The organism is Rhodoferax sp. GW821-FHT10B06, assembly GCF_059415605.1.
Window position 1 is genome coordinate 1 of record NZ_JBWKNO010000017.1, and the last position, 55,882, is coordinate 55,882.

Here is a 55,882-nt window from a genome sequence, read left to right on the forward strand (position 1 = left end):
TGGGGGCGCCTTTCTTTTGGTGACTTTTCTTTTGCGCAAAAGAAAAGTTACTGCGCCGCCGGGCGCACATCCCGGCCAGCGACGCAGGAAGCATGAACGCCTTCAAAAACGAGAGCAATCGCAAAGCAAATTGCAGGTATCGCCGGGATATAGTGCAGCACCCCTTCTGCTGCTTTTTCTGAAATTTTTATGGCCTTGAACCGCCCACTACAAACTGAGAAGACCCAAGCCTGGAGGTGGATTAGGCTGCATTTGGCTGTCCACGCTAGGGCGACAAATGCAATGTTGGGAAGACACGGTAGCGTCTCTACATATTGAGTTGGGCGTCGCACACACTATGCAAGAGTTCACTGCAGTATTGGGTAACGCTGTCACGGGCCTGTTCGCCTTGCTGGCCGCCTTCTTCGCTTGGCGTCTCAAAAAAACAGGCGATGAAAAGGAGCGCGAGACTTCATTGGCGATAGAGAAGCACAGGGAACTGAGTGAGCTATATGCGCAGGTCTTCTCGACCCTTGAGCAAGCTATGAAGTGCACCATGTCGCATGAGTCATTTGAACTGACCGAAGCGCGAAGCCGCGACAACGCGAAGGTCCGTCTTCTAGGCTCAGAGGAAGTCAATCTGGCCTATGACGATGCATCAGACAAACTACAAAATTGGTCGACCCTTCACGTCGCCGTTTCTCCGAAGAGAACGCGCGTTGGCGAAAAAACCTTCATCATGATCCAAGCACCCGATCCCACCGAGAAGTACAAAGCACCAGCAGAAGCCGCCCACAAAGCTCTTCAGGAAGCTCTTCAAGTTCTTCGAGTGCGCATGCGAGCCGACCTCAGTGGCACCTAGCCCTTTACACGAGACTGGCAAGCCAACCGTTAAATTTCAGCTTTAGCCCCCCTCACACCACCACCAGCCCCCCCGCCCCCGTCAAAAACGCAGTCCGCACCTCCGCCCCCGGATACAGCGCCAACAGCGCAGCACGGTAAGTCTCCAGCTGCTGCACCAACAGCGGATCACGCTGCGGCTGGGCTTTGGATTTGTGGTCTAGCACCCACCAGGCGCCGGTGTCCTTGCGGCGCACCAGGCGGTCCAGGCGAAGAGTTTTGCCCTGGTAGGTCAGGGCCACCTCGTTGCCGCTCCAGTCGATGACATCGGCATCCCAGGCCCAGGCGCCCTCGCCTGCGCGGATGGCGGCGGCCATGGTGACTGCCTTCTGGGCCTGGTCTGGGCTCAGGCCGAACTCGCGGGCTACCGCCTGCTGCTGGGCGGCGTCCAGCACACCCCACTCCAGCAGACGGTGCATGGCCTTGCCGATGCGCGACTCCAACACGTCCGGTTCGGCCTCGGCCCGTGGCGGCGCGGCCGACAAACCAATGTCTGGCAGCACCAGTACCTCGAAAGCCGCGTCCATGGCCGGCGCGGTGGATGTGGCCACCCCGTCTGCCTGCAACTGCACCGGCTCGGCCAGGGGCTGCAGGCGCTGCCACCAGGAGCCATCCACCGCATTGCGCGGCTGCACAGAGGACAGCACCAGCTGCTGGCGCGCGCGCGTCATGGCCACGTACAGGCCGTTGAGCTCCTCGCGCCGGCGTGCGGCTTGCTCTATGGACAGCACATCGACCACGCAGGCGGGGGGATGCGACTCGCTGGCCAGGAACACCAGGCGCACCGGGGCCGCAGCCTCGCCAGGCCAGTCCACCAGCACGCCCATGGTCTCGGCCTTGCTGGGCGGAGAGTCGGTATCCAGCAGCAGCACCAGCGCGGCCTCCAGGCCCTTGGCGCCGTGCACAGTCAGCAGGCGCACGGCATCCGGCAGGCTGGTGACCGGGGCCTTCACGCCGCCGGCCTTGAGCGCGCGCACCAGCGCGTAGGGCGTGGCAAAGCGGCCTTCATTCAGCTGCAGGGCGGTGCCCAGCACGGCACGCAGATTGGCCTGCACCGATCCGCGCAGGGCAGCGGGCGCGGCGGCGGCGAAGCGGGCCAGCACGTCGCCGTCGGCATAAATGGCGTCCAGCGCGTCGTGCGGCGGCAAGCTGTCCAGCCACTGCTTCCATCGCAACAAATAGGGCGCTAGCGCAGATAGTGCCTGCGGTAGTAGCTCTGAATTATGTAGCAAGGTCCACCAGCTGCTGTCATCCTGGCGCTCGGCATCGGCTCGGGCGGCGCGCTGCAAAGTGGCCAGCTGCACCAGGTCGGCGTCTGTCACGCTGAACAGCGGCGACTTGAGCGCCTGGGCCAGCGACAGGTCGTGGTGGGTGGACACCAGCGCGTCCAGCAGCGCGGCGATGTCCTGCACCTCGGGGGCGTCGGCCAGGTCGGCTTTCTCGGGCTGCTGGGTGGGGATGTGCAGGCTGCGCAGCGCGTCGCGCATGGTGGCCAGGCGGTCGCGCTTGCGGGCGAGCACCATCACCTCGCGGGGCGGCAGGCCGTCGGCCAGCTGTTGGGCCAGCCAGTGGGCTGCCTGGCGGCATTCCAGCGTACGCAGGGTGTCTTCGGGTTCTTCGCGCGGTGTGCCCAGGCTGTCGCGCCAACCGCCCTCGCCTGCTGCCGCCGTGCTGGCATTCGCGTCGCGGGGAATGGCTGGCAGGCAGCGCAGCGCGCCCTGGGCGGTGGATTCGGTGGTGTGGTCGCGAAAGCCGTCATAAGCGCCAGCGGCCTGGGCCGCCGACATCACACTGTTGACCGCCGCCATCACCGGCGGCGCGTTGCGGCGGGTGTGGTCGCAGCTGAGCAGGTCGCCACCCAGGCCATCGACCACAAAGGCCTGTGCCGCACGGAACACCTGGGGCTCGGCACGGCGGAAGCGGTAAATGCTCTGCTTGGGGTCACCCACGATGAACACGCTGGGCGCATTGCCGCCTGAGCCCGCATAGCCGCTGAGCCAGGCATGCAGTGCCTGCCACTGCAGCGGGCTGGTGTCCTGGAATTCGTCGATCAGCAGGTGCTTGACCTTGGCGTCCAGCCGCTCCTGCACCCAGCCACTGAGAACAGGGTCGGACAACATCACCGACGCCGCGCGCTCCACATCGTTCATGTCCACCCAGCCGCGCTCGAACTTGAGTGCGGACAGCTCGGCCACCATCAGCCGGGTGAGCCGCGCCATGCGCTGCTGGTGGCCCCAGGCGGCGTGCTGCAGCCGGGCCTGGGCCACTTGCAGCGCCACTTCCTGGGCTGCGCGGATGGTGGCGATGCCGACGATCTTCTCGCCAAACTTGCGCGCCGAGCCGGTGGCCGTCAGCAGCGCGGCCGCCACGCCTTCAGCATCCATGGCGGTGATGGCGCGCTCCAGCTCGCCGCCCTTGGCGGAGAAGGTCGGCGCGCTGGCCTTGCCCAGGCAGCTGGCAGCGTCTTGCAGCAGCAGGCGCTGGGTCCACAAATAATCTTCCGGTGCATCCAGCCCGGCAAACGCCGGAAACTGCTCGCCAAACGGCGGCACAGACGCATCCACCACGCCATGTGCATCGGCCAACGCGAACTCGACGCGCTTGGACAGCGCCGAAGCCAGCGCCTTCTGCGCCTGGAAGCGGCCATGCTCGGCCACCAGGGCCTCGAAATCAGCGCGCGCGCCGGGACTATCGACCACGGTAGCGTAAAAACGCGGCCAGACCTCGCGCACGGCCTCGGTATCGTCTTCCAGCAGGGAGTAGTTGGCGGGCAGGCCCATGTCCTGCAGCACGGCCAGCGGCGCGGTGCGCAGCAGGGCCGCGAACCAGCTGTGGAAGGTGCGTATCTGCACCGGCCGGGCACTGGCCAATAACTGGGGGTAGAGCTGCTTCAGGGCCGCAGCCTGAACTTGCAGCTGCGCAGCAGGCACGCCCCGGGCCTGCAACTCGGAGGCCAGTTTTTCCGGGCTGGCCTGGGCGAATTCCACCAGCCAGTCGTTCAGCCGCTGGCGCATTTCACCGGCGGCTTTTTTGGTGAAGGTAATGGCCAGAATTTCATGCGCGGCCACGCCGTGGCCGTCGGTAGCCAAGCTCCCTTCCAACAAGGCCCGCAGAATGCGCGACACCAGCATCCAGGTCTTGCCCGCACCCGCGCAGGCCTCTACCGCGATGCTGCGCCGCGGGTCGCAGGCCATGGCGTAGAAGGCGGCCCGCTCTACCGACCGGCCGTTGTGCTCGTAAGCAGCTAGCGTCATCTACGTCAATCCTTTTTACCCAGCGCACCGGCAGCCAACAGGCTCAGCAGCACAAAGGGCAGGCACACGCCAAATGCCCAGCGCACACCCCAGTGCTCAGCCACCTGGCCCAGCAGTGGCGGCCCCAGCAGGAATACCACAAAGGAAATCTGCGCCAGTGCCGCCACATTCACCGCCGCAGGCCGGTCCACGCGCTGCGCCGCGGCCGACATCGCCAGCGGGAAGATGCCACTGGTGCCCACGCCCATCAGGCCTAGGCCGAGGAGTGCCCAGGCTGGCCCGGGTGCCAACACCACCAGCAAGGCGCCCACGCCCAGCACCGACAGCAGGCCGCGCGCCACGCCCACCGGGCTGTAGCGGTCCACCAGGCCATCGGCAAAAAAGCGCATCAGGCCCTGGGTGCACGCCCCGGTGGCCACCGCCAGGCCGCACAGCATGGGCGAGGCGGCAAATACGTCGCGCATATAGATGGCCGACCAGTCGGCCCCTGCGCCTTCCAGCAGCATGGCCGACAGGGTGACACACACCAGGGCCATGATGGCCAGCGTGGGCCGGGCAAAGTGCGGTGGCGCATCACCGGCCGCCACTTCGCGCAACGGCGCGGGGCTGAAGCGACCCAGCAGCAGCACGACCGCGAGCAGCACCACCGGCACCATGCCCATCAAATGCAGCTGCGGGCTGATGCCCAGCTGGGACACGCCCGCGCCCATCAGGCCGGCGGCAAAAAAGCCAAAGCTCCAAAAGCCGTGGGCGCGGTTCATGATGCGCCGGCCCAGCTGGTGTTCCACCCGGTCGGCCTCCACATTCACCACGATCTCCACCATACCTATGCACAGGCCCGCAGGCACCAGGCAGAAGTACAACACCAGCGGCCCGCTGGCCCAGGAGGCGATGGCAAAGAACACCGCCACCAGCGGCGTCAGCACCAGCAGTGCACGGCGGTAGCCCATGCGCTCCAGCAGCGGGCCGGCAAAGCTTAGCGACACCAGTGTGCCGGTGGCCGTGCCTATCAGCGCCAAGCCCAGGGCGCCCTCGCCCACGCCCATGCCGCGCTGGATTTCGCCCAGCCGGGGAAAGATGCTGCCCAGGCTGAAGGCATACAGAAAGAAGGCGGCAAACACCCGTATCTGCGGCGCCAGGGCCAGGCCCCAGCGCTGGCCCATGCTGGGAGCGCGCTGCAAACCCGGGCGCGCAACCGCGATGGGGTCCGCATCAGCCATGCGCAGGCTCCAGCCAACCCAGGGCTTGCAGGTCACGTTCGCACTGGGCGGCGTCCAGGAACTGGATGGCCTGCCAGCCACGGGCGCGCGCGGTCTGCACGTTGTGGGCGTTGTCGTCCACAAACACCGTGTGCTCCGGCGTCAGGCCGAATTCGGACTCGGCCTTGGCGTAGATGGCGTGTTCGGGCTTCACCAGGCCCACCAGGCCGGAAAAAATGCCGTCGTCGAAGTAATGGAAGAACTCGCGCTCCTGCAACAGGCGCTCGCTGTACGGAGTCGGCATGTTCGACAAATACACCAGCCGGTGGCCCCGGGCCTGCAGGCGCGGCAGAAGCGCCGCCGTGTCCAGCTTGGTGTGCAGGTGGTCGGGAATGGCGTGGATGAAGTCCAGCAGGTCGTCGGCATCCACCCCGGTCTGGGCGGCCAGCTGCACAGCCAGGTCATCTGGCTCAACACGGCCCCGGTCGAACTCGGCCCAGGTGGAGCCGGGGTGCAGGCCCTGAAAGATGCGCTCGCACAGCTGCTGTGCGGCTTCAGGTGTGGGAGCATGCTGGGGCAACATGGTGGCGACAAGGTCTACAGGCTGCCAGTGCAGGAGCACGGCGCCCAGGTCGAAGACAACGGTTTTGTACATGAGGATGGTTTCCAATGAGAGGGTGCCTAGGCGAGATCGCGATGGATGCCCGGCAATGCCAGGAGGGTAAGCCATTTTGGCCATCCACTTCTCGTGGCAAGGTGCGCAGCCGGCTTGCCAAGGCCCGGTATAAGATGAGTTTTATACGGCATTGCCAGGCTCCATGGTGACAGATCGTAGTGGGCCAAATGGCGAATGACTATCGCTCATTTTTAAGAAATACATGAATTAATCTCATGCCAAAAGACCCGGATCCAATGTGAGCAACGCCCGCCGCCTCCCTTCCATGAACATGCTGCGGGCGTTTGAAGCCGCCGCACGCTGTGAGAGCGTGACCCTGGCCGCGCAGGAGCTACACGTCACGCAAAGCGCCGTCAGCCACCAGATCAAGGCGCTAGAGGCCTGGCTGGGCGTGGCGCTGGTACAGCGCAACGGGCGCCGCCTGGGCTTGACGGCCGAAGGCGCCGCCTATCTGCCCAGCCTGAGCAGCGCCTTCGACCTGATGGCCCAGGCCACCGGACGCATAGAGCGGCGGGGGCGGCGTAACACGTTGACAGTGAACTCCATGGCCACGCTGTCAGCGCAGTGGCTGATCCCTCGGCTGGCCAGCTTCTGCGCCGAGGTGCCCGATGTGGACGTACAACTGTCCACCACCGCCAGCGCCTTCGACTTTGACCCGGCGGCCTACGATGTGTCCATACGCTGCATGTACGACATCGAACGCGCCGAGCTGCTGCGCAAGGACAAATGGCAAGGCGTACAGATCGAGGCGTTTTTGCCCGAGTCGCTGACGCCCCTGTGCAGCCCGCAGCTGGTATCTGGCAAGCTGGCGATCCGCAAGCCCGCCGATCTGCGCAAGCACACATTGCTGCTGAGCCGCTCGACCCCGATGTTCTGGCAGGACTGGCTGGCGGCGGCAGGCGAACCCGAGTTACAGGCCGCGAATATGGTCACCTTCGACCACACCCATCTGGCGGTACAGGCCGCCATCCAGGGCATGGGTGTGGCCCTGGGCAACCCGCACCAGCTGCGCGATGTGCTGGACAACGGCCTGCTGGTGCGCCCCTTCCCGCAGCTGGAAATCGACCTGAAGAACGTCTACTGGATACGCCCACCGTACGCTGCGCAGAACCCGCAGGCCGTGGCGTTTTGCGAGTGGTTGAAGCGATCTGGAAGCAGCTAGCTACCCCACCAGTCTTTGCGGCACAGGCCGCGTGCGGCGCAGAATTCGCAGACCATACCCTCGCCCAGCGCGGCCAGCACGGCACCATCTGCAATGCGCTGCATGTCTTCCAGAATGCCGTGCACCAAGGCGTCGCGCGCTTCCACCACCTCGGTCTGCTCAAACAGCTTGCTACCGTCCTTCTCGCCCACATTGAGGTAGGCGGCACGCAGGGTGTCGTGGGGCAGCAAAGCGGCGTAGAAGGCCAGTTGCGTGTCCTCAAAAGGCTGCTGGATACGCTTCTGGGTGGCTATGGCATTTTCGGTCTTATAGTCGATCACCAGCGCGGTGTGGCTGCCGTCGGCCCGTACCTGGTCGATACGGTCTATGGTGCCTATCAGGGTCAGCGGACCCAGGGGCTGCTCCAGCGCGCTTTCGGCCTGCTCGAACACACCGCCACTGGCCTCGTGCTCGACCAGCCAGCCCAGGTAGCCGTCGCGCACGCGCGGCCAGGCCGAGGCAAAAGGCAGGAACTCGCCCTGCTCCAGGTGCATGTCGCGCGTCACCGTCTCTGCCGCTACGTTAATCATAGCTACCCGCGCAGATAATTCCTGCGCTGGAGCCACTTTTAGTTCTTCATGGAAAGTCTTGAGCACCGCGTGCAGCCAGGTGCCGAAGTCGCGCTTGTCCACCTCGCCGGTCAGCTCTTGCGACTCCTGCAAACCCAGCTGGCGCAGGCCGAAGAAGCGGTAGGGGCAGCGGCGCAAATCCTCATAAGCGCTGGCCGACAGGCGCAGCACCGGCAAATCCTGGCCCACCGGCAGCGGTGGCAGGCTGGGCTGAGGCTGCAAGCTGCGCGGAATGCGTGGCTCGCCGGCGGATTCGTCCAAGCCATCCACGCGCAAGGCCTGCACCAGCGGGCTGGCCAGCAGGTCTTCACCCGAGGCATCGCTGTGCCGCCACAGCACATCGGTGTGCGGGGTTTGCAGGGCATTCGCCCAGGAGGCGCGGGTCGCGGCCTCCAATGCGGCGCGCGAGGGCAGGCCCAGGGCTTCACGCTGAGCCACAGTCCAGGCACCGGGCGGCTCGGGTGACACCGCCAGCCGCACCTCGTCGCAGCCCGGCAGTACCAGGGCGGCAAACGGGCGCGCCAGCAACTGGCTCAGCGGCAGCACCACCACCTGCTCGTCCAATGGGTGCGTAGGCACGAAGGTGGCCGCCTCCAGCGTATCGCCGACCCAGGTGCTGAACTCGGCCTGCCGCATGCGGCGGGCCGCCTGCGGCAGTTGCAGCAGCTCTTGTTCGGCCCCCTCCTGCAAGCGCAGTGCCGACAGCAAACTATTCCCCGCCACATCGGCCACCAAGGCCGGCCATTGGCCGCTGGCCTGCAGCAGCGCGCGCAAAGCCGCCAGCCATTGCACCAGGGGGCGCGCCGCTTGCAGGTTGGCGCGCAGCTCGTTGGCCAGGCGCACCGCGTCGGATACCGCAGGCTGACGCGGCGTGGCCTCGGGGCTCCAGGATGACCAGTTTTGCGCGGCGGCTTTGCGCAGCGCGCGCTCCAGGCCTTGCACCACGCGGGGCCGGAACGCAGGGGCGTTCTTCAGCCAGTCCAGTACCGCGTCGCTGCTGGCGTCCCAGCGGGCCGCGCGCAGCGTGACCACCACCTCGGCCGCGGCGCGGGTAGTGGACAGCTTCCAGCCGGTTTCGTCGCGTATGCGTACGTTCTGTGTGGTCAGCATGGCGCGGATGCGGCGCGTCAGCAGCCGGTCCGTTGCCACCAGGGCCACTGGTGCCCGACCGGCCTCGATATGCCGCAGCACACAGGCAGCACCGCGCTGGGCCTCGTCCTCGGAATCGGTGCAAGGGTGCAGCGCGGGCATGGGCGGCGGAGGCGGATCGGGGCGCAGCAAACGGGTCACCTTGCTGCCCCAGGCCTGGCATAGGGCCTCGACCAAGGGCTCGGACTGGAAGCCGTCAAGCACGATCACGCAGTCCAGGCCATCCGGCACGGCGGCGTTCCACAACGCGTCGGTGGCATAGCTGGACGCGGCCACCCACTCCAGTGCAATCCGCGCCACCAGGCTCTCCAGGGCCAGCACCGAGGCCTCCATGCCCAGAGACACGGCAATACGGGCCTGGGCGGCCCATTCCGCGCGCTGCTGCGGTGCCACGGCGGCGGCCAACGGCGCCAGTTGGTGGGCCGCCTCGACCAATCGGGCCGACAAGGCCTCGGCCTGGGCGCCCAGGCCGGCACTATCCAGCAAGGCCGGCGCCTGCAGCATGTCCATGGCGGTATCAAAGCGCAGGTCGTGCGCGCCCTGCGGCACGCCGCCCAGGCTGCGCGCCCAATTCAAGGTCGTTTCAAAACGCGGCGTAAAGCCCGCTGGCTGGGCCTGGGCCCAGAAGCGCTGTGCCAGGGGCATCAGCTGCGCATAAGGCAGCAACACCACGGTGCGCGATGGATGGGCCTGGCGCTGCGCCATGGCCTGCCGCATTTGGTCCAGCAAGCCGGTTGCCGGGGCAAACCATAGCGGGTCGTGGAGTGGTGGCATGGATAAGGCTGTGGTGAGGGGGAGAAATGGATTTTCGCTATGGATGCAATAGCACCGCACAGCGCGTCCACACAGGACGAGGGGGCTTGCTTTCTGTCACAATGCCGCAACTTCAGTCGTATCGGCACTCAGTTTAAGGAACCCCCATGGCCAGCGAACTTATCAAACACACCTCGGACGCCACTTTCGAAGCAGACGTTCTGAAATCCAACACCCCCGTCCTGGTGGACTACTGGGCTGAATGGTGCGGTCCTTGCAAGATGATTGCACCGATTCTCGACGAAGTTGCCACCGGTTACCAAGGCAAGCTGCAGATCACCAAGATGAACGTGGACGAGAACCGTGACATCCCCGCGAAGTTCGGCATCCGCGGCATTCCCACCCTGATGATTTTCAAGGGCGGCGAACTGGCAGCCACCAAGGTTGGCGCCATGAGCAAAGCCCAACTGACCGCATTTATCGACCAACAGCTGGCCTGATAGCGTATTCCCTGAAGCCACCCCTGCGGTGGCTTCGTTTTTTCCTGTCATAATTCGCCCATTCACCCGATTGCCATCCCGCAAGACGGTTCGAGTTCCCGGTTTGTGAGGCCCTTCTAGCCTCCTCAAAACCTCCCCCCCTTTTTTCCTCAAGAACTCCTCACAGGAGTCCATCCATGCACTTAAACGAACTCAAGGCACTGCACGTGTCTGAAGTCCTCAAGCAAGCCGAAGAACTTGAAATTGAGAACACCGGCCGTATGCGCAAGCAGGAGCTGATGTTTGCCATCATCAAAAAGCGCGCCCGCACCGGCGAGCAGATCATTGCCGATGGCGTGCTGGAAATCCTGCCTGACGGCTTCGGCTTTCTGCGCAGCCCAGATACCAGCTACACCGCATCAACCGACGACATCTACATCAGCCCCAGCCAGGTGCGTCGCTTCAATCTGCACACCGGCGACATGATCGAAGGTGAAGTGCGCACGCCCAAGGACGGCGAACGCTACTTCGCGCTGAACAAGCTCGACAAGGTCAACGGTGGCGGCCCCGAAGAGAACAAGCACAAGGTCATGTTCGAGAACTTGACCCCGCTGTTCCCCAAGGAACAGATGAAGCTGGAACGCGACATCAAGGGTGACGAAAACATCACCGGCCGCATCATCGACATCGTGGCGCCCATCGGCAAAGGCCAGCGCGCCCTGCTGGTCGCCCCACCCAAGAGCGGCAAGACGGTGATGATGCAGCACATGGCCCACGCGATTGCCGCCAACTACCCGAACAGCCACATGATGGTCTTGCTGGTTGACGAACGGCCAGAAGAAGTGACCGAAATGCAGCGCTCGGTGAAGGGCGAGGTGATTGCCTCCACCTTCGACGAACCCGCCGCCCGCCATGTGCACGTGGCCGAGATGGTGATCGAGCGTGCCAAGCGCCTGGTCGAGCTGAAAAAAGACGTGGTGATCCTGCTGGACTCGATCACCCGCCTGGCCCGCGCCTACAACAATGTGGTGCCCTCCTCTGGCAAGGTGCTGACCGGCGGCGTCGATTCGAACGCACTGCAGCGCCCCAAGCGCTTCCTGGGCGCGGCCCGTAATGTGGAAGAAGGCGGCTCGCTGACCATCATCGCCACCGCGCTGGTCGATACCGGCAGCCGTATGGACGAAGTGATCTTTGAAGAATTCAAGGGCACGGGCAACTGCGAAATCCATTTGGACCGCCGCCTGTATGAAAAGCGCGTGTTCCCGTCGATCCAGCTGAACCGCAGCGGCACCCGCCGCGAAGAATTGCTGCTGTCGCCCGAAATCCTGCAAAAGAGCCGCATCCTGCGCCAGTTCATGTACAACATGGACGAGATCGAGTCCATGGAACTGATGCTGAAGAACATGAAATCCACCAAGAACAATGTCGAATTCTTCGACATGATGCGTCGCGGCGGATAACAGATCCTCAAAATATGTGATAATCGAAGGCTAATCGCGAAAAGTACCGGGCTTTTGAATTGGGCAAACAGATTGCCCAAGGCACCGGGCGGCTAACGCAATTGAAAAGGAAGAGCTATGAAAGAAGGCATTCACCCCAATTACCGTGAAGTGTGTTTCCTGGACTTGTCCAACAACTTCAAGTTTGTGACCCGTTCTTGTGTTAACGCCAAGGAAATGATCACGATGGAAGACGGCCGCGAACTGCCGCTGTACAAGCTGGATACCTCCAGCGAATCCCATCCTTTCTACACCGGTACGCAAAAGTCCGTGGACAACATGGGTGGCCGCGTGGAGCGCTTCCGCAACCGCTTCGGCAAGACCACTGCTGCGACCAAAGCCGCAGAATAAGTTCTTCCACATCCGCATCTGCGGAAAAAGAAGGGCAGCCCGGTTTATCCGCGCTGCCCTTTTGTTTTATTGGCCGTAAGATTCCTGCCTTGTGAACCATCCAACTCCTGCCATCGTGGCACAAAGTGCCGTACGCCGCCTGCCACGCGTGGCCTTATGGCTCTTGTGCCTAGCCTATATCCTGCCGGGTTTCCTGGGCCGCGAACCCTGGCGCAACAACGATATGGAGACCTTCGGCTACATCGCCGAATTGGCCAAAGGTGCCAGCAGCTGGTTGCATCCACAACTGCTGGGCCAGGCAACGCAAACCGAAGCCTTGTTGCCCTACTGGCTAGGTGCCTGGGTAGTGCACTGGAGCCCGACGGCAGTAGCCATAGATTTCGCAGCCCGCATCCCTTTTATTCTGCTGCTGGGCATGACGCTGGCCACCACCTGGTACGCGGTCTACTACCTGGCTCGCAGCCCCCGCGCACAACCTGTGGCATTCGCCTTTGGCGGAGAAGCCAAACCGACCGACTACGCCCGCGCCATGGCCGATGGCGGCCTGCTGGCCATGATTGCCTGCCTGGGGCTGGCCCAGCTATCGCACGAAACCACACCCGCCTTGGCACAACTGGCGTTCACCAGCCTGGCTTTTTTTGCCATGTCTGCTCTGCCCTACCGTACCTGGATTCCCGCCGCCGGCATCGCTATTGGATTGGCGGGCTTGGCACTTTCCGGCGCTCCGGCAATGGCGGTATTTCTAGGTCTGGGCGGGGCATTGGTGTGCTTTCTGGACCGCCATGACCAGCCCGACCGGTCCGAACTGGACATACCTCGTAGCGCGCAGCGCAGCGTAGCGCGGTCTATCGCCATCATCCTGCTGACGACCGCCGTGGCTGCATTGGCATGGCGACTCGACCTGTGGCGCTGGCGCATCGATTTGCCAGAAACCAACGGAGCCAACATCCGGGGCATTCTGCGGCTGCTGCTGTGGTTTACCTGGCCCGTCTGGCCCCTGGCCATATGGACACTGTGGCGCTGGCGCAAACAACTGACCAGTGGCAACTTTGGTCGCCACCTGGCGCTGCCGCTGTGGTTTGTGGCCGTGGCTCTGGGTACCACGCTGAGCACCAACTTTGCCGATCGCTCCCTGTTGCTGGCGTTACCGGCCATGGCAACACTGGCAGCATTTGCGCTGCCCACTCTGAGCCGCACCGTTTCGGCACTGGTGGATTGGTTCACATTACTGTTCTTCACCATCTTCGCACTCACCATCTGGGTAATATGGTTTGCGGCACAAACCGGCATACCGCAGCAACCGGCCGCCAACCTGGCACGCCTGGTGCCGGGCTTTATTCCGTATTTCAGCTGGCCCACCTTTTTGCCTGCGCTGCTGGCCTCCCTGGTATGGGTCTGGCTGGTGCAATGGCGGGTGGGTCGCCACCGCTCTGCAATCTGGAAAAGCCTGGTACTGCCCGCCGGCGGCACAGCCCTGTGCTGGTTGCTGCTGATGACACTGGGCCTGCCTGCTGTGGACTATGCCCGCAGCTATGTACCCATGGTGCGCAGCGTCAGCCAGGAAATCCGGGCGCAGTCGCAGCAAGCCGGCGAGTCGGGATGTGTGGCGTTTGAAAACCTGAACCGTGGCCAGATTGCGGCCTTCCAATACCACGGTCAGCTCAAGCTGAAGCCGGTTGCCGATGGCGCGCAATGCGACTGGCTGCTGGTCGATGCCACCACGGCACGCCCGCCGCGCGGCTCGCTGGATCTGAGTCCATGGTCGCTGCGCCTGAACGTTCGTCGCCGCGACGATAACGGCGAAAACATCCGCCTGTACCAGCGCAAGGATATGCGCAAAAACTATTGATAGTTTAGGTCTCTAGCGCAGATATCACGTGCGCTGGCAGCTATACATTAAATAGCAAGGAAACTACTTGGCGTAAGCCGGCTGCTGATCCACACGCAGCCGGTTGGCCGGGAATACGATTGCAAATCGAGAGCCCTGGCCCAGGGTACTCTCCACCTGCAGCTCAGCGCCATGGCGCTGCACTACGTGCTTCACGATCGCCAAGCCCAGACCAGTACCCCCGGTTTCACGGGAACGGCTAGGGTCTACCCGATAAAACCGCTCGGTCAGGCGCGGCAAATGCTCAGGCGCAATGCCTGGTCCGGTGTCCTTGACGGAAAACTCGGCACGCCCATCCGCCAGCTGTGCCCAGCGCACCTCAATGCGACCACCAGGCGGCGTATAGCGCACTGCATTGCTCACCAGATTTGACATGGCACTGAGCAATTCACTATGGGCGCCCGCCAGCGCACCGTCGGGCATGGGGCCAAAACGCAGGGAATGCGACTTGGCATGCCCTGCGGTCACCATGCCCGACAAAGCCTCGGCCTCCCGGGCACAGTGGGCCATCAAATCACGCACCGGTATCCAGTCATTGCTGCTGGGTGCAGGCCCGCCTTCTATGGTGGACAGTGTGAGCAAGTCACTCACCAGGGTTTGCATGCGGTCCGCCTGCTGGGCCATGAAGCCCAGGTAGCGCTCGCGTTGCTCCTCATCCAGCGGCACGCTTTGCATGGTTTCCACGAAGCCGGACATGACCGTCAGCGGCGTGCGTATCTCGTGCGACACATTGGCCACAAAATCACGTCGCATGGCCTCGGCCTGCTCCAGCGCCGTGATGTCACGCGAGAGTAGCAAACGCCGCCCCTCGCCATACGGATGCAGGTGCACGGACAAACGGACGGGCCGCGTCACGCTGCCACCGCGGCCTATCATCACAACGCCTGCCGCCGGGTCTGGCGCGGCTGCATACGTGGCAAATGCAGGGTCGCGTACCAGGTTGCCAATCAGCTGCTGCAGGTCACGCGACACGTCGAAACCGAAATGGGTGGCCGCGATCTGGTTGCACCACTCTATGCGCCCTTCGGCATCCAGCAGCACCACGCCATTGGGCGATGCCTGGATGGCGGCCAGGAACTCCTGCAGGCGCCGGTCCGAATCCTGCATTTTTTGCTCGGTCTGGCGCAGCCAGCGCCGCATGCGGTCGCTGAAGTCACCCCACCAGCCCTGCATATGCGGTGCCTGGGAGGCCTCGCCGGTGCGCAGCCACTGCATCACGCGGCCACCGCGCCACAGGTCCACCAGCATCCACGCGGCCCCGGAGAGCACGGTGCCAATGCTTGCACCCAGATGCCCCCCCAACTCCCAACCCAGCAGGCCCGCAGCCAGCTGCCCGCCCAAAAAACTCAAGAAACGAAACCACATAGGGGCGATAGTAAGTGGAGGGGCGACGCCTGGCCGCCCCGAAAATCAAGCTGCAGAAGCTGCCGCGGGAGCTGACGCCACCACCGGCTGGGCCGTGATGCGGTAACCCGCACCGCGCACCGTTTCGACCATGGCGCCGCCCGCGCCCAAGGCCTCGCGCAAGCGCTTCACGTGGACGTCCACCGTGCGCTCCTCGATAAATACATGGTCACCCCAAACGCGGTCCAGCAGCTGTGAACGGCTGTGTACGCGCTCAGAATGTTTCATCAGATAGTGCAGCAGCTTGAATTCGGTCGGGCCGATCTTCACCGCCTGGTCCTGGAAGGTCACTCGGTAGGTGGACGCATCCAGCACCAAGGCGCCAATGCTGACTACGCCACCGTCCTGCTCGGGCGCTCGACGGCGCAGCACCGCACGGATGCGGGCCAACATTTCCTTGGTGGAAAAAGGCTTGGAGATGTAGTCGTCCGCGCCTGCATCCAAGCCCGCCACACGGTCGCTTTCATCGCCACGTGCGGTCAGCAGAATGATGGGCACCGCCTTGGTACGCGGATTGGCACGCCATTTCTTGGCCAGCGACAAACCGCTTTCACCAGGCAGCATCCAGTCCAGCAAGATCACATCGGGCAGAACCGCATCCAGCTCGCATTGGGCCGTGACACTGTCCATCGCCCAGGTGGGCTGAAAACCACTGTGGCGCAGGTTGACGGCAATCAGCTCGGCAATCGCCGGCTCATCTTCGACGATCAAAACCCGTGGCATATTTTTCATTGCAGCACCGACTCCACTTGTGCCGTCGTCGCATGGCGCACATCCTCGCCCTTGACGATGTAGATGATGAACTCGGCAATATTCTTGGAATGGTCACCAATGCGCTCAATGGCCTTGGCAATAAACAGCAGATCCAGACTGGCAGAAATGGTGCGCGGGTCTTCCATCATGTAAGTAATGAGTTTGCGCACAAAGCCGTCGAACTCTTTGTCCAGCAGATCGTCTTCCTTGAGGATGTTCACCGCAGCGGCTGTGTCCAGGCGGGCAAAGGCATCCAGCGCCTTGCGCAGCAGGCCTGAAGCCATGTCGGCCGATACACGCAAGTCCAGCGTCGGCAGGGCACGCGGCGCGCTGCTGTGGGCGATGGACTTGACCATGCGGGCGATCTTGTTGGCCTCGTCGCCCACGCGCTCCAGGTTGGCGGTGGTCTTAGAAATGGCGATCAGCAAGCGCAGGTCACGTGCGGTAGGCTGGCGGCGCGCAATGATGCTGGAGAGCTCGCGGTCAATCTCGATTTCCATGGCGTTCACGCGCAGCTCGGTCTCGGCAACCTGGTCGGCCACTTCACCGCTGAACTGCGAGAGTGCATAAATCGCCTGGCGAATCTGCGATTCAACCAGACCACCCAGCTCCATCACGCGGCTGGAAACGCCATTGAGTTCCGCGTCGAACTGGCTGGAAAGATGTTTTTCAGGCATGGTGTTGTCCTTTGGATACGCTGCGATCAACCAAAACGGCCGGTGATGTAGTCTTCGGTCTCTTTGCGCTTGGGCTTGAAGAAGATGTCTTCGGTGGCACCAAACTCCATCAGGTCACCCAGGTACATATAGGCGGTGTAGTCACTGCAACGTGCGGCCTGCTGCATGTTGTGGGTCACGATCACGACGGTGTAGTCGTTCTTCAGTTCGGTGATCAACTCTTCCACCTTGGAAGTGGAAATCGGGTCCAGTGCCGAGCAAGGTTCGTCCAGCAACAGTACCTCGGGTTTGATGGCGATGCCGCGTGCAATGCACAGGCGTTGCTGCTGACCACCCGACAGGCTGGAGCCGCTTTGGTTGAGCTTGTCCTTGACCTCGGTCCATAGCGCAGCCTTGCGCAGGGCCCATTCAACGCGCTCTTCCATATCGGTAGCGCTCAGATCTTCAAACAGCTTCACACCGAAGGTGATGTTGTCATAGATAGACATGGGGAATGGCGTGGGCTTTTGAAACACCATACCGACCTTGGCACGCAGCAGGGCCACGTCTTTTTTGCTGGTCAGCAGGTTTTCTCCGTCCAGCATGATCTCGCCTTCAGCGCGCTGCTCGGGGTACAACTCGAACATGCGGTTGAAGATGCGCAGCAAGGTGGACTTGCCGCAACCGGATGGGCCGATAAAAGCCGTCACCTTCTTTTCCGGGATTTCCATGTTGATGCCCTTGAGCGCATGGAATTTGCCGTAGTAGAAATTCAGGTTCTTGACCGAGATCTTGGAGTTTTGGGCAATAGCGGTTTGCATGATTAACCTTTGTTCTTACCAGCCCAGGCGCGGGCCAAAATGTTCAGACCCAACACGGTCATGGTGATCAAGAAGACCCCAGCCCAAGCCAGCTTTTGCCAGTTCTCGTAGGGGCTCATCGCAAATTTGAAAATCGTCACCGGCAAGCTCGCCATGGGCTGGCTCAGGCTGGATGTCCAGAACTGGTTGCTCAGCGCGGTGAACAGCAACGGTGCGGTTTCGCCGGCAATACGGGCCACAGCCAACATGATCCCGGTGATCACACCGGCCCGTGCGGCCTTCAGGGTGATGCTCAAAATCACCTTCCACTTGGGTGCGCCCAGGGCGTAAGCGGCTTCACGCAGGCCAGGTGGCACGAGCTGCAGCATGTTTTCCGTGGTGCGAATGACCACCGGAATCACGATCAAGGCCAGGGCCACGATGCCTGCCCAGCCCGAAAAGGACTTGAAGCGAGACACTACGACCGTGTAGACAAACAAGCCGATCACGATGCTGGGAGCCGACAGCAGAATGTCGTTCACAAACCGCGTGGCGGACGCCAGCCAGCCCTTAGTGTCGTATTCGGCCAGATAGATGCCTGCCATGATGCCAATGGGAGCGCCGACAAACGTGGCCAGCCCCACCATCAGGACCGAGCCGTAGATCGCATTCGCCAAACCACCCTCGTCGTTTGGCGGAGGCGTCATCTGCGTCAGGGTGGCCAAGTTCAGGCCGTCGATGCCCAGGCGCACGGTTTCAAACAAGATCCAGAACAACCAGAACAGGCCGAAAGCCATGGCTCCCAACGCCAGCACCAGGGCAATCCGGTTCACCCGCTTGCGGGCGGCGTACTTCACACCGCGGGCCTGCTCAACAGCAGCCGCCTTGAGCAACATTTCGCTCGTGGTCATGATTTGGCTCCTTCATTCTTGCGCAGTTGCAGCAGCAGCAATTTGGACAGGGAAAGAATGACGAAAGTAATGAAGAACAGCACCAAGCCCAGATACATCAAAGCCCCCTGGTGCAAGCCCTCGCCCGCTTCGGCAAACTCGTTTGCCAACGCAGAGGTGATGCTGTTTGCAGCCTGGAAGAGGCTCAGCGAATCCAGTTGGTTGAAGTTGCCGATCACGAAGGTAACCGCCATGGTTTCGCCAATGGCGCGCCCCAACCCCAGCATGATGCCGCCGATCACGCCGGACTTGGTGTAAGGCAGCACCACCTTGGATACAACCTCCCAGGTGGTTGCACCCAGTCCGTAGGCGGATTCCTTGAGCAAGGTTGGCGTCACCTCAAACACGTCCCGCATCACAGCTGCAATGAACGGAATGATCATGATGGCCAGGATGATGCCGGCAGACAAGATGCCGATACCCACCGGAGCGCCTGAAAACAGGGCGCCCACATAAGGCACACCGCTGAACATGGATTGCAGCGGTTGCTGCACATAAGTGGACAGTACCGGGCTAAACACCAGCAGACCCCACATGCCGTACACAATGGAGGGCACGGCAGCCAGCAGCTCAATGGCTGTGCCCAGAGGACGTTTCAGCCAGGCTGGTGACAACTCCGTCAGGAACAGCGCGATACCGAAGCTGACCGGTACGGCAATGAGCAAGGCAATGATGGAAGTCATCACCGTGCCGTAAATCATCACCAGGCCACCAAACTCCTCTTTCACCGGGTCCCAGGTGGTGCTGGTCAAAAAACCCAGGCCGTACTTGGTAATGGCCGGCCAGGCACTGACCACCAGCGACATCAGGATCGCCACCAGCATCGCCAGGGTAAAAATGGCCGAACCTTTGGCCAACCAGCCAAAGATGCGGTCGAAGACAGGGCCCGAACGGGCCGCTTTAGGGCGAGGAGGAGTGCTCATCACATGTCCGGAAGTCTTGACAGACGGATTTAACGATAGATCTTGCGCCGGAAGTGTAGATGACACGTTTTGCCCCTTTCCTTGGTTCATTGTTAGTAACTAACCAGCCCTATGCCACGGCAAGAACGCATACCGCCCAGAAACACCGCAGAACTGGCTTCGCCAGGCTGCTGGTGTTGCCCCCAGCAAGGGGGTTGGCGAAAGATGCGAAGCACTGCAGCCTGGGGGTGAGCCAAATTACTTAATGGCAACTGGCTTGCCGGCGCCATCGGTCACTTGACCCCAGGCTTTTTCAATGGAAGCCACCACAGGCGCTGGCAGAGGCACGTAGTCCAGGTCGTCAGCAATCTTGGCGCCGTTCTTGTAAGCCCAGTTGAAGAACTTGAACACTTCGGTGGCGTTGGCTGGCTTGTCCTGTTTCAGGTGCATCAGGATGAAGGTTGCGGTGGAGATAGGCCAGGCTTCCTTACCAGGCTGGTCAGTGATCAGTTGGTAGAACGACTTATTCCAATCCGCGCCAGCAGCGGCTGCGGCGAAAGCAGTGTCACTGGGGCTAACGAACAGGCCGTCACGGTTCTTCATCTGGGCGTAGGTCATCTTGTTTTGCTTCACATAGGCGTATTCCACATAGCCGATGGAATTGGGCAGACGATTCACGAAAGCGGCAACGCCTTCATTGCCCTTGCCACCCGCGCCCACAGGCCAGTTAACCGCTGTGCCCTCGCCCACTTTTTCTTTCCACTCTGGGTGGACGCGGCTCAGGTAGTTGGTGAAGTTGAAGGTCGTACCCGAACCATCTGCACGGCGCACAGGGGAAATCGCAGCGTCAGGCAAAGGTAGGCCAGGGTTCAGAGCCACCAGGGCGGCATCATTCCACTTGGTGATCTTGCCCAGATAGATATCGCCCAGCACTTGGCCGGTCAGCTTCAGTTGGCCGGGGGCGATACCCTTGATGTTCACCACAGGCACGGTACCCCCGATTACGGAGGGGAACTGCATCTGGCCTTTGGACTTGAGCACATCATCGGTTTGCGGCATGTCGGAAGCACCGAAATCCACCGTCTTGGAGTCGATCTGCTTGATGCCGGCGCCAGAACCCACCGATTGGTAGTTGATCTTCACGCCCGTGGCCTTGTTGTACTCGGCAGCCCACTTGGAGTAGACGGGAGCCGGGAAGGTCGCACCTGCACCGGTAATTTCTTGGGCGCTAACCAGACCCGAAAATGACAATACCCCAGAAGCCGCCAAACCCACCAGGGCCATTTTGAAACGTGTTTGCATCAGCAAATCCTTTAAGTGTGAGGAAACCAACCCGACGATTCACCGGTCCTGGTAAATCTGTGCGATGGTGCTAATTTAAGAAGGTTATGTGACAGACATGTGACAAAACAAAGCCCGCACCGGGGCCGATAGGCGTGAATGAGGTCCCAAGGCACATGGGTGCTATGCTGCGCCCACAAAAACTTGCGACACCATGCAAAACGGAACACTTCTCGCCGCCCTGGACTTGGGCTCCAATAGCTTTCGCCTGGAAATTGGCCGACTCGACCATGGCCAGATCCACCGCACCGAATACCTGAAGGAAACCGTTCGCCAAGGCAACGGTCTGGACGAAAACCGCAACCTCAGCGCCGAAGCCATGCAGCGCGGCTGGGACTGCCTGGCCCGCTTCGCCGAGCGCCTGGCGGGCTTCAAACACCAGCAAGTCCGCGCCGTCGCAACCCAAACCCTGCGCGAAGCCCGCAACCGGGACGCATTTCTGGCCCGCGCGCACGAAATCCTGGGCTTTCCCATCGACGTGATTCCAGGCCGGGAAGAAGCACGGCTGATATACCAAGGCGTAGCACGGCTCTTACCCCAATCGGACGAACGACGCCTGGTGGTAGACATTGGCGGCCGCTCCACCGAGATGATTTTGGGCCAGGCCTACGAAGCGAACGTCATGGAGTCCTTCCGGGTCGGCAGTGTCGCTTGGTCGATGAAATACTTTCCCCAGGGCCAATTCACCCGCGATGCGTTCCGTATTGCCGAAATTGCCGCCAAAGCCGTTTTGGACGAAGCCCTGAACGCCTACCGGCGCGACACTTGGGATGTCGCCTATGGTTCCTCCGGCACGGTGGGCGCAGTCGCAGATATCCTGCACGCCGCCGGTTGGCCCCTGAATCTCATCACCCGTGAAGGCCTGGATTGGATCAGCGACCGGCTACTCAAGGCGCAAACCGTCGAAAAACTGCGCATCGAAGGCATGAAGGACGACCGCAAGCTGGTCATAGGCGGCGGAATCAGCGTGCTGCGGGCCATTTTTGATCTGCTGGGCATCGATGAAATGCATGCAGCCGATGGCGCGCTGCGCCATGGCGTGCTGTACGACCTGGTTACACGAAGCCAAGAGGAAACCGATCTGCGCGCGGTGTCCGTGCAACGCATGGCCACCCGCTTTGCAGTGGACGCGGACCAAGCCCAACGTGTAGCCCAGATTGCGAGCCATCTGTTTGGCCAGATGCAGGCCCGTAGCGGTGTCCCCGCTGCAGAAATTACCCGTCTGCAGCGCAAGCTGCATTGGGCTGGCCAGTTACATGAAATTGGCAGCCAGATTTCTCACAACGACTACCACCGGCATGGCGCCTACATCCTGGGCCACGCCGACTTGCCCGGCTTTGCCTTATCGGAGCTGCAGCGCCTGAGCCAACTTGTGCTGGGCCACCGTGGGAAGTTGCACAAACTGGAATGCGACTTCAGCGATGCCGACTACATGCAGCAGTTGCTGTCACTACGGATTGCTGCAATCCTGTGCCACGCACGCCGCGATCCCGATGTGGAAGGACTGGAGCTGGAACTCGGAGACTCCACACAGTTTTCGCTGACCACCCGTCCTGGCTGGTCTCAGGCCTATCCGCAATCGGCCCATCTGCTACGCGATGAAGCCCTGGCATGGCAAAAGACACCCTGGGCACTGCTACTTTCTGAAGCTTGAGAAATAGCAATTAACCCCCAAGAAAACTTTACGTCAAGGACATAAAACCTGAATAATGGAAGCACACGGCGCGCACGGTTCGAAACATGACGCAGGACGAGACAACCAGCAAGGCTTCCAATGTCAGAAAATCGACGACTCAACCTGGGTGACAGCTACAAGCAGTATTTTGAGATTGCTCCTGCACTGGAAGAGGCGCGAGTCGACGACGTATTCTTCATTCGCCATGATGTCTATGCCCGCGAACTAGGCTTTGAGCCGGTACGGGAAGACCAGCGCGAGACCGATAAATACGATTACCGTTCGCAACACTGCCTAGTACGTACTGCAGGCGAACCGCACAGGCTTGCAGGCTGTGCCCGCCTGGTACTGACCGACCCCGCTGACCCTGCGGCGCCACTGCCGTTTGAGGTCACCTGCAGGGACACCATAGACCGCAGCATCATCGACCCGGCGCGCGAACCGCGCGAGCGCATTGCAGAAGTATCACGCTTGGCGGTCATGTCCGAATTCCGTCGGCGCAAGGGCGAACAGCACAGCGGAGCCACCATCTCAGACTCCGATTTCGGCGAACGCGACCAACCACGCTTCCCCTACATTCCCGTCAGCCTGTATATAGGCGCACTGGCCATGGCGCGGCGCCAAGGCATAGAAATCCTGTTCACCCTCACAGAACCGCGCTTGGCCGAACATTTCGCCAAACTTGGCGTCAATATCATCCCCATCGGCGGCGCTGTGGAACACCGCGGCCAACGTGTCCCGTCCATGTTGAAAGTGAACGATGTCTACCAGGGCGCACGCCTGATGATGCGCCCGCTGTGGCATGCCATCAACGAGCAAATGGATGCAGCCTACGCTGCCAATGCGAACAGTACATAGGCGCCAAGGCCAATTTCGTTATTTCTAAATATGCCGATTGGCATATTGGTAGAACAATAAAGTAGTTTGGAATCGGAGGCCCGGCTTCTATAGTCGCGGCCATGTACGATTTTGCTTTCGTTTTTGCCGGATTTTTTGTCGGCTTTGTAGTCGGCCTGACGGGTGTGGGCGGCGGCTCGCTCATGACGCCCATCTTGATCTTCTTCTTTGGCATGAAGCCCTACCTGGCGATCGGCACCGACCTGCTGTTCGCCTGCTTCACCAAGGCCGGTGGCACGCTGAAGATGGCCCGCTCGGGTCTGGTCAACTGGCGCATCGTGGCCACCCTGTGCGCAGGCAGCGTGCCCGCCTCGCTGCTAACCCTGTGGGCATTGCATACCCTCGGGCCGGCCGACCCCCACGTACAAAAAATCATGACCACCACACTGGGCGTGGCTTTGCTGCTGACGGCCTTGGCCACGCTCTACAAAAGCATACGTGGCAAGAGCGCACCGCGCACCATCAGCAACCAGGCCATGGCCCAGGCAGAACGCCCGCGCCACTGGAGCCTGCCGCTGCTATTCGGCGCATGCATAGGCTGCCTGGTCACACTGACCTCGGTGGGCGCTGGCGCGATTGGCGTCACGGTGCTCATGCTGCTCTACCCCTTGCTGCCGCTGCAGCGCATTGTTGCCGCCGACATCGCCTATGCCGTGCCCTTGACGCTGGTAGCCGGCCTGGGACATGCCGGCCTGGGCTCTGTGGACTGGCCTCTGCTGGGTAAGCTGCTGGCCGGCTCCCTGCCCGGCATCTGGCTCGGGTCGCATATGGTGTTGAAGACACCCGACCGTGTCATCCGCGGCGTACTGTCTTTGTTGCTGGCTTATGCGGGCACCAAATTACTGGCACTTTAAAATCGCGGGTTGCCCCAAGCGACCCGTACCACGATAGACCACCAAAATGTACCAATACACCGAATTTGACAAACAGTTTGTGCAACTGCGCGCCGCCCAGTACCGCGACCAGCTGGAACGCTGGCAAAAGGGCACGCTGGCCGAAGACGAGTTCCGCCCGCTGCGCCTGCAAAACGGCTGGTATGTACAGCGCTTTGCCCCCATGCTGCGCGTGGCCGTGCCCTATGGCGAGCTGAACAGCGCCCAGCTGCGCGTGCTGGGCACCATCGCCCGCGATTTTGATAAAAAAGACGCGCACGACCTGGCCAAGGCCAACCCCGGCCTCAGCGATCTGCACAGTCTGCCCAGCGCCTGCGCCCACTTCACCACCCGCCAGAACGTCCAGTTCAACTGGATTCCGCTGGACAAGAGCGCCGACGTGATGGACCTGCTGGCCAGCGTACATCTGCACGGCATCCAGACCAGCGGCAACTGCATCCGCAACACCACCAGCGACGAGCGCGCCGGCATTGCCGCCGATGAAGTCGCCGATCCCCGCCCCCTGGCCGAAATCATCCGCCAGTGGAGCACGCTGCACCATGAGTTCGCCTTCCTGCCACGCAAGTTCAAGATCGCCATCGTCGGCGCCACCGACGACCGCGCCGCCACCGCCTGGCACGACGTAGGCCTGCATGTCCTGAAGAACGAGGCAGGTGAAGTCGGCCTGCGCGTGATGGTTGGCGGCGGCATGGGCCGCACACCGGTCGTCGGCACCGTGATCCGCGACTTCCTGCCCTGGAACCAGATACTCAACTACCTGGAAGCCGTGGTACGCGTCTACAACCGCTGGGGCCGCCGCGACAATATGTACAAGGCGCGCATCAAGATCCTGGTGAAGGCCGAAGGCCAGCGCTATATCGACGAGGTCGAGGATGAATACCAGCAAATCCTGACCCGTGACGGCGCGCCACACACCATCAGCCAGGCCGAACTGGACCGGGTTACCGCCAGCTTCGTTCCTCCGGCCAGTCGCGTCGGTGCCTTGCCCGCCCTGGCCAACCCGGTTGCGGCCCCTGTCGACGACAAGGACTACACCCGCTGGCTGAAGCAAAACGTAGCCGCCCACCAAAACCCGCTGTTGCGTGCCGTGACCCTGTCGTTCAAACGCCTGGGCTACTCGCCCGGCGACGCCACCGCAGAACAGTTGGATGCCGCAGCCGACCTGGCCGACCGCTACAGCGCCGGTGAAACCCGCGTGACCCACGACCAGAATCTGGTGCTGCCCTGGGTCCGCGCCGACGAGCTACCCGCCCTGTACGCCGAAGCCAAGGCGCTGGGCCTGGCCAAGGCCAACATCCGCCTGCTGACCGACATGATCGTCTGCCCCGGCGGCGACTTCTGCAGCCTGGCCAATGCCCGCTCGCTGCCGATTTCCGAAGCCATCAGCCAGCGCTACCAGGACATGGACGAACTGCACGACCTGGGCGAGATCGACGTGCACATGAGCGGCTGCATCAACTCCTGCGGCCATCACCACAGCGCGCACATCGGCATTCTGGGCGTGGACAAGGACGGCCAGGAGTGGTACCAGGTGACGCTGGCCGGCTCGGACGGCTCGAATCTGTCCGGCCCCGCCATTGCGGGCAAGGTCGTCGGCCCGTCCTTCAGCGCAGCCGAAGTACCCGAAGTCATCGAAGCCGTGCTGGACACCTACCGCAGCACCCGCCACAGCGGTGAAAACTTCATCGACACCCTGCGCCGCGTCGGCCAGGACCCGTTCAAACAGGCTGCCAACGGCGCCCGCATCAGCACCGGCAAGCCCACCCGCGACAGCGTTGCTGCCTGAGAGGAAATACTATGAAAATAATAGCTGCTACCGCACATATTCCCTGCGCTGAAGGCCAAAAAGACCAAATAGCCTTAGCCAACACCGAAGACCCCCGCAGCCTGGACCTGGCGGGCGTTACCCGCATCGACCTGAACTTCCCCAAGTTCACCGATGGCCGCGCCTACAGCCAGGCCTTTCTGCTGCGCCGCCGCCTCGGCTTCACCGGCGAAATCCGCGCCACCGGCGACGTGCTGATCGACCAACTGGTACAGATGCAACGCAGCGGCTTTGACGTGGCCGTGCTGCGCGAAGGCGTAGACGCCAGTGCCGCCCAGCGCCAGTTCGACCGCTTCCAGGGCTTCTACCAGGGCGATGCCGTCCACGTGGTGCCCCACTTTGCCGAAACCGAAGACAGCGCAGCCTACGGTGCCGAGCTGGAACGGCAAGACTCGGCCTGATATCGGCCCAATCGGAACCAACACCATGAGCACCCTCAATCTCGCACAAATCAACGCCGACCTCGGCCGCAACGCCCCCGCACTGGTGGAATGGGCGCTTGGCCTAGGCCAGCCCGCCATCGTCACCACCAACTTCCGCCCCTTCGAGGCGGTCATCCTGCACATGGTCACCCGCGTCAACCCCGACGTGCCTGTGGTCTGGATGGACAACGGTTACAACACCGAGGCCACCTACCAGTTTGTCGATGAAGTGACAAAACAGCTGAAGCTGAACCTGCGCATCTACCTGCCGCTGCGCTCGCGAGCGCACCGCGAGGCCGTGGAAGGCGCGACGCCCGCGCTGGACGATCCGCGCCATGCAGCCTTCACCGAAGAAGTGAAGCTGGAACCTTTTGCCCGCGCACTGCGCGAGACGGCGCCTAAGGTCTGGTTCACCGCACTGCGCGCCACCGATACCGCCGTGCGCGCCCAGATGGACCCTGTCAGCATCAACCCCGACGGCCTGATCAAGGTCGCGCCGCTGCTGCACTGGTCGTCCAAAGAGCTCCACGAATACTGTGTGACCCACGGCCTGCCCAACAACTTCGACTACGTGGACCCCACCAAGGGTGAAGACAACCGCGAGTGCGGCTTGCACCTTGCCCACTGAAACCTGACCCCGACATGAATACCCAAGTGACCCCACACCATCTGAGCAATACCCACCTCGACGCACTGGAAGAAGAAACCATCTTCATCCTGCGCGAAGTGGCTGCCGTGTTTGAACGCCCCACCCTGCTGTTTTCGGGCGGCAAAGACTCGCTGGTGCTGCTGAAATGCGCCGAAAAAGCCTTCGGCGCAGGCCGTATCCCGTACCCGCTGCTGATGATCGACACCGGCCACAACTTCCATGAAGTGACCGACTTCCGCGACTTCCGTGCCAAGGAACTGGGTGCCGAACTCATCGTGCGCAATGTCGAAGACTCGATGAAGCGCGGCACCGTGCGCCTGGCCCACCCTGGCGAATCGCGCAATGTGCACCAGTCGGTGACCCTGCTGGAAGCGATTGAAGAATTCCGCTTCGACGCACTGATTGGCGGCGCCCGCCGTGACGAAGAAAAAGCCCGTGCCAAGGAGCGCATTTTTTCGCACCGCGACAGCTTCGGCCAATGGCAGCCCAAGGCCCAGCGCCCTGAGCTGTGGACCTTGTTCAACACCCGCCTGCAGCCCGGCGAACACTTCCGCGTGTTCCCCATCAGCAACTGGACCGAACTCGACGTCTGGCAGTACATCGAGCGCGAGCAAATCGCCCTTCCCTCGCTGTACTACACGCACAAACGCGAAGTGGTCGAGCGCAAGGGCCTGCTGGTGCCGGTAACCGACCTGACCCCACTGAAGGCCGGCGAAACGGCCGAGCTGCGCGACGTGCGCTTCCGCACCGTGGGCGACATCACCTGCACCTGCCCGGTGGAGAGCTTTGCCGCCACCGCCGGCGACATCGTGATCGAAACCCTGGCCGCCGATGTGAGCGAACGCGGCGCGACCCGCATGGACGACAAAACCTCTGAGGCTTCGATGGAGAAGCGCAAGAAAGACGGATATTTTTGAACACCCCCAGGCTTGCCCACTTCGTGTGGCCTCCTACCCCCTTGCAGGGGGCGACACCAGAGGCCCGGCAAAGCCGGTTCCACGGTGTCTCAGGGCTTGGACCGTTCTGTATTAACGTGATTGATTGAAATGACAAACGCTACAACATTAATAGCTACTCCCGCAGGTACTACCAGCGCTGCAGCCCTTTCAGCCTTGAAATTCATCACCTGTGGTTCGGTCGATGACGGCAAGAGCACCTTGATCGGCCGCCTGCTGGTCGACACCAAGGCGGTGCTGCAAGACCACCTGGCCGGCGTGCAGCGCCAGGGCGAAACCGACCTGGCCCTGCTGACCGACGGTCTGAGCGCCGAGCGCGAGCAAGGCATCACCATCGACGTGGCCTACCGCTACTTCAACACCGAAGACCGCAAGTTCATCATCGGCGACGCGCCCGGCCACGAGCAGTACACCCGCAACATGGTGACCGCCGCCAGCAGTGCCGACGCCGCCGTGGTGCTGGTCGATGCCACCAAGCTCGACTGGAAGAACGCCGCGCTGGAGCTGCTGCCGCAAACCCGCCGCCACTCGCTGCTGTGCCACCTGCTGCGTGTACCCAGCATCGTGTTTGCCATCAACAAGCTGGACGCGGTGGAAGACTCGGCCCTGGCCTTTGCCCACATCAGCGCTGCTTTGAACAGCTTTGCCGCCGCCGCCGAGATTCCGGTCAAGGCCATCGTGCCGATTTCGGCCTTGAAGGGCTGGAACGTGGTCGAAGCCGGCCACAGCGAAAACCCCGATTGGTGCAAGTACACCGGCCCGACCCTTCTACAGATTCTGGAGCAACTGCCGAGCACGCCGGCCGAAGTCGAGCAGCCCTTCGCCTTCCCCGTGCAGTGGGTGGAAAAGTTCTCGTCCAGCAGCGACACCAGCCAGGGCCGCCGCGTGTTCTGGGGCCGTGTGGCCACCGGCAAGGTCGAAGTTGGCCAAGAAATCCGCATCCTGCCCAGCGGCCAAACGGCCACCGTGGCCCAGGTGCTGGACCATGCGCGCAACCCCAAGAGCGTGCTGGCCGGCAATAGCGCCGGCATCACGCTGGACCGCGAAGTCGATGTATCGCGCGGCGACTGGCTGCTGGCCCCGGGCCAATTCGAAGCCAGCCGCGAAATCTCGGCTACCGTGGCCTGGATGGACGACGAGCCCCTGGTTGCCGGCCGCGTCTACTGGGCGCTGCACGGCCACCGCTGGGTCAAGGCCAAGGTCAAACGCATCGTCCACAAGCTGGACATCAACACCCTGGCCGAGGAAGATGCAAGCGAGCTACCGCCGAACGCCATCGGCCACATCGAGCTGGCGCTGCAGGAAGGCATCGCCACCCTGCCCTACATCCAATCGCGCTCTTTGGGTGCGCTGGTGCTGGTCGATACGGCCTCGCACAAGACCTCGGGCGCCGTGCTGGTCCGCTAATTTAAAATCACGGGTTAACCCCGCAATTGAAAAAAATACCATGACTCACGTCGTATCCGAAGCCTGCATCAAGTGCAAATACACAGACTGTGTGGACGTCTGCCCCGTGGACTGCTTCCGCGAAGGCCCCAACATGCTGGTCATCGACCCGGATGAATGCATTGACTGCGCCGTCTGCATCCCCGAGTGCCCGGCCAACGCCATCTACGCCGAAGAAGACATGCCAGCCGACCAGTTGGCCTTCATCAAGCTGAATGTGGAACTGGCCCGCGCCGACGGCTGGAAGAGCATCACCAAGCGCAAACCAGCCCTGCCCGACGCAGACGACTGGAAAGACGTGATGCCCAAGATCCAGCTGTTGGAACGTTAAACCGTGTTGCCCGTACTGGAAACCGGCGCCGTTGTCATCGGCGCGGGCCCGGTCGGGCTGTTCCAGGTCTTCCAGCTGGGCCTGCTGGAGGTTCCCACCCATGTGATTGACGCCCTGCCCCACGCGGGTGGCCAGTGCATGGAGCTCTACCCCGACAAGCCCATCTACGATATTCCCGGCACGCCGGCCACCAGTGGCCGGGCGCTGGCCGCGTCGCTGCTGCAGCAAATACAGCCTTTTGGCGCGCAGTTCCATCTGGGTCAGCAAGTCAGCAGCATCGCCAAACAGGCCGATGGCCGCTTCCTGGTATCCACCGACCGCGGCACCCAGCTGCTGGCGCCCGTGGTGGTGATCGCCGCCGGCGTTGGTGCCTTCCAGCCTCGGCGTCTGAAGATGGATGGTATCGAGGCCTTTGAAGGCAGCCAACTGCACTACCACGCCCCACCCGCGGATGTCGCGGACAAACACCTGGTGGTGGTGGGTGGTGACGAAGCCGCCTTGCGTTGCGCTCTGGCATTGGCCGAGACCGATGCCAAGAGCGTCACCTTGTTGCACCGGCGCGATGTGCTGCAGGCGCCCACCGCCGACATTGTGGAAATGCAGATGCAGCAGCAAGCCGGGCGCATGCGTTTCATGGTCGGACAGATCGCTGGTTTTGAGGCCGATGCCGACCGCTTGACCGCCCTGCAGATCAGCGACGTGGATGGTGTGCTGCACCGCCTCTCGGCAGACGCCATCAGCGTGTTCCAGGGCCTGTCGCCCAAGCTCGGCCCGGTCGCCGACTGGGGCCTGGCCATGGAGCGCAAGCAATTGGCCGTGGATACAGCGCGCTTTGAAACCAGCGAGCCGGGCATCTTCGCCGTGGGCGACATCAACACCTACCCCGGCAAGCAAAAGCTTATCGTCTGCGGCTTCCACGAAGCCACGCTGGCGGCCTACGCCGCTGCACCGCTGGTCTTCCCCGGTAAGAAAATCCCGTTCCAGTACACAACAACCTCGCCACGGCTACACCAGTTGTTGGGCGTAGCTACGCCAACAGCAGAATAAAGCGCCCGGGACTCAGAAGCACTCGCGTTAAAACTTCGCGCGGTAATACACCATGGGTTTGCCACGGCTGACGCGCAGCACCAGCTTCTCGTTGTTGTTGAGCTGCATGCCCAAGGCACCTCCCAACTCGAACTGGATGCCACGCGCGGTGGCCGAGCTGAACTGCATCTCCAGCCGCGTGTCGTAGCTGGGCTCTCCGTTCGCCCGCTGGATCAGCTCCATCGCATCCGGCGCCGGCGCCACATGCTGCCAGATGCCGATATTCACGCGGCCCCGGCTGTCCTCTGAAGAACGCCAGCGCAGGCCCAGATCCAACCCAGGAGAAACGCTGCGGCCATTCAGTGCCGGGCTAGCGGCAGGGGGGGTTACGGCAGCGCTAAGGCCTAGCGCCGATTGAGGGGAGGAGCCGGACCAGCCGGTCAAAGACATACGGGAATTTGCAGTGCGGTCCAGACTGGGAACGGGGGCCAACTCCAGCTGCAAACTGGGCTGGGGGACCACCACATCTTGCTGCGCATGGACCCAGGACGCCACACACAATGCCACCAGCGGAGACAGCCCGCACGGCCGCAAAGACGGTAAGAATGTGTACAGACCGGCAGATTGCATGGCGCACATCCTGGGGTAGTTAACCCCATTGTGGCGCAAAGAAAAAAGTCTGTGTGTGAGAAAAAGACCTGTTTTGTGACAGGACTTCACGCTGTCGCCGGCTTCAGAACTCCTTGACCACCGAATACGTCAAGCCAGCCGTGCCCAGCATGTCAATCTGCGCATGCCAGCCGGAATCAAACTTCCAGCCCACAGCTGGCACGATGGCGGGCGAAAAGCCGTTGTGATTCAGCGGCACCTTGTTTTCATATGGCGGCTTGTAGCCGTACAAGATGCCCGCCGACCATTTCAAGTAGATCTTGGGATAGCTGTCAAACACACCGTAATAGCTTTTGCCCAGGTACAGGTAGCCACTGTCCTGGCCAAAGGAGTTGCTGAACAGCGCCAGTCCGTAAAAGCTGTTGTCGGCGGTGGATTCACGCTCCAGGCCCAGCAAATGCACCGGGCGATGCTCGGGGTTGTAGCTGTAGTGGGTCGTGTGCGGGCTGAACTCGATACGCCAGCGGTAGGGCTGGTCAGCACTGTCGGTGGCGGTCTGGGCCATCGCGCTGCCGGTCAGACCGAGCAATGCGCAGAAAACAAACTGCCAGGGGCGGATGAAAGCGTCCATAGTATTCAGGGATGTGGGGGTAAGAATGCTCGGGCCGGCGCAGCACGCACCGGCCCAAAAACAGCCGCCGATTGTATCGCTATAAAATTAATAGCACTTTAAACAGCTAACGCCTACGCCAGACGCCCTATGCACCACAAGATGGCGCCACGATAAAATCTTGCGTCCCTGCGCCAGCACTGGCCCGCGAGCTACAGGCCCACTGACCGGCATCATTTGTATGGAGCAAACACATGGCTCAGCCATCCTTTTTCAATAACGAGGCCTTGACGCCGATACCGCAGGCGCAGCGCGTCTTCGGCTGGTCGGCCCATGCCGCACTCTGGTTCAGCCTAGGAGTGGGTCTGCTGGTGATGCAGATCGGCGCCTACCTGGTGCCCGCCGTAGGCACGCGCGATGCCGTGCTGGCGATTGTGCTGGGCTCTCTCGTTGGCTCCGGTCTGCTGGCCTGGACGGCGCGCATTGGCTGTGACAGCGGCCTCTCCAGCGCCGGCCTGATGCACGCCACCTATGGCAGCGGCTTTGCGCGCCTGCCGGTGGTGCTGAACATTGTGCAACTGCTGGGCTGGACCGCATTTGAGCTGGTGGTGATGCGCGACGGCACCCTGGCCATTGCCCAGGAACATTTCGGCTGGATACCGCAAGGCAGCCAAGGTACGCTGCTGGTGACCCTGCTATGGGGCGCACTGCTGACTGCGCTGATGGCCGGCTCCATGCTGACCCTGGTGCGCAAATTCATCAGCCGCTACGGCCTGCCGCTGGTGGTGCTGTCCCTGCTATGGCTGAGCTGGCAGTTCGGCCACAAGCTGATGGAATCTGACCTACACGCCTTCTGGACCCGGCCGGGCGACGGCAGCATGGGCCTGCTGTCGGCCATGGACCTGGTGATCGCCATGCCCGTGTCCTGGCTGCCGCTGGTGGCCGACTATGCGCGCCACGGCCGCCAAGGCCGCAGCGCCATGAGCGGCACCTGGCTGGGCTATGCGCTGGCAAATATTTGGTGCTATGCACTGGGCGTGATGGTGGTGACCGTGGCCGGCCCGGATACCGGCCTGGTCACCGCATTGCTGCTAGCCCAGGGCGGCCTGCTGGCGCTGGGGCTGATCCTGGTGGACGAGATCGACAACGCCTACGGCGACGTGTATTCGGGTGCGGTATCCGCCCACAGCCTCGCCCCCTGGTGGAGCGTGCGCCGTTGGGGCCTGCTGCTGGCCGTGGCCTGCACCGGCCTGGCGCTGGTGCTGCCCATGCACAGCCTGGAGCCATTTCTGACACTGCTGAGCTCGGTGTTCGTGCCCCTGTACGGTGTGATCCTGGGCCGCCTGTCACAGGGCACGGCCACCGCATCACAACGCCTGGTGGAGCCCAGCGCTGCCCTGTTATGGGTGGCCGGCATTGTGGCCTACCACCTGCTGACCAACTACGCGCCACAGTTCGGCGCCGCCCTGCCCACGCTGGCCCTGGTATTCTTCGTAGCTTGGTTGACGCGGCCTTTGCGCATCACCTACGCGCTATAGAAAAAATAGCTGCTTGCGCAGGTAATACCTGCGCTACAGGTCTATTTCCTATAAACCCTCAAACGCCTAGAACCTGCATGGGCAAGGGCGCGAATCCGTGGTTCAACGGTCCGTGGCCGTGCCCGGTGTGCACGCTGGCACCGGCTTGTATGGCGCCACGGATATAAGTCCGGGCCTGGCCCACCGCCTCTGTCAGCTCAAAGCCCTTTGCCAGGTACACCGCAATGGCAGACGACAACGTGCAGCCCGTGCCGTGGCCGTTGTGCGTAGCAATGCGGGCTGAATGCCAGGGCTGGCGGCTACCATCGCGCTGGCCCAACAGGTCTACCACCGCATCCCCCGGCAGGTGCCCCCCCTTGAGCAGCACGGCCGGCGCACCTAACGCCAGCAAATCCGCCACCGCAGGCTCCAGCGTTTCCACGCTATCCACGCTGCGCCCCAGCAGCAAAGCCGCTTCATCCAGATTGGGTGTGACCACGGTGGCGCGGGGAAACAGCTGGGCTACCAGTACCTGCACGGTTTCAACCGCCATCAAGCGGTCGCCGCTGGTGGCCACCATGACCGGGTCCAGCACCACGCGTTGTAGTTGGTACTGGTCAATGGCCCAGGCCACCACCTCCACCATCTCGGGCGAATGCAGCATGCCGATCTTCACCGCGTCGGCGCCAATATCATCCAGCACAGCCTGCAACTGGGCTTTCAGAAAGGACGCTGGCACGGGGTGGATGGCAGTCACGCCACGCGTGTTCTGTGCGGTCAGCGCGGCCAGCGCCGTCATGCCGTAGCAGCCCAGCGCGGCAAAGGTTTTCAAGTCGGCCTGTATGCCCGCGCCGCCGCCACTATCAGAGCCAGCAATCGACAACAGGCGCAGATAGCGGGGAGAAGAGTCAGAAATAGTCATGCTGAAATTATCGGGCCAGCGATGTGATGTAATCCGGGTTTGCGGATGAAACAGGGGTGTCTGGTACGTAAACCAGACTGAGAAAAACCCTCATACCCGATCCAGATCATGCTGGCGTGGGAAGTTTCTATCAACGACAGCGCCTCGTTTCGTCCCAATTGAGCTTTCGCAAACGGACGATACCTTGGCAACCCCACTCTCCACCACCATTCTTGGCGCAGGCCTGATGGGCCGCTTGCTCGCCCTGGCGCTGGCGCGCGCGGGCCACACCGTGCAGGTCTTTGAGGCCGGCGGAGCCGAGGCCGAGGGCGCAGCCGCCCGCGTGGCCGCCGCCATGCTGGCGCCACTGGCTGAATCGGCCATCACCGAGACCGGCGTGGTGCAGATGGGCCAGCATGGACTCACGCGCTGGCCGGAACTGATCGCCGAACTGGACACGCCGGTGTTCTTCCAGCGCAACGGCACTTTGATTCTCTGGCACCGGCAAGACGCCCCCGAGGCCAGCCGCTTTGGCCAGCAGCTCACCGCCACCTGCCAGCAACTGCCCAACCTACCCATACCGCAGCACCTGGACTCCGCCGCCATCGCAGCGCTGGAGCCCACCATCGGCAACCGCTTCAGCCAGGGCCTGCTGCTACCCGGCGAGGGACAACTGGACAACCGTGGCTTGCTCAACGCTCTGCTGGTGCAGTTGCAGCAGGTAGGTGTCACCATGCACTGGCACAGCCCGCGCCAGCCAGAAGATGTCCTCAGCGACTGGGTGTTTGACTGCCGCGGCCTGGGCGCACGCGAACAATGGCCGGCCCTGCGCGCGGTGCGTGGCGAGGTTTTGCGCCTGCACGCGCCAGGCGTGGAGCTGCAGCGCCCAGTGCGCCTGGTGCACCCGCGTTATCCGCTGTACATCGCCCCCAAACCCGGCAACAACTTTGTCGTGGGTGCCACCGAGATCGAGTCCGACGATATGTCGCCCATGAGCGTGCGCTCCAGTCTGGAGCTACTGAGCGCGGCTTACAGCGTGCACAGCGGCTTTGGCGAAGCGCGCATCCTGGAAAGCGCCACCCAGTGCCGCCCCACCCTGCCCAACAACCTGCCCGCGATCCGGCGGATTGCCCCCAATACGCTGCAAATCAACGGTCTGTACCGCCACGGCTTCATGATCGCCCCGGCCATGCTGGACGTGGTGCTGGAACTGGTGCAACACGGCACGTCCGCGCTAGCCACGCAATTCGACCTGGCGATAGGAGAAGCATGAACGTCACCATCAACAACACCCCCCAGACCCTGCCTGACGGCGCCACGCTGGCCGACGCACTGGCGCAGATGCAGGCACAGCCGCCATTTGCCACCGCGGTGAACAAGACCTTTGTGCCACGCGCGCAGTACCCGCACACCGTGCTAGCCGAGGCCGACAGCATAGAAATCATCCACCCCGTGACCGGAGGCTGAAACCATGTCCCACGACCCTCTCATCCTGTACGGCGAAAGCTTCACCAGCCGCCTGCTGCTGGGCACCTCCCGCTACCCCTCGCCCAGCACCATGGCCGACGCCATCACGCGCGCCGGTCCGGCCATGCTCACGGCCTCGCTGCGCCGACAGAACCTGAGCGGTCAAGACAAAAGCCCCAATGGTTTCTGGGAACTGCTGCGCCAGACCGGCGTGCCGGTGTTGCCCAACACCGCCGGCTGCCATGGTCTGCAGGAAGCCATTACCACCTCCCACATGGCGCGCGAGGTGTTCGACACGCCCTGGATCAAGCTGGAACTGATAGGCGACGACTACACCTTGCAGCCCGATACCTTGAACCTGGTGGAGGCCGCCAGCCGCCTCATCAAGGACGGCTTCAAAGTGCTGCCCTATTGCACCGAGGACCTGGTGCTGTGCCAACGCCTGGTGGACGTAGGCTGCCAGGCCGTCATGCCCTGGGCCGCCCCCATAGGCACGGGCAAGGGCCCGATCAACCCCTACGCCATGCAGGTGCTGCGCGAACGCCTGAGCGTGCCGCTGCTGGTCGATGCCGGCCTGGGCCGCCCCTCGCATGCCTGCCAGGTGATGGAATGGGGCTATGACGGCGTGCTGCTGAACACCGCAGTCGCCCTGGCCCAAGACCCCGTCACCATGGCCGGTGCCTTTGCCGATGCGGTTGCCGCCGGGCGCAGCGCCTTCCTGGCCGGCGCCATGCTGGAACAGCAGGCCGCCCACCCCAGCACGCCGGTGCTAGGCACGCCGTTCTGGCACCACGCACAGGAATAGTTCCATATGCAACCTGCCCTGACCCAGGCTATCCTGGACCAACACAGCGCCATGGCGTTGCCCACCAGCGACGCGGTATTCGACGCCAGTCTGAGTGCGGCTTTACAACTGGGCTTCATCCCCACCGACGCCCATTGCATCGCCCAGGCCTGGCAAGCCCAGGCTGCGCGCACCGGTAACACCAGCGACTGGCCCACAGCACCAGAAGATTTCGGCTTGGCTCCCTGGCCGCGTGAACAGACTTTTGCACCCTGCCCACGCCAGTTGGGTCTGTACGCAGTCCTGCCTGATGCCGCCTGGGTCGCCCGCATGGCCCGCGCAGACGTACCCACGGTGCAGCTACGCTTCAAATCCGAAGATGCCGACGACATCCAACGCGAAGTCCAGGCCGCTGTAGATGCCGTACGGGGCACGCGCGCCCTGCTGTTCATCAATGATCACTGGCAGCAAGCCATCCAGGCCGGAGCCTATGGTGTACACCTGGGCCAGGAGGACCTGGACCTGCTGAGCCAACACGATTTGCATGCCATCCGCAGCGCCGGCCTGCGCCTGGGCATCAGCACCCATGGCTATGCCGAAATGCTGCGCGCAGACCGCGTCAGTCCCAGCTACATCGCCCTGGGTGCGGTGTTCCCCACTACATTGAAGAAGATGGCCACCGCCCCCCAGGGCACGGCCCGCCTGGCCGCCTATGCCAAGGTGCTGCGCGACTACCCATTGGTCGCCATAGGCGGCATCGACAGTGAGCGCCTGCCCGCCGTGCTGGCCAGCGGCGTCGGCTCAGTGGCCGTAGTGCGCGCAATCACCGCAGCCCCCGACCCGGAGAGTGCCGCCGCAGCCCTGCGCCAGGCCATACACGGCCCGCTGGGCCTAGAGTGAACTTTTTACGGTAAAAAATCGCTAACTTGCAAAATCCAAAAAACTGACGCTATAATTTAAGTCTGTCATATTCCTCAATAGCTCAGTTGGTAGAGCGCCGGACTGTTAATCCGTAGGTCCCTGGTTCGAGCCCAGGTTGAGGAGCCAGAATTTTGCAAAAAGGGCTTACGCCAATCCGTAAGCCCTTTTTATTTCAGCCACCAAGGCTGATGCACCCGATATTCCTCAATAGCTCAGTTGGTAGAGCGCCGGACTGTTAATCCGTAGGTCCCTGGTTCGAGCCCAGGTTGAGGAGCCACCGAACCCCACTGCAAACTGTCGGGGCGGCACCGCGAAAAAGCGCATCCTCGCAATATTCCACCACCGACGTATTACTCACAGTGATCTGTTGCACGAACCTCTAGCGCTTTGATGTTGTCGCGAAGCGCGTTCAAACACTAAAAATGATCTGCCAATAAAAAAAACCGCCTCAGCGGGTTTAGTTTGAGACTCGTCAATTCAGGCCGACTTACGCTTGCGTACAGCAACAAGACCCGCAAGACCCAACCCGAAAAGTGCAAGAGAACCAGGCTCGGGCACCGTGTTGCTATTGGTGAGGTTGAGTACGGAATTCGTCAATCCGACGCCCCAACCAGCGGAGGTTGCGTCAATATCAATCTTCAACTTCAACCCCGAGACGATGTCGTCGAAGAAATTGCTCGTCAACGCGAAACTGGTATCTGAGAAAACATCATTTGCACCAGTCAGCCTGCCCAACAACACCCATTTCCCTCCAGCCGCACTTGAGTCATAAGCATAGATGTTGTCAATTTCGCCTGGGTCCACATCATGCGCACCGATGGTCAATGTGGCAGAAGAGAAAGAGCCCTTATAAGCAGCCTGACTCCAGCTCCAGTCTTGGTTGCCGAATCGACCATATGGCGCATTGTTTATTTGATTGGAGACAGGACCAAAATAGGTCGTTGGCGTGGCGACATAACTGACCGGAGTCGCCTGCGCCAGACACACACAACTCAATACGGCGCTCGCAAGAATCGTAGAAAAGAATTTGGAAGAAATTGACATGAGTATGAAAGCCGAAACTAATAGATCGCCTGATTGGATAGACGATCAAATTTTCACGGTTCGTACAAATAGTCACCGTGATGTATTAGGCAAATCATTCAAATTTCAATCATTCAGTCGCATTTTGACCACCCTTGGCTTGGGAGCGGACCATCACAGGCAGGGAAAGAATAAGTGATGGGCAGCACTTAAAAGCCTGCGACAAAACGCGAGGCAATTGAAAACTCAATTGCCTAGTGAAATACGAAAAACGACCGTTTGACAAACAGGCTGACACCTTAAAAGAGCAGCAGTTGACTTCAAGCGTGTCAAATCACACGGAACACCAAACCATACACGTACCCGGCCGACGACTGGGCGCTAGTTGTGAACTAGTACCAGGGCAAATCCGGGGTTAGCGGAACAATCACTGAACCCCCATCTCACTTGGAGTCACCATGCAAAAACTGTCCATCAAGATTGCCTATTTATTGCTCGCTGTCGCCTCACTACAAGCCTGTGGCGGTGGTGAAGAATTGGGGCAGAACGAAATACAAAACCGTATGGCCGCTAAGATTGCCCTAGCTCAAACACCACAACAAGCGGCCCAGTAGAACAGACCTTCGCATGGATTGGCCCCAAAGGGACCAAACAAAACCCGGCGATTGAATATTGCGGTGATGAGGCTTATGGGCTGATTTCAAACTACAACGTAGTTGCTGCACTCAGCGGACATTTGAGCCAGGTTAGTTGGCCGAATTAACCAACGGGAAACCATCCATAGGTATTGATTCATTGGTGCTACCTGCACGAAAAGTCGGATCGCACAGAATCCACAATCCATACCCCTCAGCAATACCAAGCAGGTAGAGCGGACAATTCTGGGTGCAGTACATGCCCTGAAACTAGCTGCAAGCCGTTACGACTGAATGAGCGCCGGCATGGACCTTGGTAGGCCTGCAAAGGCCCATGCGCCAACGCTGCGCTACGCACAAGCATGCCAGAATGCCAAGGCTGAAAGCTCCTGATGTCCATTACCACCCTGCGCCACCGATGAAAAATCTTACCCCCACCCTCTGGCTATCCCTGGCCCTGGCTTGCGCCTCGTTCGGCACTGCGTCCGCACAGGATGCTCCGCAAACCGACCTGCCCCGCGTCAATCTAACCGCAGGCATTTACCAGATCGATACCCAGCTGGCACTGACCCCGCAGCAGCGCGAAATCGGCCTGATGTTTCGCAAGGAAATGCCGCAGCAGGAAGGCATGCTGTTTGTATTCGAGCAGCCCGCCACGCAGTGTTTCTGGATGAAAAACACGATCCTGCCGCTGACTGCCGCATTCATCGACGACCACGGCACCATCGTGAACCTGGCCGATATGAAGCCGCAAACCACGGACTCCCACTGCTCCGAAAAACCGGTGCGCTATGTGCTGGAAATGAATGTGGGTTGGTTCGCCAAGAAGGGGATCAAGGCCGGTAGCAAGCTGGGCGGCAAGCCCTTCACCCCCCAATAAAAAAGACCCGTCATTGACGGGTCTTTTTTGTTCCAGGGGCCACTGCGCACGACCGCTCGAAGCGGTCGGCCCGCCCCCTGCAAGGGGGTTGGCGAAAACACGCAGTGTGCAGCCTGGGGGTGTTCTACTTCAAGCGAAGTTGGCTTCGGCAAAGCCCCAGTTCACCAGTTTGTCGAGGAAGGTTTCGACAAACTTGGGACGCATATTGCGGTAGTCAATGTAGTACGCGTGTTCCCACACGTCCACAGTCAACAACGCCTTGTCAGCGGTGGTCAAGGGGGTGCCGGCTGCACCGGTATTGACGATGTCGACCGAGCCGTCAGGCTTCTTCACCAACCAGGTCCAGCCGGAACCGAAGTTGCCTACGGCGGACTTGACGAAGGCTTCCTTGAAAGCTGCGTAGGAGCCGAACTTAGCGTTGATGGCCGTGGCCAGCGCGCCGCTGGGTTCGCCGCCGCCTTGGGGCTTCATGCAGTTCCAGAAAAAGGTGTGGTTCCAGATTTGCGCGGAATTGTTGTAGATGCCGCCGCTGGACTTCTTGATGATTTCTTCCAGGGTCAACGATTCAAACTCGGTGCCCTTTTGCAGGTTGTTCAGGTTGACCACGTAGGCGTTGTGGTGCTTACCGTGGTGAAACTCCAGGGTTTCCTGGGAGTAGGCAGGCGCCAGTGCGTCGATCGCGTAAGGCAATGGGGGCAGGGTATGTTCCATGTTTTTCCTCGTGGGTTGGTGGTTAACGGAATGATTGTAGAAACTAATTTGCGCGCGTCTGTAGGACTTGGAGAGCAACCTCACCGTCGGCCAGGGTTGCCACCAGCGACTCGCCGGCTATGGCCTGCACCGTGCTGGTAATGGGCATCCCTTGAGGCGTTCGCAGCAAAGCGTAACCGCGCTGCAGTACCAATAGAGGGTCCAGCAGAGCCAGGCTGCGGTCGGCACGGTCCAGGCGCTCGCCACGCTGGCGCAGAGCGGTCTGCACACTGGCGGGAAAATCCATCATTTGCGCCTGTAAATAGGTCTTTTCTTGCTGCAATCTTGATAGTGCGGCATAGCGCAGCCGCTGCGCCTGCTGGCCCAGCTTCCACTGCTGACGAGCAACCAGCCCCGAGGGCCGCCCCAGGCGCTGGGCCGCGCTATCCAGGCGCTGGCCCTGTGCATCCAATTGACGCAGCGCGGCATCCTGCAGGCGCTGGCCCGCCAAAACCAAGGCCCCTAGCCAGACATCGCGCGGCTGGGCCACCAGCTCGGCCGCCGCCGTGGGTGTGGGCGCGCGCAAGTCAGCGACAAAGTCGGCAATGGTGAAGTCGGTTTCATGGCCGACGCCACTGACCACCGGCACCGGGCTCTGGCAAATGGTGCGCGCCAGTTGCTCGTCGTTAAAGGCCCACAGGTCTTCCAGCGAGCCGCCACCGCGCACCAGCAGGATGACATCGATATGTACCAAATCACCCGCTGACGCAGATTCCGCCTGCGCAAAGCGATATAAATTTGATAGTGCCTTGACCAGCTCAGCCGGTGCCGCCGCTCCTTGCACCAACGCCGGCACCAGCACCACGGGAATATGCGGCACCCGCCGCTGCAAGGCCGCCACCACATCGTGCAACGCAGCGGCACCTAAAGATGTGACCACACCAATGCCACGCGGCAGCAGTGGCAAGGGGCGCTTGCGTGCGGGGTCAAACAGCCCTTCGGACTCCAGCTGCGCCTTGAGCCGCAAAAACTGCTCGAACAAGGCGCCCTGCCCGGCGCGGCCCATGCTCTCCACAATCAGCTGCAAATCACCACGCGGCTCGTACACGCCCAGGCGGCCGCGCACTTCCACCAGCTCACCATCGCGTGGCGCAAAGTCCAGCAGACTTGCCGCGCGCCGGAACATCGCACAGCGGATCTGCCCCTGCCCATCCTTGAGGTTGAAGTAACAATGCCCGCTGGATGCGCGCGAGAAGCCCGAAATCTCGCCGCGCACCGCGACAGGATTGAAGCGCGCCTCTAGCGCATCAGCAATGGCGCGGCATAGCGCGCCAACCGGCCAGATACGCGGCGCCAATACTGGGTTTGGGGCGTCCACCATCAGGTCTGGCGCGCCGCAGCGCGGAGTTGGTCGGGCAAGTGCTCCACAGGCGCGACAAGGGCTGCACCCACCCGTTGAATTTCGTAAAAACCCGCGGGAAACGCTGGATTTGTGTGGTAAGTGATTGATTTCACTGGATTTTTTTCTGCTTAAATTTTCATCGAAGTGTCACGGACCCGCATGGATGCTGGATTTCGGCGCGGTGACTACAAGTTCTTCACAAAGTTATCCACAGGAAATGTGGGTGGCTCGGGGGTTTAAACAGATACGGAACAAATCGCGGATGTCGCAAGCGGCTAAGCCATAATCGCAAAGAATCTATCAGCGCGGAGAGCCATATTGTTTTCGATCATACAAGCCGCAGGCTGGCCCATCTGGCCCCTCGTAGCCTGCTCCATCCTGGCGCTGGCCCTGGTTATTGAACGCTTTCTCAGCCTCAAGACCGCCAAAATCGTCCCCCCAAAACTTCTTGACGAGGTGCTGGCCGTATCCCAGGTCACGCTGCCTGCACCGGGCGTGGTGAACCAGCTGGCGCAAAACTCGCTGCTGGGCGAAGTGCTGGCCAGCGGCATGCGCGTGCTGCACACACACCCACGCTGCAGCGATGAAGACATCCGCACGGCTATGGAAAGCTCTGGCCGCTCGGTCGCCCACAAGCTGGAGAAATACCTCAGCGCCCTGGCCACCATTGCATCGGCAGCACCGCTGCTGGGCCTGCTGGGCACGGTGATCGGCATGATCGACATCTTTGGTTCGCAAACCGGCGGCGGCAGCTCGGGCGGCAACCCGGCCCAGCTGGCGCACGGCATCTCGGTGGCGCTGTACAACACGGCATTCGGCCTGATGGTGGCGATCCCCTCGCTGATCTTCTGGCGCTATTTCCGCGCCCGCGTGGACGAGTACCTGCTGGCGCTGGAAATGGCCGCCGACCAGTTTGCCCGCCACCTGAGCTCGGTACGCAAGCGGGGCTAACAGGCTATGAACTTCCGCCACCGCCACCGGGAAGAGCCCGAAATCAACCTGATCCCGTTCATCGACGTTCTGCTGGTGGTGCTGATCTTCTTGATGCTGTCGACCACCTACAGCAAATTCACCGAGCTGCAGGTCAAGCTGCCGGTAGCCAATGCCGATGCGCAGCGCGACTACCCCAAGGAAATCATCGTCGCCGTCAGCAGCGACGGGCGTTACGCGGTGAACAAGAGCGCAGTGGAAGGCCGCAGCATCGACGTAATCTCGCAAGCCCTGGCCAACGCAGCCCGGGGCGGCAAAGATATGGTGGTCATCATCAGCGCCGATGCCAGCGCCACCCACCAGTCGGTCATCACCGTGATGGAGGCCGCGCGCCGCGCAGGCCTGAACCAGATCACGTTTGCCACCCAATCCACGCCCAAATAAGCCCATGGCCGAGGGCATGGAGGGCTGGCTGCTGCGCACCTGGCGCACGCGCGGGCCCCTGGCCTGGCTGCTCTGGCCGCTGTCACTGCTGTATGGCCTGCTGCACGCCTTGCGCAAGCTGCTGTACCGCACGGGCTGGCTTACCTGCGGCAGCCTGCAGGTACCGGTCGTCGTGGTCGGCAACGTGGTCGCTGGCGGCTCGGGCAAAACCCCGGTGGTAATGGCCCTGGCCCAGCATTGGACAGCGCGTGGCATTGCGGTCGGCGTGGTATCCCGTGGCTACGGTCGCAACATCCAGGACGGCCAGGACTGCCGCGAGGTGCACGCCGACAGCCTGCCCAGCGAAGTGGGCGACGAGCCCGCCCTGGTGCGCCGCAGCTGCCAGGTGCCGGTGTTCGTGGCGCGCAAACGCCTGGATGCGGCCCAGGCCCTGCTGGCGGCCTATCCACACACCCAGTTGATACTCTGCGACGACGGCCTGCAGCATTACGCACTGCGGCGCGATCTGGAAATCTGCATTTTTGACGACCGGGGCGTGGGCAATGGCTTTCTGCTGCCTGCGGGCCCGCTGCGCGAAGCCTGGCCGCGTCCCGTGGACCTGGTACTGCACACCGGCCAGCACCCGGCATTCGCCGGCTTTCGGGCGCAACGCCGGCTGGCCGACTATGCGCTGCAGGCCGACGGCACGCGGCGCCCGCTGTCCAGCCTGCAGGCTACACCCCTGCACGCCGTGGCAGCCATCGCCCAGCCAGACCATTTTTTCACCATGCTGCGGGCGGCCGGCCTGCAGCTGGCACAGACCCAGGCCTTGCCGGATCACTACAATTTTGATAGCTGGCAGCACACGAATTACCTGCGCGAGACCGTGATTTGCACAGAGAAAGATGCCGTCAAGCTATGGCGGCACCAGCCGGATGCATGGGCCGTCCCCCTCGTGCTGGAGCTGGACGCCGGCTTTCTGGCCGCGCTCGACCAGCGCGTCGATCCCTGGCTATCATCGCCCCCTGGCCGCATTTCTGCGGCGACCTAATACCGACTGACCGACTGAGATTTCCCCCATGGATAGCAAACTTCTGGAGCTGCTGGTCTGCCCTGTCACCAAGGGCCCGCTGCAATACGACCGCGAAAAGCAAGAGCTGGTCTCGCGCAGCGCCCGCCTGGCCTACCCGGTGCGCGACGGCATTCCTATCCTGCTGGAAAACGAAGCCCGCACCCTGAGCGACGAGGAGCTGGGCCTGTGAGCTTCACCGTATTGATCCCGGCCCGCATGGCCTCCACCCGCCTGCCCAACAAGCCCCTGGCGGCTCTGGGCGACGCACCCATGGTGGTGCGGGTTGCCCAGCGCGCCATGCAGTCCCAGGCCCAACGCACCGTGGTGGCCTGCGACAGCCCGGCCATCCTGGCCGCCTGCCAGGCCCATGGCGTGGAAGCCATCCTGACCCGCGACGACCACCCTTCCGGCAGCGACCGCCTGGCCGAAGCCTGCGAGCTGCTCGGCCTGGCTGACGACGCCATCGTGGTCAATGTGCAGGGCGACGAGCCGCTGATCGACCCGGCCCTGATCAACGAAGTCGGCGCCTTGTTGCAGCAACGCCCGCAGGCCAGCATGGGCACTGCCGCCCACGCCATCGCCAGCCTGGCCGACTTCTGCAACCCGAATGTGGTCAAGGTGGTGCTGGACGCCCAGCAGCACGCGCTGTACTTCAGCCGAGCTCCCATTGCCTGGTGGCGCGACGGCGCCACGACAGAGCGCAGCTTCACAGCCCTGCCCGACCCGGCGCCGCTGCGCCACATCGGCATCTACGCCTACCGGGTCGGCTTCTTGCGGTTGTTTCCGACCCTGCCGCAGGCGCCGATCGAGGTCACTGAAGCCCTGGAACAGCTGCGCGCCATGTGGCACGGCCACCGTATTGCGGTCCATGTCACGGCCCATGCGCCCGGCGCAGGCGTGGACACGCCTGACGACCTGGAACGCGTAAGCAAACTGTACTGAAGCCTCTGGTATCCTCCAGCGCAATGAAGCGTTGCGGCCAACTCGTGTGGCCAGCAGCGCCACGTGGTTTTAAATACTCCGAGGAACTTCCATGAGACTAATTTTGTTGGGTGCACCCGGTGCCGGCAAAGGCACGCAAGCAACCTTTATTTGCCAAAAATACGGCATCCCACAAATCTCTACCGGTGACATGCTGCGCGCTGCCGTCAAGGCAGGCACCCCCTTGGGCCAGCAAGCCGATGCAGTCATGAAGTCCGGCGGACTGGTCAGCGACGACCTGATCATCAACCTGGTGAAAGAACGCCTGACGCAGCCCGATTGCGCCAACGGCTGCCTGTTCGACGGCTTCCCCCGCACCCTGCCCCAGGCAGACGCCATGAAGGCCGCCGGCGTCAAGCTGGACTACGTGCTGGAAATCGATGTGCCGTTCGACGCCATCATCGAACGCATGAGCGGCCGCCGCTCGCACCCCGCATCGGGCCGCACCTACCACGTCAAGTTCAACCCGCCCAAGGTCGAAGGCCTGGACGACGTCACCGGCGAACCGCTGATCCAGCGCGATGACGACAAGGAAGAAACCGTGCGCAAGCGCCTGGAGGTGTACAGCGCCCAAACGCGTCCGCTGGTGGACTACTACTCCAGCTGGGCTCGCAACGAACCCAGCCTGGCCCCCAAGTACCGCGCCATCAGCGGCACCGGCAGCGTGGACGAAATCACCGCGCGGGCTTTTGCCGCACTGGCCAGCTAAGCCCTGATACAGCTTTGTTAAAGGTCGCCAGGCATGCCTGGCGACCTTTTTTTATCCCGCGGCCAGCAGCGCCAGCATCAGCGCAATACGCGCCTTCACCGGCGACAGACCTTGCGCGTCGGCAATGGCATCGGCCGGCGTGGCCAACACCCGGCCAAACACGCAGCGCGTGGCGCGCAGTACCGCCACACCCGCCGCCATGGCCCGCAGCAGGGCCGCTTGCAGATCCACATGCAAAGTACCGTTACCGGTACCAGCCACCACGACGCCGGAAACCCCCTGGGCCACCAGAGCATCCACCACCATGCCTCCGGCACCGGCATAGTTCAAGACGATTTCCACGCGCGGCCAATCCCCAGCAGCCAACTCCGTCAACACTCTATTTTTGATAGCTACTTGCGCGGATTCCGCCTGCGCTACAGGCCTATTTTTCATATGAAATTCAGGTACCGTAGGCCAAGGCCGCAACAGGCGTACCCGCCCCTCTTCCACCAGGCCAACCAGGCCCGCTTCGCCGGACGAAAACGCATCTACCTTGTAGCTGTGCACCTTCTGCACATCCAGCGCGCTGTGGATGTTGCCGGCGCACACGGCCACTACCCCCTGGGCTCCCGGCGTTGACGCCACCACGACGGCATCCAGCAGGTTCTGCGGCCCATCTGGCACCAGTGCTGTGGACGGGCGCATGGCGCAGGTCAGCACCACCGGCTTGGCGGGCTGCAGCACAGCCTGCAGGAAATACGCCGTCTCTTCCAGCGTATCGGTACCGTGGGTGATGATGATGCCAGCCACGTCGGCCTGCTCCAACCAGTAGGCGCAGCGCCGTGCCAGCTGTTGCCATAGGACAAAGCCCATGTCCTTGCTATCTACCTGCGCAACCTGTTCGGCCACGAACTCCACACCTGTGCCTTGAAAGGCCGCCACCGGCCCCAGCAATTGCTCCACACCCACCTCACCAGCGGTGTAGCCAATGTTGTCACCGGCGCTGGTAGCACGTCCGGCAATCGTGCCGCCGGTGCCCAACACCACGATCTTGGCAGGGCTGGAGCCCGCCGCATTTGTATTTACCGCCATGGCTTGCAAACTTTCAAAAACTGGTTAAAAATACAGCTACTGGATATTAAAACAGCCATCTAAACCGCTATCCACACCGCCAAGTACCGGAGTCACCCATGGATCTGCCCACGTTTTCCGCCAAACTCACCGCCCGCCAGCAGCAGATTCTGGACCTGATCCAGTCCGCTATCGCCCGCACCGGTGCCCCCCCAACCCGGGCCGAAATCGCCAGCACCCTGGGCTTCAAGTCAGCCAACGCCGCTGAAGAACATTTGCAGGCCCTGGCCCGCAAAGGCGCTATCGAATTGGTCAGCGGCACCTCGCGCGGCATCCGGCTCAAGACCGACACCTTGCGCTCCATCAATGAATCACGCTTCCAGCACACGCTCAGCCAGTTGGCCCTGCCCCTGATTGGCCGTGTTGCTGCCGGCTCCCCGATTTTGGCGCAGGAACACATCGACCAAACCTACCATGTGGAAAGCAGCATGTTCCGCTACAAGCCCGATTACCTGCTCAAGGTGCGCGGCATGTCTATGCGCGACATCGGCATCCTGGACGGCGACCTGCTCGCCGTGCAGTCGGCCAACGACGCCAAAAACGGCCAGATCGTCGTCGCCCGCATTGGCGATGAAGTCACCGTCAAGCGCTTCCGCCGCAACCAGGAACTGATCGAGCTGCTGCCCGAAAATCCCGACTACTCCACCATCGTGGTCGCGCCGGGTGAAAACTTCGCCATCGAAGGCCTGGCCGTGGGGCTGATACGCAATACCTTGCTGAACTGATAAAGCCACATAGTCTGCTGAGTTGGCCCCGTGCCGCGCGCCAACCTGTTCCGTGTCCATCGCCAAACAAGCTGAGGGAGTTTCATATGGGAATCGCATCGTTTTCGTCTATTGACCTGCTGGGTTCTTTCCAGGGCTTGGTCGGCTGGCTCATTGCAGGCAGCAGCTCCCGGCGTATGCCGCGCGCCGGGGTGACATCACGCACCAATGTCTGCGCCCCTTACACCGCCACGGGCGCCTTGCGTCCTGCCGCCTACCCACAAACCGCGCAGCAGCGGCCACTGCGCGTACTCCGCGTCATGGACGCGCAGCCGTCCGGTGTGGGCCGCATGCGCATCTCGGGCCGCATGGCCGATGTTTGCGCCGAGCTGGACCGCCTGGCCGCCCTGGAAGCGCCCCCTCAGGCGAACGCCTTGCTGCAGTAAAACCTCTGTATTTGGGGCCTCACCGGCCCGGCTCAGGCAGACAGCAAATGCTGGGTGGTCTTTGCGCCAAGGCACAATGCGGGGATGAACATCGTGATCCTCGACGACTACCAAGATGCGGTGCGCAAACTCGATTGCGCCACCAAGCTGGAACCCTATGCAGCCAAGGTCTACACCAACACCGTCAAAGGCCTGGGCCAGCTCTCCGTCCGACTCAAAGACGCTGACATCATTGTGTTGATCCGCGAGCGCACGCAACTCAACCGCCAGCTGATCGAAAAGCTCCCCCGCCTGAAGATGATTGCCCAAACCGGGCGTATCGGCGCCCACGTGGATATAGCCGCCTGTACCGAACGCGGCATTGCTGTGGCCGAAGGCGTGGGCTCACCCACGGCGCCGGCCGAACTGACCTGGGCGCTGATCATGGCTGCCACCCGCCGTCTGCCGCACTACATCAGCAACCTGAAGCATGGCGTCTGGCAGCAGTCGGGCCTGAAAACCGCCTCCATGCCACCTAATTTCGGCATGGGCACCCTGCTCAAGGGCAAGACCATGGGTATCTGGGGCTATGGCCGCATAGGCCAGATCGTCACCGGGTACGCACGCGCATTTGGCATGCGGGTTCTGGTCTGGGGTCGTGACACCTCGCGTGCACGGGCGCTGACCGATGGCGTGGAGGTAACGTCAAGTAAAGACGACCTGTTCATGCAATCAGACGTGCTGTCCCTGCACCTGCGTTTGAACGACGAAACCCGGGGCATCGTCACACTGGAAGACCTATCCCGCATGAAGCCCACATCCCTGCTGGTAAATACCTCGCGCGCCGAACTGATCGAGCCCGACGCCCTGCTGGCCGGCCTGAACCGGGGCCACCCCGGCATGGCCGCCGTGGACGTATTTGAAAGCGAGCCGATTCTGCAAGGCCACGCGCTGCTGCGGCTGGAGAACTGCATCTGCACACCACATATCGGCTATGTGGAACAAAACAGCTACGAGATGTACTTCAATGCCGCGTTTGACAATGTGCTGAATTTCATCAAGGGCACGCCGACCAATATCGTCAACCCCGGGGCTTTGCAAGTGCGCCGCTAAGTCACAGCTTGCCAATCCATCAAAAAAGGCCTGCCGCTATATGATTTATAGCGTCAGGCCTTTTTTATATGCGAGAGCACTGCAACTCTTGCCTGCGAACCGATGGACTTACTTGTTCTTCGGCGCAATCTTGGCTTCTACCTGTGGATCAAAAAGATCAAACTCCAGTAAATGGCTGTTTGGTGCAGGAGTGGGTGCCGACGAAGGCGGCGGCACCGTAGGAGCGGGTTCGTCGTCAACTTCAAAGTCCAGGCTGGGCGGTACCGACTCTCGGGGTTCCTGCGTGTCGGGGGCAACCGGCCGTTGCTCCATGGCCGCAAGTTCGGAATTGGAGAAATCCAGATCCAGGTCAAGATCCAGATCCACCGGGGTTTTCTCGACCGCAGCTTCTTCCACATCGTCCGGCACATCGTCCAGGGTCGCCACAGCCGACTCCGGCATCAACAACATGGGTTGGGTAAACGTGGTTTCACGCGGCCCAGCCTCCTCACCCATGGCCGAGGATTTCAGGCCTGACTCCAGCGGCTGGCGCCCGCTGATACGGCCGCCACGCTCCGAAGAAACACCGTCCACCGCCGCCAGCGGTGCCACGCCCCTGCGAACCACGCTCTTGGCCATGGCATACAACAACAGCAACTCGCGGTAGGCCGCGAGATCGAAAGGCTTGATGGGAGCCGCAGCCGGGTCGCGAAACAGGCAGGACTCAATGAAATCCAAAACCTTGGGGCTTTCCCATAGGGTTTCGATGCTGCTCAGGACTGCAGGGTAGGCCTCCAGCGTGCGCCCCTCGTCCGCGTAGGATTCGAAAGCCGGTACATGGCCGTTGAAAATGCGGTTGAATGCATCACGCTGGTGGTTGAACTCGCTCTTGCGGCCCAGGGCGTGGAATATCTTCAGCAGCTCCAAGTAGGCCAGTGGGTTGACTTCGATGTTTTCATCAACGTTCTTGCGCAGAACCTCAATCGCCTGGTCGTACTGGCCCAGCGACACGAAGAACTCGGCATGCTGCTGCACATCCAGAAAATCGTCAGGATACTGGCCCCGCACGGGCTCGGACGTTACACGCGGGCGCAGCGTCGGCGCCTGCGCCGGGGGCACAGGCGATGCCGTCATGGCATTCAGCCGCTGCAAATCGGCTACCAAGGACTCATCCACCTCGGTGTCCTGGTTTGCGCCCGGCAAAGTATTGGGCGGCGGCTGTACCGTCAAGGGGGCAGCCCGGCTGGGGGTTGCCAGGTGCTCTTCCTCTTCGGCGCTGAGTTCGCCATGGTGGGCCCAATCAGTTCCGCCGCCTGCCATGGTCGACTTGCGCCCGCGGTTCCAGAAAAAGCCTGCGGCAGCCACAGCGGCCGCCAGCAGGCCGGCCAGGGTGTAAATCAGCCCGTCGTCGGAACGGCTGTTTTCCAGCCGGTCCAGGCGCAGCTTGAAGTCCGCTTCATTCTTGGCCAACAAGGCCTTGAGTGCCTTGGATTCGGCCTCCAGGCTGAGCAGCCGTTGCTTTTCCTCCGGGTTTTCCGTCGGCAAATGGTTCAGCTCACGCCATGCGGCGGCGGCTTCTGCGCGTTTCTGCGCGTTTTCTTCGGGGGTCACCACCATATCGGTGGCCGGCTTCAGCTGGACCTGGCGCTCGTCGGGGGTCTCGGCGGCCTCCAGCTTCAAATGCGGCTTGTTGTCTGGTGTTTCTGCCTTGACCACCGGTTTGGACGCAGGCGGTGTTTCTTTGGCAATGACAGGCTTGGGCGCCGCCGCTACTTTCGGGGCCGCCTTGACCTGTGGTACGTTGGCGGGATTCGGTGTGGCGCGTACAGGCGCCGAGCGTGGCGCGGGTACCGGTGAACGGACCTGTGCGGGTGCAGGGGCCACGGGTGCCGGCGATGGGCTTGCAGCCTGCGGGCTAGCGACCGTTGCCGCAATGATGGTGGGCACAGCCGCCGAACGCGTCTCTACCGGGAAATCTGTCAAAAAATCGTAGCGGCGGGAGGTCTTTTGGCTGCACAGCGAGCGCAACACCACGCCCACGACGGGCTCGTCCACCACCACGGATGAACGCACACGTACCACGGCGTCCTGCGCTTGGGAACCGGCAACCAGAATCACACGTACCCGGTTGGGGTCAACCCGGGTCTCGGCGTGGAACACCTCGGCCTCGAAGCAATTGCTGGCGCTGTCATCCGCAGAGTCCAAACGTACGTCTATCGCCAAATCCAGTGGCTGGCCCAATACGACGGCGCCTCTTGCACGTCCCAGCGACAAGGCGGAACTACCAAAAGCGGCGACGAGAAGGGTCGAACCTAGGAGGGTGTTACGTAATTTCACTGCGATTTGATGACGTTTTTTTAATACAGATAGACCATACCATTACAGGGCGCCACTGGTAACAATTTTAAGCATTGAAATTATGGCCTTAACAACCCCCATTTAAGCCCTATTCGGCGCCCTACGGGGCCGCAAAACCGTGCCAGCCAGGTTTTTCAAACCCCAGGTAACAACCCGCAAACGCGGCAGATAGGCGGGGCGCGACAATCCAGGGTTCAGCGCCAAGCCAATAAGAGACCATGGACGAACCCATACTGACCATTGAAGAACGTGCAGCGATCAATACCGGCCGCTGGTTTTCCACGCTCTCGCCCTCGTTACGACACGATATTCTTCGTTGCGCCTACGTCAAACGCTACCAGGACAATGGACTGATCGCGGCCCGTGGCGACCCGCCAGAAGAATGGATTGCCTGCGCCAAAGGCGCAGTGCGGGTCAGCTCGACCTCGATCTCGGGCAAGCAGATCACGCTAACCTATATGGAGCCAGGCACCTGGTTCGGTGACGTAGCCATCTTCGACGGCGACCGCCGCACCCATGACGCCTATGCACACGGCGACACCACCCTGCTGTGCGTGGCCAAGGCCGACTTCCAAAAAATACTCAGCCAGCACACCGAGCTATATGAAGCGCTGCTGCGCCTGCACTCGCGGCGTATCCGCCAGCTGTTTGGCCTGGTGGAGGACCTCAACACCCTGCCCTTGCGCGCCCGACTGGCCAAACAGCTGCTGCACCTGGTGCGCAGCTACGGCATTCCCAACCTGGCCAATGCAAACGAGGTGCGCATCAGCCTGCAACTGGCGCAAGAGGAGCTGGCGCAACTGCTGGGTGCGTCGCGCCAGCGCGTGAACCAGGAACTCAAGGCCATGGAGCGCGACGAAGTGATACGCATCGAACCCTCGGGCCTGATGGTGCGGGACCGCGCGGCGCTGCTGCGCATCATCGAGTCCGACGCCTGAGTTAACCGCAGAACCGATTCAGCGGCACTACCTACGCCCCATCCGCCACCAGCATTTGCGCCGACGCGCAGGCTTGCTGGAACAGCTTGCAGACATGTTCCAGCGTAGCCAGGTCAGCGTGGCCGTACTCCATGCGCAGCTCCACCCGTCCGTGATGCAAGCGCAGGACAAAGGGCGTCATCTGCTGCACGGCCGCCGTGGGCCAGTCCATCAACAGAGGGAGCAAGGGACCCTCCAGCCACTGCTGGGCCTGGGACCGGGTTTCCGCCACGATGGCGTAGCGGTCCCAGAAATCCATGGGGGCGCTGCTCCAACCCACCTGGTCGTACAACGCCAGCCAGCGCGCCTCCTCGGGCAGATCGGTATCCAGCATGGTCTGCACACCATGCGTCACCTGCTCGAATGCGCGCTGTTCCAGCGCTTCTTTCAAGGGCCGGTTGATCAGCATGATGGCGATCCCGGGGTCCACAGCAAGGTCTGCAAGTACACGCAACTCCGCACCAACGATAAAGTCTCGGTCAGTTTGCATGCGCTGCAAGCGCCAGTCATAGCCATCAACTTTGCCAACCAGGGCAAAATCGTCGGCGATCTCCGAGCGTTCAAAAACAAAGCCCTGCGCAGCGGCCCAGGCCTCGATCTGGTCCAACTCGTCGCCGCCCTGTACGGCTTCCTGCGCCAGGGCGATCCATTTTTTTATGCGGCCAAACATGCGCTTGCGCTTTCGCCTAAAGTTGAACGCCCCATTGCTTCGCGCAGCGAAGCAATGTACGGATGCGAGCCAGTGGGTGCACATCGCCAAAGGGCGAGGAAGAGCGCGACATCTTGTTCGACAAGATCCAATATCCCCAACAATGCACGAAGAAAGCTATGATTTATATAGCTACCAGCGCAAATATTACCTGCACCACAGGTAGTTTTTATCAGAATCTGGAAAATATGGGGATGCGGTGCGTAGTGGTCTACCCGACAGGGATCGAACCTGTGACCCTCAGCTTAGAAGGCTGATGCTCTATCCAACTGAGCTACGGGTAGGAGCTTAAGATTCTAACCTTACGCCTTTGCGACACTCCACCGGCCAGCCCCGTTTGAAAAGACTTCTATGCAATCCATCCACGGACACATCCTGACCCCTGAAGGTTTCGTCAGCGGCCACATCCACTTCGGCGCAGACGGCCGCATTGCCCAGCTGACAGGTACGCCGGTGGACGCGGCACAGGTACGCGATGCCAGCCTGCCGCTGGTGCTACCCGGCTTTATCGACCTGCATGTGCACGGCGGCGCGGGCCACGACATCATGGAAGGCGGCGACGCGGCGCTGCACGTGGCCACGCTGCATGCGCGCCACGGCACCACCAGCCTGCTGGCCACCACAATGACCGCACCGCAGAGCGATCTGGATATGGCGTTTGCCGCCATGGGCCCGCTCTGCGCGCAGCGCGCACCCAACGCCGCGCGCGTGCTGGGCGTGCACCTGGAGGGCCCGTACATCAGCGAAGCGCGCCTGGGCGCACAGCCCCCGTTTGCCCGCCCCGCCAGCTTTGAAGAAATACACCGCCTGCACGCGTTGGCGCCCATCCGCCTCATCACGCTAGCGCCCGAGGTGGGCGGCAACGCCGAACTCATCGAGCAGTTGGTGGCCGAAGGCTTCAAGGTGCAGCTGGGCCACACCACGGGCAGCTACGAGCAGGGTGTGGCCGCGCTGCGCTGCGGCGCCACGGGCTTCACGCACCTATTCAACGCCATGTCTGCCCTGCACCACCGCGAGCCCGGCATGGTGGGCGCGGCGCTGGCCCATGCCGAGTTTGCCGAGGTGATTCCCGACCTGCTGCACGTACACCCCGGCGCCATCCACACCGCATTGCGCGCTATTCCCAAGCTCTACTGTGTGACCGACTCCACGTCGGCCGCCGGCATGCCCGACGGCGACTACAAGCTCGGCCGCCACACTGTCACCAAGTGCATGGGCGGCGTGCGCCTGCCCGATGGCACGCTGGCCGGCTCGGTACTCAGCATGGACCAAGCCCTGCGCAACCTGGTGGACAAGCTGGGGCTGGGCCTGGCGGATGCCTCGCACCGCGTGTCCACCTATGCAGCCGACCACATGGGCTGGACCGACCGGGGCCGCTTACAGCCTGGCGCCTGGGCCGATGTGGTGGTGCTGGACCGCGACCTGGCGTTGCAGGCGGTGTACGTCGAAGGTGGGTCGATCAGCCTGGACTGACATTGCTACTGTTTTTATAGCCACTTGCGCAGGTGTTATCTGCGCCAGAGGCTTATTTCTTATATACCTCCGTACAACCCTGCCGCTACTCCGTCTGCACGGCGGGCAGCAGCACGGTCACCACCAGGCCGCACTCCGCGTGGTTGTGCAAGCGGATTTCGCCGCCATGCGCCTGGATGATGTTGCGCGCAATGCCCAGACCCAGGCCAGTGCCGGTGCGGTTGTTCTGCTGACCATGGCCCAGGCGCACATGCGGTTCAAACGCGGCGGACATGGAGGCCTGCGCGATGCCGGGGCCGAAATCACGCACCTCCACCACGGCCAGCGCGCCCCGGTCGCTCAGGCGCAGCTGCACCCGTTCGCCATACAGCACGGCGTTGTCCAGCAGGTTGCTGAAAGCGCGCTCCAGCGCCAGTGGTTTGCCCTGCACACTCACAGCATCGGCCACGAACTCGATGCTGGCGTTGGGGTGGATGGGCCGCTTGGCCAGGCGGGCCAGCAAGGTGTCCAGCCGCACCGGGGTCAGGTTTTCGTGGATGTCGGTGTCCTTGACGCTTTGCAGAGCGGCCTTGACCATCACGTCCAGGTCGTCCAGGTCTTCATGGAAGTCGGCTTGCAGAGCCTCGTCGTCCAGCAACTCGGTGCGCAGCTTGA

At 62.0% G+C, this 55,882-nt stretch carries 56 protein-coding genes, 3 tRNA genes and 1 riboswitch (1 of these 60 cut by a window edge); of the genes, 37 read left to right on the plus strand and 22 right to left on the minus strand.

Annotated elements, in window-relative coordinates:
* Both AC07O2_RS21030 and AC07O2_RS21035 read left to right on the plus strand, forming a co-directional pair.
* The coding region (locus tag AC07O2_RS21030) for a hypothetical protein (protein ID WP_495234253.1) at positions 1-199 on the plus strand (199 nt) is incomplete at its 5' end.
* Between the two features lie 138 nt (positions 200-337).
* Complete coding sequence (locus AC07O2_RS21035; RefSeq protein WP_495234254.1) at positions 338-841, plus strand: hypothetical protein; 504 nt, start codon at positions 338-340, stop codon at positions 839-841.
* Between the two features lie 52 nt (positions 842-893).
* On the opposite strand, the gene AC07O2_RS21040 is transcribed toward AC07O2_RS21035, so the two are convergent.
* From AC07O2_RS21040 to AC07O2_RS21050, 3 genes are read right to left on the minus strand one after another with little or no spacing between them, the layout of a single operon-like run.
* Positions 894-4,133: a UvrD-helicase domain-containing protein gene (locus tag AC07O2_RS21040; protein ID WP_495234255.1), complete on the minus strand. Its 3,240-nt coding sequence runs from the start codon at positions 4,131-4,133 to the stop codon at positions 894-896.
* A gap of 5 nt (positions 4,134-4,138) precedes the next feature.
* Positions 4,139-5,353, minus strand: a complete 1,215-nt coding sequence (locus tag AC07O2_RS21045; protein ID WP_495234256.1) for an MFS transporter — start codon at positions 5,351-5,353, stop codon at positions 4,139-4,141.
* Positions 5,346-5,987 (minus strand): HAD family hydrolase, encoded by a 642-nt coding sequence (locus AC07O2_RS21050; protein WP_495234257.1) that lies wholly within the window; start codon positions 5,985-5,987, stop codon positions 5,346-5,348. Before AC07O2_RS21050 ends, AC07O2_RS21045 begins: the two co-directional genes overlap by 8 nt.
* 259 nt (positions 5,988-6,246) lie before the next feature.
* Here AC07O2_RS21050 and gcvA point away from each other — a divergent pair, with 259 nt between their 5' ends.
* On the plus strand, positions 6,247-7,170 hold the full coding sequence (gcvA, locus tag AC07O2_RS21055; RefSeq protein WP_495234258.1) for a transcriptional regulator GcvA: 924 nt from the start codon (positions 6,247-6,249) through the stop codon (positions 7,168-7,170).
* On the opposite strand, the gene AC07O2_RS21060 is transcribed toward gcvA, so the two are convergent.
* Positions 7,167-9,701, minus strand: coding sequence for a PD-(D/E)XK nuclease family protein (locus AC07O2_RS21060; RefSeq protein ID WP_495234259.1), 2,535 nt, complete (start codon positions 9,699-9,701; stop codon positions 7,167-7,169). The genes gcvA and AC07O2_RS21060 overlap by 4 nt on opposite strands.
* 146 nt (positions 9,702-9,847) lie before the next feature.
* Between AC07O2_RS21060 and trxA the strand changes: the two genes are divergently transcribed.
* From trxA to AC07O2_RS21080, 4 genes are all read left to right on the plus strand, one after another.
* Positions 9,848-10,180: a thioredoxin TrxA gene (trxA, locus tag AC07O2_RS21065; RefSeq protein WP_495234260.1), complete on the plus strand. Its 333-nt coding sequence runs from the start codon at positions 9,848-9,850 to the stop codon at positions 10,178-10,180.
* Between the two features lie 176 nt (positions 10,181-10,356).
* A complete protein-coding gene (rho, locus tag AC07O2_RS21070; protein ID WP_490593168.1) occupies positions 10,357-11,619 on the plus strand; it encodes a transcription termination factor Rho in 1,263 nt (420 codons plus the stop codon).
* A 117-nt stretch (positions 11,620-11,736) separates the two neighbouring features.
* Positions 11,737-12,009 (plus strand): type B 50S ribosomal protein L31, encoded by a 273-nt coding sequence (locus tag AC07O2_RS21075; RefSeq protein ID WP_495096599.1) that lies wholly within the window; start codon positions 11,737-11,739, stop codon positions 12,007-12,009.
* Positions 12,010-12,100: 91 nt separating this feature from the next.
* Positions 12,101-13,858 carry a glycosyltransferase family protein gene (locus tag AC07O2_RS21080; RefSeq protein WP_495234261.1) on the plus strand — a complete coding sequence of 586 codons (1,758 nt, stop codon included), beginning with the start codon at positions 12,101-12,103 and terminating at the stop codon, positions 13,856-13,858.
* Between the two features lie 63 nt (positions 13,859-13,921).
* Here AC07O2_RS21080 and phoR read toward each other — a convergent pair whose 3' ends face one another.
* From phoR to pstS, 7 genes are all read right to left on the minus strand, one after another.
* Positions 13,922-15,262 carry a phosphate regulon sensor histidine kinase PhoR gene (gene phoR / locus AC07O2_RS21085; protein ID WP_495234262.1) on the minus strand — a complete coding sequence of 447 codons (1,341 nt, stop codon included), beginning with the start codon at positions 15,260-15,262 and terminating at the stop codon, positions 13,922-13,924.
* A 45-nt stretch (positions 15,263-15,307) separates the two neighbouring features.
* Positions 15,308-16,033: a phosphate regulon transcriptional regulator PhoB gene (gene phoB / locus AC07O2_RS21090; RefSeq protein WP_495106790.1), complete on the minus strand. Its 726-nt coding sequence runs from the start codon at positions 16,031-16,033 to the stop codon at positions 15,308-15,310.
* Positions 16,030-16,731, minus strand: a complete 702-nt coding sequence (phoU, locus tag AC07O2_RS21095; protein WP_495096603.1) for a phosphate signaling complex protein PhoU — start codon at positions 16,729-16,731, stop codon at positions 16,030-16,032. The genes phoB and phoU overlap by 4 nt, the downstream gene beginning before the upstream one ends.
* Before the next feature lie 26 nt (positions 16,732-16,757).
* Positions 16,758-17,531: a phosphate ABC transporter ATP-binding protein PstB gene (pstB, locus tag AC07O2_RS21100; protein WP_490593174.1), complete on the minus strand. Its 774-nt coding sequence runs from the start codon at positions 17,529-17,531 to the stop codon at positions 16,758-16,760.
* 2 nt (positions 17,532-17,533) lie between these two features.
* Entirely contained in the window at positions 17,534-18,421 is an 888-nt protein-coding gene (pstA, locus tag AC07O2_RS21105; protein WP_495096604.1) for a phosphate ABC transporter permease PstA, read from the minus strand.
* On the minus strand, positions 18,418-19,383 hold the full coding sequence (pstC, locus tag AC07O2_RS21110; protein ID WP_495106789.1) for a phosphate ABC transporter permease subunit PstC: 966 nt from the start codon (positions 19,381-19,383) through the stop codon (positions 18,418-18,420). The genes pstA and pstC overlap by 4 nt, the downstream gene beginning before the upstream one ends.
* Before the next feature lie 237 nt (positions 19,384-19,620).
* Complete coding sequence (gene pstS, locus AC07O2_RS21115; RefSeq protein ID WP_495096606.1) at positions 19,621-20,664, minus strand: phosphate ABC transporter substrate-binding protein PstS; 1,044 nt, start codon at positions 20,662-20,664, stop codon at positions 19,621-19,623.
* A gap of 193 nt (positions 20,665-20,857) precedes the next feature.
* Between pstS and ppx the strand changes: the two genes are divergently transcribed.
* The 10 genes from ppx to AC07O2_RS21165 all read left to right on the plus strand — a co-directional run bounded on the left by ppx (position 20,858) and on the right by AC07O2_RS21165 (position 30,844).
* Positions 20,858-22,357 (plus strand): exopolyphosphatase, encoded by a 1,500-nt coding sequence (gene ppx / locus AC07O2_RS21120; protein WP_495106788.1) that lies wholly within the window; start codon positions 20,858-20,860, stop codon positions 22,355-22,357.
* A gap of 120 nt (positions 22,358-22,477) precedes the next feature.
* Positions 22,478-23,236 carry a PEP-CTERM/exosortase system-associated acyltransferase gene (locus AC07O2_RS21125; RefSeq protein WP_495106787.1) on the plus strand — a complete coding sequence of 253 codons (759 nt, stop codon included), beginning with the start codon at positions 22,478-22,480 and terminating at the stop codon, positions 23,234-23,236.
* A 101-nt stretch (positions 23,237-23,337) separates the two neighbouring features.
* The gene (locus AC07O2_RS21130) at positions 23,338-24,129 is read left to right on the plus strand and encodes a sulfite exporter TauE/SafE family protein (protein WP_495096609.1); all 792 of its coding nucleotides are present in this window, start codon (positions 23,338-23,340) and stop codon (positions 24,127-24,129) included.
* 46 nt (positions 24,130-24,175) lie between these two features.
* Positions 24,176-25,954: a nitrite/sulfite reductase gene (locus AC07O2_RS21135; RefSeq protein ID WP_495234263.1), complete on the plus strand. Its 1,779-nt coding sequence runs from the start codon at positions 24,176-24,178 to the stop codon at positions 25,952-25,954.
* Between the two features lie 11 nt (positions 25,955-25,965).
* A complete protein-coding gene (locus AC07O2_RS21140) occupies positions 25,966-26,394 on the plus strand; it encodes a DUF934 domain-containing protein (protein WP_495234264.1) in 429 nt (142 codons plus the stop codon).
* Positions 26,395-26,419: 25 nt separating this feature from the next.
* Complete coding sequence (locus AC07O2_RS21145; protein WP_495234265.1) at positions 26,420-27,043, plus strand: phosphoadenosine phosphosulfate reductase domain-containing protein; 624 nt, start codon at positions 26,420-26,422, stop codon at positions 27,041-27,043.
* Between the two features lie 14 nt (positions 27,044-27,057).
* A complete protein-coding gene (gene cysD / locus AC07O2_RS21150; protein WP_495234266.1) occupies positions 27,058-27,981 on the plus strand; it encodes a sulfate adenylyltransferase subunit CysD in 924 nt (307 codons plus the stop codon).
* A gap of 129 nt (positions 27,982-28,110) precedes the next feature.
* On the plus strand, positions 28,111-29,427 hold the full coding sequence (locus tag AC07O2_RS21155) for a sulfate adenylyltransferase subunit 1 (RefSeq protein ID WP_495234267.1): 1,317 nt from the start codon (positions 28,111-28,113) through the stop codon (positions 29,425-29,427).
* Positions 29,428-29,467: 40 nt separating this feature from the next.
* Positions 29,468-29,797 carry a ferredoxin FdxA gene (gene fdxA, locus AC07O2_RS21160; RefSeq protein WP_315228620.1) on the plus strand — a complete coding sequence of 110 codons (330 nt, stop codon included), beginning with the start codon at positions 29,468-29,470 and terminating at the stop codon, positions 29,795-29,797.
* Positions 29,798-29,800: 3 nt separating this feature from the next.
* A complete protein-coding gene (locus AC07O2_RS21165; RefSeq protein WP_495234268.1) occupies positions 29,801-30,844 on the plus strand; it encodes an NAD(P)/FAD-dependent oxidoreductase in 1,044 nt (347 codons plus the stop codon).
* Positions 30,845-30,871: 27 nt separating this feature from the next.
* Here the strand turns inward: AC07O2_RS21165 and AC07O2_RS21170 are convergent, their stop codons facing one another.
* A complete protein-coding gene (locus AC07O2_RS21170) occupies positions 30,872-31,273 on the minus strand; it encodes a hypothetical protein (protein ID WP_495234269.1) in 402 nt (133 codons plus the stop codon).
* 283 nt (positions 31,274-31,556) lie between these two features.
* The gene (locus AC07O2_RS21175) at positions 31,557-32,063 is read right to left on the minus strand and encodes a hypothetical protein (protein WP_495096617.1); all 507 of its coding nucleotides are present in this window, start codon (positions 32,061-32,063) and stop codon (positions 31,557-31,559) included.
* 233 nt (positions 32,064-32,296) lie between these two features.
* Here AC07O2_RS21175 and AC07O2_RS21180 point away from each other — a divergent pair, with 233 nt between their 5' ends.
* A complete protein-coding gene (locus tag AC07O2_RS21180) occupies positions 32,297-33,580 on the plus strand; it encodes a purine-cytosine permease family protein (protein WP_495234270.1) in 1,284 nt (427 codons plus the stop codon).
* Between the two features lie 58 nt (positions 33,581-33,638).
* Here AC07O2_RS21180 and thiD read toward each other — a convergent pair whose 3' ends face one another.
* Positions 33,639-34,481: a bifunctional hydroxymethylpyrimidine kinase/phosphomethylpyrimidine kinase gene (gene thiD, locus AC07O2_RS21185; protein ID WP_495234271.1), complete on the minus strand. Its 843-nt coding sequence runs from the start codon at positions 34,479-34,481 to the stop codon at positions 33,639-33,641.
* A 42-nt stretch (positions 34,482-34,523) separates the two neighbouring features.
* A riboswitch (TPP riboswitch) is annotated at positions 34,524-34,621 on the plus strand.
* Between the two features lie 44 nt (positions 34,622-34,665).
* Between thiD and AC07O2_RS21190 the strand changes: the two genes are divergently transcribed.
* From AC07O2_RS21190 to AC07O2_RS21215, 6 genes are all read left to right on the plus strand, one after another.
* The gene (locus tag AC07O2_RS21190; protein ID WP_495234272.1) at positions 34,666-35,733 is read left to right on the plus strand and encodes an FAD-dependent oxidoreductase; all 1,068 of its coding nucleotides are present in this window, start codon (positions 34,666-34,668) and stop codon (positions 35,731-35,733) included.
* The gene (gene thiS, locus AC07O2_RS21195) at positions 35,730-35,927 is read left to right on the plus strand and encodes a sulfur carrier protein ThiS (protein ID WP_495096621.1); all 198 of its coding nucleotides are present in this window, start codon (positions 35,730-35,732) and stop codon (positions 35,925-35,927) included. Before AC07O2_RS21190 ends, thiS begins: the two co-directional genes overlap by 4 nt.
* Positions 35,928-35,931: 4 nt before the next feature.
* Complete coding sequence (locus tag AC07O2_RS21200) at positions 35,932-36,732, plus strand: thiazole synthase (protein WP_495234273.1); 801 nt, start codon at positions 35,932-35,934, stop codon at positions 36,730-36,732.
* 6 nt (positions 36,733-36,738) lie between these two features.
* Positions 36,739-37,611, plus strand: a complete 873-nt coding sequence (thiE, locus tag AC07O2_RS21205; protein ID WP_495234274.1) for a thiamine phosphate synthase — start codon at positions 36,739-36,741, stop codon at positions 37,609-37,611.
* A gap of 71 nt (positions 37,612-37,682) precedes the next feature.
* A tRNA-Asn gene (locus AC07O2_RS21210) sits at positions 37,683-37,758 on the plus strand.
* A 75-nt stretch (positions 37,759-37,833) separates the two neighbouring features.
* Positions 37,834-37,909, plus strand: a tRNA-Asn gene (locus AC07O2_RS21215).
* A gap of 200 nt (positions 37,910-38,109) precedes the next feature.
* On the opposite strand, the gene AC07O2_RS21220 is transcribed toward AC07O2_RS21215, so the two are convergent.
* Entirely contained in the window at positions 38,110-38,676 is a 567-nt protein-coding gene (locus AC07O2_RS21220; RefSeq protein WP_495234275.1) for a PEP-CTERM sorting domain-containing protein, read from the minus strand.
* Between the two features lie 437 nt (positions 38,677-39,113).
* Here AC07O2_RS21220 and AC07O2_RS21225 point away from each other — a divergent pair, with 437 nt between their 5' ends.
* Positions 39,114-39,269: a hypothetical protein gene (locus tag AC07O2_RS21225; protein WP_495234276.1), complete on the plus strand. Its 156-nt coding sequence runs from the start codon at positions 39,114-39,116 to the stop codon at positions 39,267-39,269.
* Between the two features lie 439 nt (positions 39,270-39,708).
* Positions 39,709-40,170 (plus strand): DUF192 domain-containing protein, encoded by a 462-nt coding sequence (locus tag AC07O2_RS21230; RefSeq protein WP_495234277.1) that lies wholly within the window; start codon positions 39,709-39,711, stop codon positions 40,168-40,170.
* Positions 40,171-40,299: 129 nt separating this feature from the next.
* Here AC07O2_RS21230 and AC07O2_RS21235 read toward each other — a convergent pair whose 3' ends face one another.
* Positions 40,300-40,881 (minus strand): superoxide dismutase, encoded by a 582-nt coding sequence (locus AC07O2_RS21235; protein WP_495234278.1) that lies wholly within the window; start codon positions 40,879-40,881, stop codon positions 40,300-40,302.
* A gap of 43 nt (positions 40,882-40,924) precedes the next feature.
* Positions 40,925-42,241, minus strand: coding sequence for an exodeoxyribonuclease VII large subunit (gene xseA / locus AC07O2_RS21240; RefSeq protein ID WP_495234279.1), 1,317 nt, complete (start codon positions 42,239-42,241; stop codon positions 40,925-40,927).
* Between the two features lie 339 nt (positions 42,242-42,580).
* Here xseA and AC07O2_RS21245 point away from each other — a divergent pair, with 339 nt between their 5' ends.
* From AC07O2_RS21245 to adk, 6 genes are all read left to right on the plus strand, one after another.
* Positions 42,581-43,213, plus strand: coding sequence for a MotA/TolQ/ExbB proton channel family protein (locus tag AC07O2_RS21245; protein WP_495096627.1), 633 nt, complete (start codon positions 42,581-42,583; stop codon positions 43,211-43,213).
* Positions 43,214-43,219: 6 nt separating this feature from the next.
* On the plus strand, positions 43,220-43,636 hold the full coding sequence (locus tag AC07O2_RS21250) for an ExbD/TolR family protein (RefSeq protein ID WP_495096628.1): 417 nt from the start codon (positions 43,220-43,222) through the stop codon (positions 43,634-43,636).
* 4 nt (positions 43,637-43,640) lie between these two features.
* On the plus strand, positions 43,641-44,666 hold the full coding sequence (lpxK, locus tag AC07O2_RS21255; RefSeq protein ID WP_495234280.1) for a tetraacyldisaccharide 4'-kinase: 1,026 nt from the start codon (positions 43,641-43,643) through the stop codon (positions 44,664-44,666).
* A 28-nt stretch (positions 44,667-44,694) separates the two neighbouring features.
* On the plus strand, positions 44,695-44,877 hold the full coding sequence (locus tag AC07O2_RS21260; protein WP_495096630.1) for a Trm112 family protein: 183 nt from the start codon (positions 44,695-44,697) through the stop codon (positions 44,875-44,877).
* Entirely contained in the window at positions 44,874-45,629 is a 756-nt protein-coding gene (gene kdsB, locus AC07O2_RS21265; protein ID WP_495234281.1) for a 3-deoxy-manno-octulosonate cytidylyltransferase, read from the plus strand. The genes AC07O2_RS21260 and kdsB overlap by 4 nt, the downstream gene beginning before the upstream one ends.
* Before the next feature lie 91 nt (positions 45,630-45,720).
* Complete coding sequence (gene adk, locus AC07O2_RS21270; protein WP_495096632.1) at positions 45,721-46,377, plus strand: adenylate kinase; 657 nt, start codon at positions 45,721-45,723, stop codon at positions 46,375-46,377.
* A gap of 51 nt (positions 46,378-46,428) precedes the next feature.
* Here adk and AC07O2_RS21275 read toward each other — a convergent pair whose 3' ends face one another.
* A complete protein-coding gene (locus tag AC07O2_RS21275; protein WP_495234282.1) occupies positions 46,429-47,451 on the minus strand; it encodes an asparaginase in 1,023 nt (340 codons plus the stop codon).
* Positions 47,452-47,549: 98 nt separating this feature from the next.
* On the opposite strand from AC07O2_RS21275, the gene lexA reads away from it, so the two are divergent.
* The 3 genes from lexA (at position 47,550) to AC07O2_RS21290 (ending at position 49,732) form a co-directional block, all read left to right on the plus strand.
* On the plus strand, positions 47,550-48,215 hold the full coding sequence (gene lexA / locus AC07O2_RS21280; protein WP_495096634.1) for a transcriptional repressor LexA: 666 nt from the start codon (positions 47,550-47,552) through the stop codon (positions 48,213-48,215).
* An 86-nt stretch (positions 48,216-48,301) separates the two neighbouring features.
* Positions 48,302-48,640 (plus strand): hypothetical protein, encoded by a 339-nt coding sequence (locus tag AC07O2_RS21285; protein WP_495234283.1) that lies wholly within the window; start codon positions 48,302-48,304, stop codon positions 48,638-48,640.
* Positions 48,641-48,724: 84 nt separating this feature from the next.
* The gene (locus AC07O2_RS21290) at positions 48,725-49,732 is read left to right on the plus strand and encodes a D-2-hydroxyacid dehydrogenase family protein (RefSeq protein ID WP_495096636.1); all 1,008 of its coding nucleotides are present in this window, start codon (positions 48,725-48,727) and stop codon (positions 49,730-49,732) included.
* Between the two features lie 108 nt (positions 49,733-49,840).
* Here AC07O2_RS21290 and AC07O2_RS21295 read toward each other — a convergent pair whose 3' ends face one another.
* Positions 49,841-51,916, minus strand: coding sequence for a tetratricopeptide repeat protein (locus tag AC07O2_RS21295; protein WP_495234284.1), 2,076 nt, complete (start codon positions 51,914-51,916; stop codon positions 49,841-49,843).
* Between the two features lie 371 nt (positions 51,917-52,287).
* Here AC07O2_RS21295 and AC07O2_RS21300 point away from each other — a divergent pair, with 371 nt between their 5' ends.
* Positions 52,288-53,007, plus strand: a complete 720-nt coding sequence (locus AC07O2_RS21300; RefSeq protein ID WP_495096638.1) for a Crp/Fnr family transcriptional regulator — start codon at positions 52,288-52,290, stop codon at positions 53,005-53,007.
* A gap of 31 nt (positions 53,008-53,038) precedes the next feature.
* Here the strand turns inward: AC07O2_RS21300 and AC07O2_RS21305 are convergent, their stop codons facing one another.
* Together AC07O2_RS21305 and AC07O2_RS21310 are read right to left on the minus strand one after the other, a co-directional pair.
* The gene (locus tag AC07O2_RS21305) at positions 53,039-53,716 is read right to left on the minus strand and encodes a hypothetical protein (RefSeq protein WP_495234285.1); all 678 of its coding nucleotides are present in this window, start codon (positions 53,714-53,716) and stop codon (positions 53,039-53,041) included.
* A 246-nt stretch (positions 53,717-53,962) separates the two neighbouring features.
* A tRNA-Arg gene (locus AC07O2_RS21310) sits at positions 53,963-54,039 on the minus strand.
* A gap of 67 nt (positions 54,040-54,106) precedes the next feature.
* Between AC07O2_RS21310 and nagA the strand changes: the two genes are divergently transcribed.
* On the plus strand, positions 54,107-55,228 hold the full coding sequence (gene nagA / locus AC07O2_RS21315; RefSeq protein ID WP_495234286.1) for an N-acetylglucosamine-6-phosphate deacetylase: 1,122 nt from the start codon (positions 54,107-54,109) through the stop codon (positions 55,226-55,228).
* Between the two features lie 85 nt (positions 55,229-55,313).
* On the opposite strand, the gene AC07O2_RS21320 is transcribed toward nagA, so the two are convergent.
* Positions 55,314-55,882, minus strand: the 3' portion of a protein-coding gene (locus AC07O2_RS21320; protein WP_495234287.1) for an ATP-binding protein. The gene runs 889 nt beyond the window's last position; only the last 569 of its 1,458 coding nucleotides appear in the window; the start codon falls outside the window, past its right edge; its stop codon occupies positions 55,314-55,316.

Excerpts from the sequence above, each read along its gene's own strand:
- AC07O2_RS21035 (WP_495234254.1), top strand. The coding sequence starts at position 338 with ATGCAAGAGTTCACTGCAGTATTGGGTAACGCTGTCACGGGCCTGTTC.
- AC07O2_RS21040 (WP_495234255.1), bottom strand. The coding sequence starts at position 4,133 with ATGACGCTAGCTGCTTACGAGCACAACGGCCGGTCGGTAGAGCGGGCC.
- AC07O2_RS21045 (WP_495234256.1), bottom strand. The coding sequence starts at position 5,353 with ATGGCTGATGCGGACCCCATCGCGGTTGCGCGCCCGGGTTTGCAGCGC.
- AC07O2_RS21050 (WP_495234257.1), bottom strand. The coding sequence starts at position 5,987 with ATGTACAAAACCGTTGTCTTCGACCTGGGCGCCGTGCTCCTGCACTGG.
- AC07O2_RS21060 (WP_495234259.1), bottom strand. The coding sequence starts at position 9,701 with ATGCCACCACTCCACGACCCGCTATGGTTTGCCCCGGCAACCGGCTTG.
- trxA (WP_495234260.1), top strand. The coding sequence starts at position 9,848 with ATGGCCAGCGAACTTATCAAACACACCTCGGACGCCACTTTCGAAGCA.
- rho (WP_490593168.1), top strand. The coding sequence starts at position 10,357 with ATGCACTTAAACGAACTCAAGGCACTGCACGTGTCTGAAGTCCTCAAG.
- AC07O2_RS21075 (WP_495096599.1), top strand. The coding sequence starts at position 11,737 with ATGAAAGAAGGCATTCACCCCAATTACCGTGAAGTGTGTTTCCTGGAC.
- phoR (WP_495234262.1), bottom strand. The coding sequence starts at position 15,262 with ATGTGGTTTCGTTTCTTGAGTTTTTTGGGCGGGCAGCTGGCTGCGGGC.
- phoB (WP_495106790.1), bottom strand. The coding sequence starts at position 16,033 with ATGAAAAATATGCCACGGGTTTTGATCGTCGAAGATGAGCCGGCGATT.
- phoU (WP_495096603.1), bottom strand. The coding sequence starts at position 16,731 with ATGCCTGAAAAACATCTTTCCAGCCAGTTCGACGCGGAACTCAATGGC.
- pstB (WP_490593174.1), bottom strand. The coding sequence starts at position 17,531 with ATGCAAACCGCTATTGCCCAAAACTCCAAGATCTCGGTCAAGAACCTG.
- pstA (WP_495096604.1), bottom strand. The coding sequence starts at position 18,421 with ATGACCACGAGCGAAATGTTGCTCAAGGCGGCTGCTGTTGAGCAGGCC.
- pstC (WP_495106789.1), bottom strand. The coding sequence starts at position 19,383 with ATGAGCACTCCTCCTCGCCCTAAAGCGGCCCGTTCGGGCCCTGTCTTC.
- pstS (WP_495096606.1), bottom strand. The coding sequence starts at position 20,664 with ATGCAAACACGTTTCAAAATGGCCCTGGTGGGTTTGGCGGCTTCTGGG.
- ppx (WP_495106788.1), top strand. The coding sequence starts at position 20,858 with ATGCAAAACGGAACACTTCTCGCCGCCCTGGACTTGGGCTCCAATAGC.
- AC07O2_RS21125 (WP_495106787.1), top strand. The coding sequence starts at position 22,478 with ATGTCAGAAAATCGACGACTCAACCTGGGTGACAGCTACAAGCAGTAT.
- AC07O2_RS21130 (WP_495096609.1), top strand. The coding sequence starts at position 23,338 with ATGTACGATTTTGCTTTCGTTTTTGCCGGATTTTTTGTCGGCTTTGTA.
- AC07O2_RS21135 (WP_495234263.1), top strand. The coding sequence starts at position 24,176 with ATGTACCAATACACCGAATTTGACAAACAGTTTGTGCAACTGCGCGCC.
- AC07O2_RS21140 (WP_495234264.1), top strand. The coding sequence starts at position 25,966 with ATGAAAATAATAGCTGCTACCGCACATATTCCCTGCGCTGAAGGCCAA.
- AC07O2_RS21145 (WP_495234265.1), top strand. The coding sequence starts at position 26,420 with ATGAGCACCCTCAATCTCGCACAAATCAACGCCGACCTCGGCCGCAAC.
- cysD (WP_495234266.1), top strand. The coding sequence starts at position 27,058 with ATGAATACCCAAGTGACCCCACACCATCTGAGCAATACCCACCTCGAC.
- AC07O2_RS21155 (WP_495234267.1), top strand. The coding sequence starts at position 28,111 with ATGACAAACGCTACAACATTAATAGCTACTCCCGCAGGTACTACCAGC.
- fdxA (WP_315228620.1), top strand. The coding sequence starts at position 29,468 with ATGACTCACGTCGTATCCGAAGCCTGCATCAAGTGCAAATACACAGAC.
- AC07O2_RS21170 (WP_495234269.1), bottom strand. The coding sequence starts at position 31,273 with ATGTCTTTGACCGGCTGGTCCGGCTCCTCCCCTCAATCGGCGCTAGGC.
- AC07O2_RS21175 (WP_495096617.1), bottom strand. The coding sequence starts at position 32,063 with ATGGACGCTTTCATCCGCCCCTGGCAGTTTGTTTTCTGCGCATTGCTC.
- AC07O2_RS21180 (WP_495234270.1), top strand. The coding sequence starts at position 32,297 with ATGGCTCAGCCATCCTTTTTCAATAACGAGGCCTTGACGCCGATACCG.
- thiD (WP_495234271.1), bottom strand. The coding sequence starts at position 34,481 with ATGACTATTTCTGACTCTTCTCCCCGCTATCTGCGCCTGTTGTCGATT.
- thiS (WP_495096621.1), top strand. The coding sequence starts at position 35,730 with ATGAACGTCACCATCAACAACACCCCCCAGACCCTGCCTGACGGCGCC.
- AC07O2_RS21200 (WP_495234273.1), top strand. The coding sequence starts at position 35,932 with ATGTCCCACGACCCTCTCATCCTGTACGGCGAAAGCTTCACCAGCCGC.
- thiE (WP_495234274.1), top strand. The coding sequence starts at position 36,739 with ATGCAACCTGCCCTGACCCAGGCTATCCTGGACCAACACAGCGCCATG.
- AC07O2_RS21220 (WP_495234275.1), bottom strand. The coding sequence starts at position 38,676 with ATGTCAATTTCTTCCAAATTCTTTTCTACGATTCTTGCGAGCGCCGTA.
- AC07O2_RS21225 (WP_495234276.1), top strand. The coding sequence starts at position 39,114 with ATGCAAAAACTGTCCATCAAGATTGCCTATTTATTGCTCGCTGTCGCC.
- AC07O2_RS21230 (WP_495234277.1), top strand. The coding sequence starts at position 39,709 with ATGAAAAATCTTACCCCCACCCTCTGGCTATCCCTGGCCCTGGCTTGC.
- AC07O2_RS21235 (WP_495234278.1), bottom strand. The coding sequence starts at position 40,881 with ATGGAACATACCCTGCCCCCATTGCCTTACGCGATCGACGCACTGGCG.
- xseA (WP_495234279.1), bottom strand. The coding sequence starts at position 42,241 with ATGGTGGACGCCCCAAACCCAGTATTGGCGCCGCGTATCTGGCCGGTT.
- AC07O2_RS21250 (WP_495096628.1), top strand. The coding sequence starts at position 43,220 with ATGAACTTCCGCCACCGCCACCGGGAAGAGCCCGAAATCAACCTGATC.
- lpxK (WP_495234280.1), top strand. The coding sequence starts at position 43,641 with ATGGCCGAGGGCATGGAGGGCTGGCTGCTGCGCACCTGGCGCACGCGC.
- AC07O2_RS21260 (WP_495096630.1), top strand. The coding sequence starts at position 44,695 with ATGGATAGCAAACTTCTGGAGCTGCTGGTCTGCCCTGTCACCAAGGGC.
- adk (WP_495096632.1), top strand. The coding sequence starts at position 45,721 with ATGAGACTAATTTTGTTGGGTGCACCCGGTGCCGGCAAAGGCACGCAA.
- AC07O2_RS21275 (WP_495234282.1), bottom strand. The coding sequence starts at position 47,451 with ATGGCGGTAAATACAAATGCGGCGGGCTCCAGCCCTGCCAAGATCGTG.
- lexA (WP_495096634.1), top strand. The coding sequence starts at position 47,550 with ATGGATCTGCCCACGTTTTCCGCCAAACTCACCGCCCGCCAGCAGCAG.
- AC07O2_RS21285 (WP_495234283.1), top strand. The coding sequence starts at position 48,302 with ATGGGAATCGCATCGTTTTCGTCTATTGACCTGCTGGGTTCTTTCCAG.
- AC07O2_RS21290 (WP_495096636.1), top strand. The coding sequence starts at position 48,725 with ATGAACATCGTGATCCTCGACGACTACCAAGATGCGGTGCGCAAACTC.
- AC07O2_RS21300 (WP_495096638.1), top strand. The coding sequence starts at position 52,288 with ATGGACGAACCCATACTGACCATTGAAGAACGTGCAGCGATCAATACC.
- AC07O2_RS21305 (WP_495234285.1), bottom strand. The coding sequence starts at position 53,716 with ATGTTTGGCCGCATAAAAAAATGGATCGCCCTGGCGCAGGAAGCCGTA.
- nagA (WP_495234286.1), top strand. The coding sequence starts at position 54,107 with ATGCAATCCATCCACGGACACATCCTGACCCCTGAAGGTTTCGTCAGC.